Source organism: Veillonella sp. S13053-19 (genome assembly GCF_002959835.1).
Lineage (GTDB): Bacteria > Bacillota > Negativicutes > Veillonellales > Veillonellaceae > Veillonella > Veillonella rogosae.
Genome location: NZ_PPDA01000008.1, coordinates 346,028 through 403,698, shown reverse-complemented (window position 1 = coordinate 403,698; position 57,671 = coordinate 346,028). Strand labels below are relative to the sequence as shown.

Below are 57,671 nucleotides of genomic sequence, written 5' to 3'. Positions count from 1 at the left end.
AAAGATAGTAATCAAATGGGGAATAATGGTCAGGGTGTTGATACACAAGGGCTCTCTATGTTAAGCTTTAATGTGGATAGGAGTCTAATCTTAAGCGAAATACCTCATGATCGTTGTATCACCGTTAGTGATATTTTGAAAGCGACCTCTATTTCATTACAACAACTGCAGCCCTTATTACTAGAGTTAGAAATGGAAGGGGCTATAGAGAATCATCCGCCGAGAGGCTATATTAATATGACTAGGAGTGATATACTTGTCCATTAAACGATCAATCGTTATTGGCGAGCCAAAAGCAGCTAGTACTAGTAAAGATACTAAAAAGAAAAGTACTAAGAAAGAGAGTACTACCATAAAACGTAAGGTTACTAAAGAAGCCCTTACTCCAATGGGAATTGTACGGGATAAATCTGTACTACAAACCTCCGTGCCACCAGAGCAACGTGAACCACGCGTATATAATCCTGATGGCAAAGTATTGGTTATCGTAGAGTCTCCTGCTAAATCTAAAACAATTGAAAAATTCTTAGGTCCTAACTACGTTGTAAAGGCGAGTATGGGCCACTTGCGAGATTTGCCAAAGTCTCAAATGGGTATCGATATCGAACATGATTTCACGCCTCGTTATAGCAATTTGGTAACTCGTAAAAAGGTTATTGATGAACTCGTTTCTTATGCCGATGAAAGCAGTGCCGTATTGCTCGCAACTGACCCTGACCGGGAAGGGGAAGCTATTTCTTGGCATTTAGCGTACATTTTAAACGTAGATCCTACATCTACATGTCGTATTACGTTCAATGAGATTACTAAAAATGCGGTCGCAGAGGCCTTAGAGTCTCCACGTACTATCGATATGAACATGGTTGATGCTCAACAAGCGCGCCGTGTATTAGACCGTATTGTAGGTTATAAATTGAGTCCTTTATTATGGAAAAAGGTTTGTAAAGGCCTTAGTGCAGGTCGTGTGCAATCCGTTGCAGTTCGACTTATCTGTGAACGAGAGCGAGAAATTCAAGCTTTCGTGCCACAAGAATATTGGACTATTGAAGGTAATTTTGAAACGCCTAAAAAAGAGGCTTTCACCGCGGAATTGACTCATATTAGAGGCGAGAAAATCGATATTACTACTGAAAGTGAAGCGCAAGCCATTGTAGATGCAATTGGTGGAGCCGATGCAGTAGTGACAAATATTGAAAAGCGCAAGCGTACTCGAAAAGCGGCACCTCCGTTTACAACGTCTACGTTGCAACAAGATGGTGTGCGTAAATTGAACTTTGGTGCGAAGCGTACCATGATGATTGCTCAACATCTTTACGAAGGTCTTGAAATTGGATCCTATGGCCACGTAGGTTTGATTACGTACATGCGTACAGACTCAACGCGTATCTCTAAAGAGATGCAAGCTATGGCTAAGGACTATATTCTTCGCAACTATGGTGAAGATTATTATCCGTCTAAACCAAATATGTATGGTGCTAAGGGTTCTGCTCAAGATGCGCATGAAGCAATTCGTCCTACATCTCTTGAGCTCACACCTAAAATGGTTGAACCCTTCTTGAGTCGTGATGAGCTTAAGCTATATACGTTAATTTGGAATCGTTTTATGGCGAGCCAAATGGCACCACAACAAAATGAATCTACAACGATTGAGTTGACTGTTCAAAATGATTATACCTTTAAAGCCACAGGCTCTCGTGTTATCTTCCCAGGCTTTAGCGCTGTTTATGAAGATGCGAAAAAAGAGGATACTCCTCAATTGCCTGCGCTTAGAAAGAATGATGCAGCCCATACGGTGGAGGTATTGCCTGAACAACATTTCACGCAACCACCTCCTCGTTACTCTGAGGCGAGTCTTATCAAAACATTGGAAGAACTCGGTATTGGTCGTCCAAGTACGTATGCACCAATTCTAGATACTATCGTAAGCCGTAACTATGTAGAGAATACGAATAAACAATTCGTTCCCACAGAACTTGGCTTTGTAGTAGTAGACTTCTTGATAGCGTACTTTGAAAAAATCATCAACACTGGCTTTACGCGAGATCTTGAAGAAGAGCTTGATGCTATTGCATCTGGCAAGGATACGTATGTAAAAGTATTATCTGACTTCTACGAGGTATTTGCTCAAGAGCTAGAAGATGCAAGCGATGTAGATCGCATTGAAATTGCATCTATGGAAAGCGATGAAACCTGTGAACTTTGCAATAGCCCAATGGTATATAAATTTGGTCGCTATGGTAAGTTCCTAGCATGTTCTAACTTCCCAGAATGTAAAAATACTAAACCTATTACAGTAGGGACAGGTGTAACTTGTCCTAAATGTAAGGAAGGGGAAATCGTAGAGCGTAAGTCTCGTCGTGGTCGTTTATTCTACGGCTGTAATCGATACCCACAATGTGATTTTACATTATGGGATAAACCAACCCATGATTTCTGTGAAACATGTGGTTCTATTATGGTTGAAAAGACATATAAAAATGGGACAACTAAAAAGTTCTGTTCCAATGAAACATGTCCAACTAGACCACCAAAGAAAACAAGAAAGAAAAAAAGCGAAGCTAGTGAAGAAGCTGTAAAAGAATCTAAAGAGTCTAAAAAATCTAAAGGGTCTAAAAAGTCTAGCAAAGCTAAAAAAGAGGAAACAACAGTTGAATAATAAAAATGTTATTGTTATTGGTGCAGGCCTAGCAGGTTCTGAGGCGGCTTGGCAACTCGCTAATCGAGGCATTCATGTAGACTTATATGAAATGCGCCCTGTAAAGAGTTCTCCAGCGCACCAAACAGCTCAATTTGCAGAGCTCGTATGTAGTAATTCCTTGCGGGCTGGCAATATTGAAAACGCGGTAGGTCTTTTAAAAGAAGAAATGCGTCGTTTAGGTTCCCTTATTATGGAATGTGCTGATGCAACTGCTGTACCTGCCGGTGGCGCCTTAGCCGTTGATCGTCATTTGTTTAGTGAAATGGTGACAGAGAAGGTAAAAGGCCATCCTAATATTACAGTTCACCATGAAGAGGTGACGGAGATTCCTGCTGAAGGCACTGTTATTTTTGCTTCTGGTCCACTTACGTCTGAAGCATTAGGCGATAAAATAAAAGCCTTAACAGGTGAAACCGGTTTTTATTTCTACGATGCAGCAGCTCCTATTGTTACGGCAGAATCTTTGAATTACGATAAAGTATTTGCCGCCTCTCGTTACGACAAGGGCGATGCAGATTACCTTAACTGTCCTATGACAGAAGAGGAATACAAAGCATTCTGGCGTGAGCTCACTACGGCTGAAGCTGTGCAACCGAAGGATTTTGAAAAGGAAATCTACTTTGAAGGGTGCATGCCTGTAGAAATCATGGCGAGCCGTGGGGAAGATACTTTACGCTATGGTCCACTTAAACCAGTTGGTTTAGTAGATAAACGGACTAATGAGGAGTCTTATGCAGTAGTACAACTGCGTAAGGAGAATAAAGAAGGTACCATGTTTAACTTGGTAGGCTTCCAAACTCATTTAAAATGGGGTGAACAAAAGCGTGTATTTGGTATGATTCCAGGTCTTGAAAACGCTGAATTTATTCGTTATGGCGTCATGCACCGCAATACATATATTAACTCTCCAGAGTTGTTGAATCATGCATTCCAACTTAAAAAGGAACCACGTCTATTCTTCGCTGGTCAAATGACAGGCGTAGAAGGGTATTTAGAATCTGCTGCCAGTGGTCTCATGGTCGGTCTTCAAGTAGAACGCTATTTAGAGGAACGCTCATTTATTGATTTCCCTAAAACTACGGCGATTGGTTCTCTTAGCTACTATATTTCTAACTACGAAGGGTCTAATTTCCAACCGATGAATGTCAACTTTGGCATCATGGATCCATGGCCTCAAAAAGTACGTAAGAAAAAAGAGAAAAATGCACTGATTGCTAATCGTGCACTAGAAGAGCTGGATGCTTTAAAAGCTAAAGAAAATTTGTAAGATAAGGTTTTTATGTATTAATCTAGCATGCTAGGAAAATCGTAAATCATAGCTTACATAAAATCGTAAATCATAGCTTACATATAAAAAAATCCTTCATTCAAAGGGTATACCTATGAATGAAGGATTTTTTTATTATTAACTGTTTTATTTACGCTTTTTAGTTTTAACTGTCGGTTCTGTAGCCACTACAACAGCTTGATTTTTCTTTTCTAGATAGCCTAGATAGATAAATACACAGATGCCCACAATAATTGCTACAAGGCTAGTCATTTGAGCAGATTTTAAACCTAATGTAAGATTTACATAATCGCCACGCAAGAACTCTAAGAAGAAACGAGCTGTAGAGTAGAGAATAGCGTATAGGACAAATACTTGGCCTTTAGCATGTTTGAAGGAACCGAACAATAAAAGGGCAACAAAGATAAGAATATCGATCTGACCTTCCCACACTTCGGCAGGCCATAGTGGTTGATTGCCGTAGGTGCGGTATGCAAGGGTGCTTTCAGGATATATAATACCATAATTACCGCCCGTAGGATGACCGAAGGCATCGCCGTTTAAAAGATTTGCCATGCGGCCTACAGATTGTGCCAAAATCAATGCTGGTGCAAATAGATCGGCAAAGGCCCAGAAGTCGATATTGTTTTTACGAAGATACCAGTAGCCCGCAATTGTGCCTAGTACAACACCACCTTGGATGGCCATGCCACCTTGCCAAACGAAGGGGATTTCCAATAGATGGTTGCCATAATAATCCCAGTCAAAGAAGAATACATCCCATAGGCGAGCACCGATAAGGCCTGCTACAGCAACTGTAATGGAGAAGTCAATGATGTGCTCATGCCAACCACGACCATCTTTCTTTAACAATACGTACGCTACAGAGGCACCGCAGATGATAGCCAATGCCAACATAGTGCCGTAGGCTCTAATGGGAAAGTCCCCTATAAAAAATAAATATTGATGCATATAAAACTCCTTATGTGATAATTTTTATTAGTACATAAACTAAATTATAAATTACATGTACCCTTCATGCAAGAAAAGAGATGAACTCTATATAATATGTTATAATATAGAGATTGATATTGTATCCCAGTATGGGAACTAGAGTTAGGAGAGTACATGATTCGCAAATCTACTATTTTAAAATCATTAACAGCTTTAGTAATGTCCGCATTATCTACGACTGCCGTACAGGCAGAGGTGTTGGTGCCGTTAGAGCAATTTCTAGCGACCACAACGCGTCATTACGAAGCAAATCAATATAAAACAGCATATACGGTGTATGTGCCTCAAACTGAATTACAAGGTAATACGGTTGTATTAAATCCTGCAGCCGTTGGTGAACCTGTTAAATTGCCAATTACTAAACAAAATGGTATTAACTACGTTGATATCGAGTCTGAACCAACAATGCTTGGCGTTAGTTATACAAAAACTAACGGACAAGTAACATTAGGTCCTGCTCCGCAAGCATCAACGGTAAAAGCCCCATATACATTGCAAACTCCATTGTCTTGGGCATTCGACCCATGGCCGACAGAAGGGGCTCCATATCAAGCTAAACTTAATGTAAGCGGGGATAATATTATCTCTCCAAGTTGGTTTAAACTACATAGCCTCGGCCTAGAAGCAAGTCCTAATGTAAGCATTGATTATGTTAATGATTATAAGAGTAAAGGTTACCACGTATGGCCATTGATTACGAATCGATTTGATCCAGGCTTTACTAGTGGCATTTTAGCGGACCAATCGGTATGGAAAAAATATGCTCATAACCTTATTCAATATGCCTATATTTATGGCTTTGATGGTTATAACTTCGACTTTGAAAACATCGATTATGCTGACCGAGATCGTTTAACAGCGTTTGTAGCATATTTGTCTAATCATTTACACCAATATAATATTAAAACATCTATCGATGTAACGGGCTATTCTGATAGTCCTGAATGGTCTTTAGTATATAACCGTAGTGTCCTTGCTAATTCCGTAGACTATGTGGTTCTTATGGCTTATGACGAAACATGGGCTAAGAGTACTACAGCAGGTCCTGTTGCAAGTTATCCTTGGGTTCGTAACCATACTGAAAGAATGCTTTCAGAGGTTCCATCTCAAAAGTTAGTGCTTGGTGTACCATTCTATATGCGTTTGTGGCATGATACAAATGGCTATGCTAAGGGTGAAACATTGGCTATGAAGAATACTGGTACCTACTTTGCAAACCACAAAGATAAAATGACTTGGGATGATCGATTAAAATTATATTATTTATCTATCCCAACTGGCTCTGGCTCCGATCGCATTTGGTTTGAAGATAATACGTCTTTAGGGTTAAAGCTTGATCTTGTAAAAGAATTAAAGCTGGGTGGTTTTGCTGCATGGCGTAAAGGATTTGAAGATGAATCTACTATTGCTATGATTCAAGGTAAAGACTTAGGACGTGGCATTCCTAAATCTGCTACCGAAGTTGTTCCTGAACCTGTAGTAGAGGAAACAAAACCATTAACTAAGCTTGAACAATATAAATTGCGCTTAGAAGAAAAAGAAAAGGCTAAAGCGGCTAAAGCAGAAGCGAAACGCAAGGCTAAAGAAGAAAAAGAAGCGGCAAAACGCAAAGCTAAAGAAGAAGCTGAACAAGCAAAAGCTGAGAAAAAACGTCAAGCTGAGGAAGCAAAAGCAGAGAAAAAGCGTATCACAAATTCTGTACAAGTAGTGAAACGCTAGTGTTTGACTGCTTTTACTTGAAGTAGTAAAATAAAAATATTGATTATAAAACGGCAACTAATGAGGTTGACCATATGAGGAGGCCCCTACATGAACGAAAAATATGTAGCCCAAGATCTTGAGAAAAAGTGGCAACAGTATTGGGAAGATAACCATACATTTAAAACAGAATATGATGAATCTAAAGAAAAATACTATGTATTAGAAATGTTCCCGTACCCATCTGGTAATTTACACATGGGTCACGTGCGTAACTATTCCATTGGTGATGTAGTAGCTCGCTTCAAAAAAATGAAGGGCTTTAACGTATTGCATCCAATGGGTTGGGACTCCTTTGGTATGCCTGCAGAAAATGCAGCTATCAAACATGGCATTGCACCTAAAACATGGACTCTTGATAACATTGAGAATATGAAATTGCAACAAAAAGCACTTGGTTTGTCCTACGACTGGGACCGCGAAGTAGCAACTTGCAAAGAAGATTACTATAAATGGACGCAATGGTTCTTCCAACAGTTCTATAAAAAAGGCTTAGCATACAAAAAAGAAGCTAAAGTAAACTGGTGTGAAACATGCCATACTGTATTGGCAAATGAACAAGTAATCGATGGCGCATGCTGGCGTTGTGACCACACTGTTGAGAAAAAAGATTTGTCTCAATGGTTCTTGCGCATCACTGAATATGCGGACCGCTTGTTGACGGATTTAGATACTCTTGATCACTGGCCACAACGGGTTAAATTGATGCAAAAGAACTGGATCGGTCGTTCTGAAGGTACAGAGTTCTCCTTCGAAGTATCATCCATTAATGAACGCGTATCTGTGTATACAACTCGTGTAGATACGATTTATGGCGTAAGCTATGTTGTATTGGCTCCTGAACATCCATATGTAGAACGCCTTATCGAAAATGCTCCTAATAAAGCTGAACTAGAAGCTTTCATTACGCGTATGCGCAATATGAGCGACATCGATCGTACATCCACAGATACACCTAAAGAAGGTATGTTTACTGGTTCCTATGCAGTAAATCCTATGTCTGGTGAACAAGTTCCAGTATGGATTGCAAACTATGTATTAGTTGATTATGGTACTGGTGCTGTAATGGGTTCCCCTGCACATGATGAACGGGACTGGGAATTTGCTCATAAATATGACTTGCCTATTAAACAAGTTGTTGCTTGTGAAGGCGAAGAATATAGCCTTGAAAAATGGCAAGAATGGTACCATGAAGATGGTATCCTAGTTAACTCTGGTGAATTTAACGGCCAAACATCTGAAGAGGCTCGTAAAAATATTACAGCTGCACTTAATGAGCGCGGTATTGGTGAAGGTAAAGTAAACTTCCGCCTTCGTGACTGGTTGATTTCTCGTCAACGTTACTGGGGTGTGCCAATTCCTGTAGTATATTGCGAAAAATGCGGTGAACAACTCGTTCCTGAGGAAGAGTTGCCAGTACGCTTGCCAGAGGATGTTAAATTTGAATCTGGTGCAGTATCTCCATTGGCTACATCTGAAAGCTTCTTGCACACTACATGCCCTAAATGTGGCGGTCCTGCACGTCGTGAAACAGATACAATGGATACTTTCATTGATTCCTCTTGGTACTTCTTGCGCTATACAGACGCTAAAAACGACCAAGCTCCATTCGATAAAAAAATCGCTAACTACTGGATGAATGTTGACCAATATATCGGTGGTATTGAACATGCTATCTTGCACTTGTTGTACTCTCGCTTCTTTGTGAAAGTTATTCACGATTTAGGTCTTATCGAAGCTAACGAACCATTCCGTGGCTTGTTGACACAAGGTATGGTTCTTAAAGAAGGCAGCAAAATGTCTAAATCCAAAGGTAATGTAGTTTCTCCTGAAGAAATTATCAATACTTATGGTGCAGATACGGCGCGCTTGTTCATTCTATTTGCGGCTCCTGTAGATCGTGACCTTGATTGGTCCGACCAAGGTGTTGAAGGCTCTTATCGTTTCTTAGGTCGTGTATGGCGTATTGTTGATGCGTACAACGAAGAAGGTAAGAAAAATGTAACTGGTGAACTTACAAAAGATGAATTCGCATTGCGTCGTGAGTTACACCGGGTTATCAAAAAAGTTACAGAAGATCTCGATAACAACTTCAACTTCAATACAGCTATTTCTGCTATCATGGAACTTGTAAATGCTATGTATGCTCATAAGGACAAAGCTGACACAATCAATAGCGCATTAGCTAATGAATTGACTCATTCCTTATTACTTCTATTAGCTCCATTCGTTCCACATATTACAGAAGAATTATGGCATGAATTAGGTGAAACTACATCCATCCATACTGAAAACTGGCCTGTATACGAAGAATCTGCTCTTGTAGTAGACGAAGTAGAAGTAGTATTGCAAGTAAATGGTAAAGTTCGCGATAAACTTACTGTTTCCGTAAATATTACGAAAGAAGAATTAGAAACAATGGCTAAAGAATCTAGCCGTGTTCAAGAGTTTACAGAAGGTAAAAATATCGTAAAAGTTATTTATGTTCCTGGTAAACTTGTAAATATCGTTGTTAAATAACGATATTCTATTCGTTTAATAATGTAAGCCCCCAACTACATAGGTAGAAGGGGGCTTATTTTTAAGTGAGGTAATTATGGCAAAACGTAGCGATTATATTTCTTGGGATGAATACTTCATGGGCGTTGCCATTTTAGCGGCACAACGTTCCAAAGATCCAAATACGCAAGTTGGTGCATGCATCGTAAGTAACGATAATAAAATTCTATCTATCGGTTACAATGGTATGCCTTTAAACTGTAGTGATGATGATTTCACATGGGAACGGGATACAGCAGACGATAATAAATACTTCTATACTGTACATAGCGAACTCAATGCGATCTTAAACTATCGAGGAGGCTCTCTAGAGGGCTCTAAGATCTATGTAACCCTTTTCCCATGTAATGAATGTGCAAAAGCCATTATTCAAAGTGGCATTAAGGCTGTTATCTATCGAGATGATCTCTACAAAGATACAAAAGAGGTTAAGGCATCTAAACGGATGCTCAAAACAGCTGGTGTAGAAATTATTGAATATAAACCTACAGGACGTACTTTACATATTACGGTGTAACATGTGTTGATACTTGAAAACCCCTATCTACTATAAGTAGGTAGGGGCTTTTCTTTATCTTAGTTACATAATAGGTTGTGGCCTAATAATTATACTTGTAAACGACCATCAATCATAATATCAATAGCTTGACCATCACGAGTGTATCCCTTAATATTCATGCGTTCATGACCAATCATAAAGTCCACATGTGTTAAGGAGTGGTTAAGGCCGCGTTCTTTTAATTCTTCTTCAGATAAACCATCGCTGTTTTTGAGGCATGTAGGATAAGATGCGCCAATGGCTAAGTGGCAGGACGCATTTTCATCAAACAATGTTTCGTAGAAGATTTGATTAGATTGGCTAATTGGGCTGAAGTGATCCACCAATGCTACTTCACCAAGGTAGTGGGAGCCTTCATCAGTTTCTACTAATTCTTTTAGCACTTCATAACCTTCTTTTGCAGTATATTCCACGATTTTACCTTCTTTGAACGTGAAGGAGAAATCAGAAATCGTATTGCCATGGTAAATCAATGGTTTTGTGCTGTGCACAACGCCATTTACACCATTATATTGAGGGGCAGAGAACACTTCCTCTGTAGGAATATTAGCATTGAAAATAGTACCATCTTTAGAAGATTCTTCACCACCTAGCCAGATATGGCCTTCTGGTAATTCTAATAAAAGGTCGGTGCCGTTTTCACAGGTGTAACGCAAAGATTTTAAGTCTAATTTATTCAAAGCTTCACAGCGGTGACGCAATTTTGCCATGTGATGACGATATGTATCTTTCGGTTCGATACCTTCAATGCGGCAAAGTTTTAATAATGTTACCCATAATTGGTCAATTTTTTCTTCGTCAGTACCTTCATAGCCAAGTAAATCGGCCCATAGAACGGTTGGTACAGAGGCAACACACCATGTAACAGAAGAGTTCATAATGGCTGTATGATAGAAGGATAAGGCTTTATTTAAATTGCGAGACTGTAAGGAAATACGATCTGTTGGGATACCTTCTAGTGCTTTAGGATTGGCACTGATTAACGATAAAAATGCTGCTTTATCGTCGATGTACTGCTTATAGAATTCAGGAATCCAGTTAGCAGGCTTTTCTAAGACAGATTCTTTAGCATGTAATAAACGTTGACGAGCGATAGGGGAACATCTCCAGTTAAGAACTACCTCTTTTGCGCCTAGTTCATAGGCTTCTTCAGTAACGATTACTGCAAAGTCTTTATTTTCTACATCAACAGAAATAACTAATGTTTGATCTTGCTGTAAATTTACGCCGTACTTTAGTAATGTATGGGCGTATTTTTTTAATGTTTCTTGATTCATGAATACTCCTTTTATTCGACATCAATTATAAAAGTCCTGCTTATGTGACCAATAGAGTCAACGATAGGACTTTAGTATTTTATAGGGAAATCCTTCAGTAGGAGGTGCACTATGAAATATAAATTGAAGCCGTATATGATAATTATATTAATCCTATGTATTTTAGTAGGAATTTATTTCCTATGGCCTATTATAACAGATGAAACAGATTCTGTCCTTGTTGAAGGGGCAATAGATGGAAATTCTTCTATATCAAATGTAGCAGAAATATCCAATAAACCTATTGCTTATATTACGGGGGCCGTAGTCTCACCTGGTCTATATGAGCTAGAAAGCTCTGCAACAGTAGGAGATGTTATCAAGCTAGCAGGAGGACTGTTACCGTATGCAGATGTAGAGTCTATCAATATGGCTAAATCAGTTACCGGAGGAGATCATATCCACGTAGTATTTAACTTTCATGGAAATCCTGAAGCATTATTGCGTGGTAATAAGATAAATATTAATACAGCTACTGCAAAAGACCTAGATTCTCTTCCAGGCATTGGTCCTGCTATGGCTAAAAGAATAGAGGAATATCGATCACAAAAAGGTCCCTTTACATCTGTTGAAGGCATCAAGGGGGTGAAGGGCATTGGTGATGGAGTATTTAAAAAGATTAAAGACAAAATTACAATTTAGTCATCAAAATAGCCAGAATAATGGACTCTTACTTGATGGATATGCTGTTAACGATAATAGTAAAGCTTTAACACATAGTCAATGGGCACATGTTATATTGGGTTCTATAATAGTGGGTACAATATTAGGATACGGTCAATATTATCCAGTACTTAATCAGATGCGCTACATCTTAGCTATGGGATTAGCTATTATAGTTGTGGGTATTTTTAAAGCATTACAATCGTTTAACGCATTACAAACGTCTGATAGAGGGCATTCACTTAGCAAGTTAATAGTCTTAGTCTTTCTTTTAGTTGGTTTATCGTATTATCAAACTGATTTACGGATTATAAATTTTAATAGTTATACATCATATTATTTACACCAAGAAGGGGAATACCTTGGTACGGTTGTAGAGGCTCCTGAAAAAGTAAATCTGAACGGACAGGACTATTACAAATATACTATTGAAATCCATGGTCTACATCCCTATAAAGATACTGCAAAAAATGACTATATTAAAGCACAGGGGCGTTTGCAGGTATACTCAAAGGTATCTACTACGAACTATCCCATAGGACTAGGAGAATATGCAATTATTGAAGGTACACCAAAGCCATTATTTCTCATTGAAGAGGAGGGTCGTATAAATCTTAGAGGCCGATATATGAGCTCTAATACTAGAGGTCGGATCTATGATGGTGTATATCGTTCTGCTAGTAACAAAGAATTACAAATATTCCGCTATGAAGACACATTTTTTAAAAAACTATATAGGAAAGGCCTATTAATTTCTGGTGTATTGCGCGAATCTATAGATAAAAATATTGGTCATAATCTAGAGGGACCACAAAAGGTATTAGCTCAAGCCTTAGCTTTAGGTGGTCATTATAGTGAGCTTGGAGAAGAACAAATGAAGGATTTTTCCTATACAGGTCTTATCCATATTTTATCCATATCAGGTTCGCATATTGCTTTGTTGTTAGCACTTGTGTATGGGCTGGGACGATTTATTAAATTAAGAAAGCGTACATGTTTAATCCTTGGTATTATAGTTGCTTGTATATATTGTGGTATTGTAGGCGGCGATACACCTGTTGTACGTGCTACGATGATGAGCATTCTCATGTGTATGGCATACATAAAGGGACGATTATATCAGGCTAAACAAGCCTTATGTATATGCGCTATTTTATGTGTCATATATGATCCGTTCTCCTTATTTGATGTAAGCTTTCAACTATCTTTTGGGGCAACTTATGGTTTGCTCATATGGGGAAAGGTATTATACGAGCGGATACAGTGGCTGCCAAGATGGATAAAAACACCTTTAGTATTATGTGTATCTGCACAGTTATTAATTTTGCCGTTACAGCTCTATTACTTTCACTATATCAGCATAGCTAGTTTGCTAGCAGCCTGTATAGTGGCGCCACTATTAGATATATCCATAGTTTTAATCTTTGTAAGTACTTTAATCAGTTATGTACTCCCTATATCGTTAATATGGTCTTTAGTAGATGTACTATTGCGAATATCTTTATATTTAAATCATGTGTTAGGCCGTAGTGGCAGTCTACTTTGGCTTGGCATGATGCATCCTTATTGTGCTTATATCTATTATGTGCTATTAGGCTTATTTACGTATTTTTTGACGCATAGAAAAAGATATACTGTTCATGTAGTTATATCATTATCTTTAATGATATTAACCTTTGGCACGTCCTATTATGTTATGCATCATCACCAGGAGACATTAGTTCATTATATTCCAATGAAGCAATGTAATGTTTTACTTTGTATAGAACCAAATCATGAAGGGGCACATCTATTCATCGATGCGCCGGATCATATTAAGACTGCACCTAATGAAAGGCTTATTAATCAAGCCATTAGAGCCTATGGAGTACATCCTAAAAGAGTAAACGTCGAGTACTTTCACAGTAACGGTTCTGCAAAGGTGGTATATAAAAATAGTATGAACCAAATCGTCGTATATAATGGACAAAGTAGAGAAAAAAATCTAAAATTAAATGATAAGACTAAATCATTATATATAACGAGTCGGTCTAGTGTAATGGCTGACATTGGACGTATTTCACCTACTAGTACGGTTCTATTTGGAAGTCCCCACGGTGCGTTACGCGATGTGGATCCTTCATCAGAACACATGTATATAATGGGGTACAGCTATATTGAGGATATTTATCTGTGAAAGGAGGAGCTATGGCACATATTCAACTCATTTATGGCGATGAGCCACAATTAATTGAAGAAGAAAAACGCAAATTTTTAAGTGCCTATCCAGACCTTCCAGTGACAGTATTAGACGACGAAGCTGGACCACAGAAGATAAGTGAAAAGCTATGTGAAGATTCACTTTTTGGGGATCGAAAGGTATTCTGCTTAGTTAATTTGCCTATCATTCGTAAAAGCGGCAAAAATAGCGATGCTTGGATTCCATTGTATGAGCTCATAATGGAATATAATGGGGATAATCCCATTCTGTTGATTTATCATGATATGATTGATAAACGGATTAAACAGAATAAAGAGATTCTGGATAAAATACCAAATCACCAATGCAAGCGACTTGAAGGGGCAGACCTTGTGATGTGGATACGTCAGTACTGTACGTCTCATGGCTTTAAAATGACGCCTGATGCACAGGAATATGTAGCTCATCTCATCGATTTGTGGCAAGATGTACCAGTTTCTTTTATGAGAACCGAATTTGATCGTTATTTCTTGCAAATTACAGGGGAAAAAGTCATTACTAAAGAATTCCTCGAAGAAAATGGCAGTGATTACGGAGCTAAAAATATTTTTACCTTTAAAGAGGCTCTGTTAAAACGAGATATTGATACATTGCTTGAACTATTTCCATTTATGTTTGGCTATAAAGAATTAGACCGTGCTATGAGCTATATTGAGGGGCAATTACGTTTACAGCTACTGGTTAGTGAATGTCGACAAGCGGGAATGTCTGTTCAAGCCATACAAAACTTGTGTAAGGACTATGATTCGTCATTTAAACCGTATCCGATTAAACTGGCTTATGAAGCGAGTTCTCGGATTTCTACGAAAGCATTACGAGCTCTATTAAAAGGCTTGTATGAGATTATCCTCGATAGTCGTAGTAGTAAGGGCGATATTTGGCGATTTAGAGATTTATGTATTACCTATTGTGGGTATAAGGGATAAAAATGAAAGTACGTTATCGTGTTGTACCAAAACAGAATAAGAAATCATCCTTCTATGTGAACTGTCATAGCCAACATGTGACGATACAAGCTGCGGACTCTGCGTTTTCTACACTACTAAGTCTACGTGACAGATTATCTGCTTGGTATAAGGAGAAGAATATATCCTTTGATGATATTCCAACCAATACTGATACAGCATGCTGTTTTGCTTGGAAAGTAGATACTGAAACTGGGGAAGGTTTAGATACCTATTATTATGGTGGTGGCTGTGGTGCAGGTGAATGGATTGAGGCCGCAGAGGCACAACGGGAAGCTGAAGAGGCTAAAAACCAAGCGCCTAGAGGTAAATCCTTTGCTGGTTATGATTATGAAGATGACTTTGCCGAGTTTGATGATGATTTTGCACCATTTGTTGAAGCTGTAGAACTTGGTTATTTTAATAATAGTCCTGTCGTTGTATCTCGTTCTAATCAAACGGCTGCAGCATCTAGCAATAGTGATACTATCACATCTGTGAGCAGTACACCTAAAGCAAGTAAAGGTTTTGCACATAAAAGTACTACAAAACCTACTGCTAAAGGTAGTGAAGGGGATGGAAAATATCCTCGTCGTGCACCGAAGGATGCACCTACTGATGAAGGCATGATTTTAGGCCCTAAAATTGAAGGGGTCACTTCTAAAATTATGGGTACCTTGGATACACCTAGTGTCATCTTTGAAGGTGTATTAGTAGGCTTAGATAAACGTGATACTAAGACTGGTAAAAGTATCGTTAACGGCAGTATTGTAGATGATACGAATAGTATTAAGTTCATCAAGTTTACAAACAGTCCTGAAGAAGGGGATGCGTTACTTAAACAATTAAAAGGCTTGCAACGTGTTCGTGTACAAGGTAGCGTCAGCTTTGATGATCGCTTTGATAAAGACTACATTTTATCTATTCGCAGTATTGAAGCTTTGGAAACGACTAGTGTGGTACGCACTGAAAACCGTCCAGACTCTCGTGTAGAGCTTCACTTACACACTAAGATGAGCGACAAGGATGCCCTCGTATCTGTTAAAGATTTATTCAAAACAATAAAAAAATGGGGTCATCCAGCAGTTGCTATTACTGACCACGGCGTTGTTCAAGCCTTCCCAGAGGCGCAAGCCCTTGGTAAAGAGTTGGGCGTTAAGGTTATTTATGGTGTAGAAGGCTATCTCATTGAAGATGAAACGGTAGCTCGTGATGAAGAACCTGTTGTAGATAAGAAAAAGAAGAAAGAAAAAGATAAACGATACCATATTATCTTATTAGCTAAAAATATGGTAGGTTTGCGCAATCTGTACAAGATGATATCTATTTCTCACCTTGAACACTATAAGGTGAGACCTCGTTTGCCTCGTTCTGTTATTGAAGAACATCGTGAAGGCATTATTATAGGCTCTGCTTGTGAAGCTGGTGAACTTATGCAATCCATTGTTCGCGGTGCAACCAAGGAAGAGCTGTTAGAAGTAGCTTCCTTCTATGATTATTTAGAAGTTCAGCCACATACGAATAATATGTTCTTGGTTCGTAAAGGCCTTATGCCAGATGAGCAAGCTCTTATCGATATGAACAAAACAGTTATCGAATTAGGTGAGGCCTTAAACAAACCTGTATGTGCTACTTGTGACGTTCACTATTTGACGCCAGAAGAAAAGATTTATCGTGAAATCATGTTAACTGCTTGTGGCTATCCAGATGCAGATGAACAACCGGATTTACATTTGCGTACAACTGATGAAATGCTTGAATCTTTCCCTTATTTAAGTGAAGAAAAAGCTTATGAAATAGTTGTTACCAATACTCGTGCTATCAATGATAGCATTGAAGATATTAAGCCAGTTCCTGATGGTACATACTCACCAAAAATTGAAGGTGCCGATGAAGCTTTCACAGAAATGTGCTATCGAAATGCGAAAGCCATTTATGGTGATCCATTGCCTCGCGTAGTACAAGAGCGTCTCGATTATGAGCTCGATTGTATTATCTCCAATGGTTACGGCGTATTGTATTACATTGCGCATAAACTGGTAAAAAAATCTCTTGATGATGGGTACCTCGTAGGTTCTCGTGGTTCTGTAGGTTCTTCCTTTGCAGCAACCATGTCTGAGATTACCGAGGTAAATCCGTTACCGCCGCATTATGTATGCCCTAATTGTAAATATTCAGAATTCTTTGAAAAGGGCGAATATGCAGGTGGCTTTGACTTGCCTCGTAAAGACTGTCCTGAATGCGGTCATGCGCTACAAACTAATGGTCATGATATTCCGTTTGCTATCTTCCTTGGTTTCGAAGGTGATAAGGTTCCAGATATTGACCTTAATTTCTCTGGTGATTACCAAGCTAAAGCTCACAAATATACGGAAGAGCTATTTGGACGTGACAATGTATTTAAAGCTGGTACAATCGGTACTATTGCGGATAAAACGGCCTTTGGTTATGTTAAAAAGTACGCCGAAATTCGAGATATTCAAGCTCGTAGTGGTTTCTTTGAACATCTAGCAAAAGGCTTTACAAACGTAAAGAATACTACTGGACAACATCCAGGCGGTATCATGGTTTGTCCTCGCGATATGGATGTGCATCACTTTACGCCTATACAACATCCGGCGAATAAGAAGGAAAGCGGCGTACTAACAACACACTTTGACTATCACTCCATCGAAGGTCGTATGACTAAGCTTGATATTTTAGGCCATGATGATCCTACTATCATTCGTATGCTAGAGGATTTGACTGGTATCGATGCTAAAACTATTCCATTCGATGATCCTCGTACTTTAAGTCTATTCTCCTCTACAGAGGGTATTGGCTTAACACCTGAGCAATTACAAGGAGACCAAGTAGCTAGCTTGGCTGTACCAGAATGTGGTACGAAATTTGTACGGGGCATGCTAGAAGACTCTCGTCCTCAAACGTTCTCCGACTTAGTGCGTATCTCTGGTTTCTCTCATGGTACCAACGTATGGCTCGATAATGCGCAAGACCTTATCAAGAATGGCACTTGTAAGTTGAACGAAGCCATCTCTACTCGTGATGACGTAATGAACTTCTTAATTCATCGCGGTATGGATCGAAAGCATAGTTTCTTTGTAATGGAAAATGTGCGTAAAGGGAAGGGCATTGAAAAGCGGAATAAACAAGGTCAAGCGACGACGGAATTCGAAGCAGAAATGAGAGAAAACAATATTCCTGAGTGGTTTATTGAATCTTGTAAAAAGATTTCCTATCTATTCCCACGGGCCCATGCGGTAGCTTATGTAATGATGGCCTTCCGCATTGCATGGTTTAAGGTATATCATCCATTGGCATTCTATGCAGCATACTTCTCCATTCGGGCTAAGGCCTTTGATTTGCGCATTATGACGGGAGATCTTAAAACGCAAATGACTGAGTTTAACCGTATTAAGGCTCTTGATCGAGCTGCCAGTCCTAAAGATAAGGATCTTATGAGCGCCTTAGAAGTATCCATGGAAATGTACCAACGTGGCTATCGATTTATTAATGTAGATATTCAACACTCCGAAGCTAGACGCTTTAGCATTAAAGATGGTGCTTTATTGCCGCCATTTCTTGCTATAGATTCCCTTGGTGAAACAGTAGCTGATGCTATCGTAGCTGAACGAGAAGAACGTCCGTTTACTTCTCTAAAAGACTTGCAACGTCGTTGTAAGGTATCTAACACTATCATTGATCTTATGAAAGAACTCAAATGCTGTGGTGAACTACCTGAAGACGAACAAATGTCACTCTTTGGGGCATAATTAAATATAAGATTAGTCTTAATACAAAGTAAGCACTATACCTGAAAACAGATATAGTGCTTATTTTTGTATATTTTGCTACAATACAATTAAGATATATTATTTGTACTAGGGAGTGTTGTAATTTGACAAAGGAATGTAAAAATCAATCTGTGGAGATAGAATTTTGGGATATTGAGTCAGAGGATATACCTGAACTAGAAGAATCAGATATTCCAGGCGTATATTATAACGAATTTAGAGAATATGTTGATAAAGAAGGTAATGTGCTATCCCCATCAGATCTCGATGCAATACGGTATAAAGATGATTACGAGGACGATTATTATAGATAGAAATTATTAGAGTGTCATATTTATATTGTTTTTTTTTGTAACGAGTTGGTTAATTATGAGAGTTCCAATATATGAAGCTGTAGCTCACTATAAAAAGAATAATGAGTTACCTTATACAGAGTATTTTGGCCTAGGCTTTTATTCTAAATTATCATTAGCAGAAAAAGCATTAACTGAGTCAAAAAATTTGATAGGTTTTTCTGATTTGGCTGATGATTCATTTTCGATAACAACTCACTATTTAAATGATTGTGCTCATATAGGTAATGAAGTTAGTTATGAAATAATAAACAATAAAGTTTATGGTGTTTGGTATGATTATGATATAGATGATTATTATACATGTTCAGGATACATAGGTTTATTTAGTACTTTAAAATATGCAGAGAAAGCAATAGAGTGGTATAAAACCTGGGATATATTTAAAGTACATGGCATAGAGTGTTTAGGAATAGATACTATCACTCTTAATTTAAGGGGATGGACTGAAGGTTTTATAACAGTATATGATTAAAATTAATCAAAAAAATAGGTGTCATCATTTGATGACACCTATTTTTTTGAAAGTTTTGCAGTTTATTTATTTGACAGATTTTGAATATTTGGCAGGTTTTAGTATAAGGATTTATATTTCATCCAGTTTGTTTTGGCCATTTCTTTAAGCTCTGTACCACGGCCGTCAAGGATTGCATTGATCAAGTATTTGCTGAAGCCTTTAGCTTGTTGGTAAGCAATTTTAGGAGGCATAGCAAGTTCTTGTTTGTCTACGCGAACATTGACGATAACAGGACCATTATGGTTGAGAGCTTCCATGATTTTTTCGTCTACTTCTCTAGAGTTTGTAATGCTTACACCTTTGATACCAGCTGCTTCAGCAAGTTTACCAAAGTCTGGATTTACAAAGTCTGTAGCATAGTCTAAGTAACCAGAAGCTTTCATTTCCATAGCGATGAAGCTAAGTTCTTCGTTGTTGAATACAAAGATTTTAACTGGTAAGTTAAGTTGTTTCAATGTTAGCATTTCGCCCATCATCATTGTGAAACCACCATCACCGGAGAGGGAAATGACTTGACGATTTGGACATGCATTTTGAGCGCCGATGGCATGCATCATAGCATTAGCCATAGAGCCGTGATTATAAGAACCTAAGATACGACGTTTGCCATTTGTTTTTAAGTGACGCGCAGTCCAAATTACTGGAGTACCTACGTCAAAGGTAAAGATAGCATCGTCAGCAGCTAATTTATTAAGACGATTTACGAAGTATTGCGGATGAATTGCTACACCATCTGGTTCAGCTACAGCATAGCTGTCTAAGTCTCCTCTAAACTTAGTATATGCTTTGCGGACAGTGTCGATAAATTCAGTATCTCCACGTTGACCTATAAGAGGTAATAATTCTTTCAATGTATCTTTTACGGTACCAATAATACCTTGAGTAAGTGGTACACGACGACCTAATGCACTAGGATCTCTATCAACTTGGATTACCTTTGCATTCTCTGGATAGAAAGGTCGGTAAGGGAAGTCTGTACCAAGCATGACAAGTGTATCGCATTGCTCGATAGCACGATAACCAGATGTATAGCCTAATAGACCTGTCATACCTACATCATATGGGTTATCCCATTCAACCCATTCTTTACCTCTGAAAGCGTGTACTACAGGTGCTTGTAAGCGTTTTGCTAATTCTACCACTTCATCATGTGCACCTTCACAACCTGCACCACAGAATAGAGTAATACGTTTACCTGTTTCTAAATGAGCTGCCATTTCTTCAATATCATCGCGTTGTGGAACGATGTGAGGTAAACGAGGGTGATGCCATACTGGTAATTCATCGATTTCCATTTCCATTACAGCCACGTCACCAGGAAGGACAATAACGGCAACGTCTTGATTACCTACAGCGGCATTCATAGCACGGAATAGAATTTCAGGCATTTGTTTAGGATTAGATATAAGCTCACAGAAGCAAGAGCACTCTTTGAATAAATTTTCTGGATGAGTTTCTTGGAAATAATTTAATCCTACTTCGGATTGTGGAATATGAGAAGCAATAGCCAATACTGGTACACGATTGCGATGACAATCGAATAAGCCGTTGATCAAATGTAAGTTACCAGGACCAGAACTACCTGCACAAACTGTAAGTTTTCCAGTTAAAGAAGCTTCTGCGCCTGCAGCAAAGGCTGCTGTTTCTTCGTGTCGCACATGCTCAAAGGCAATCTTACCATTGCGACGTAAACTATCGTTTACAGAATTCAAACTATCGCCAGTGATACCATAAATGCGATCGATACCCGCATTGGCTAAGACTTCTATAAGTACATCAGAAATTCGTTTTTTTGCCATATTATCACCTATATTTAATAAACAATATCAATTACGCATGGTTATCAAAACCATATATATATATTATATTAGACCTGTTTGTAATGTAATTATGTGATAAATATCACTATTTAATGTATAGATAGTTTATATATGTTTATATTGTTTGTATTAACATATTTTCCATCTAAAAAAAATAGAAATATAATAATAGTATTTTTATTATAGGTTCAATATTTAATATCTTTTCTCAATACAAAACTCTGATTCTTGCATAACCATAATAAAAGTGTTACTATTAATTCAGAAACAAAATAGATGAGTCTTTGGGGACAGGTGAAATTCCTTACCGGCGGTATAGTCCGCGAACCTTATGGGTATGAATCGGTGCAATTCCGATACCGACAGTATAGTCTGGATGAGAAAAGACGAAGCACATTTAACGTGCGTATTTATGATTACCCAAGGACTATGTATATAGTCCTTTTTTTATTGAGGTGATATGGTGGATGACGTAGCATATATGAAACGCGCCATTGCACTGGCAAAATTAGCCACAGGGCATACTTCGCCAAATCCTTTGGTTGGTGCCGTAGTGGTTAAAGACAATACAATAATCGGTGAAGGTTATCATCATAAAGCTGGTACAGCTCACGCTGAGGTTCATGCCTTAAACCAAGCTGGTGATAATGCTAAAGGTGCTACTTTATATGTAACATTAGAGCCATGCTCTCATTATGGTAAAACGCCACCTTGTGCGCTGCGTATTATCGAAGCTGGCATAGCTAAAGTCGTAGTAGGTAGTACAGATCCTAATCCGCTAGTATCTGGAAAGGGCATGGATTTACTCCGTGAGGCAGGCATAGAGGTTGTGTGCCCCCTATGTAGTGAAGAATGTGCTGAACTCAATGAGCATTTCTTTACGTATATACAGACAGGTAAACCCTTTGTAACTATAAAGAGTGCTATGTCACTAGATGGTAAGATTGCCACTTTTACAGGCCAATCCCAATGGATTACAAATGAGTCCTCTCGCCGCGATGGCCATGTACTGCGTGCCACACATGATGCGATGCTTGTCGGTATTGGTACAATTTTGGCAGATAATCCTCAATTAAACTGTCGTTTAACTGATGCTGAATTATCAGAGGCTTTATTAGATACAAGTATACTTGATGAGCCCATACATGTTCATCAACCGGATGTAATTATCTTAGATAGTCTAGGTAGAACACCTACTAATAGTCAGGTTTTTGACATAGAAAATCGCAAGGTTCATATCTTTGTATCTAAAGGTTGTCCAAAGGAGCGGATTCAAGCTTTAGAAAAGGTTGGTGCCATTGTTACGATTGTAGAATCTATTTCTACACGTAAAAGTAAGAGTACTGATATCGTTATTGATATTAAGAAATTATCTATTGATGATATTCTTACCAAACTTGGAAAACTAGGCTATACATCAGTTCTAGTCGAAGGTGGTTCAGCTATCATTAGTTCCTTTGTAGAAACGATGAATTTTGATAAAGTTGTAACTTACATAGGAAATACAATTATCGGTGGTACTGAGGCTACTTCTGCTGTAGGTGGTCGTGGCTTTGAAAGTTTAGAAGCTTCACCTCAATTAACCTTCACAAAAACTAAAGTATTAGACAATAACATTCGCATCGAAGCGTATCGTCAAGGAAGGAGGGGCGCTTATGTTCACGGGAATCGTTGAAGAAATTGGCCGTGTAGAAAGCATTAAAAAGGGCCCTAAATCCTTAGCCATAACAATTCGGGGGAATAAAATATTTAGCGATTTAAAAATAGGTGACTCCGTAGCTGTAAACGGCGTATGCTTGACGGCTACAACGATTGGTAATGGCGTATTTACAGCTGATGTTATGCCTGAGTCAATCAAGATGACTACTTTTACAAATTTGAAAGTTCATCAACCTGTGAACTTAGAGCGTGCTATGCTCGCCAATGGTAGATTTGGTGGTCACATTGTGGCAGGTCACGTAGATGGGACGGGCCGCATCATTAATCGGGAACAAACAGATAATGCCATTATCTTTACCGTAGAGGCACCGAAATCCGTTATGGATTACGTTATTTATAAGGGTTCCATTACGATTGATGGAATTAGCCTCACCATTATGCGACGAATGGACAGCAGTTTTTCCGTATCTATCATTCCACATACCTTGGGCGAAACAATTTTAGGCTCTGCCCATATTGGTACGGAGGTTAATTTAGAAACGGATATCGCTGGTCGATACATTCGTCATTTTATGAATCTCGGTAGTGAACCTACCGAAGATAAACCTAAGAAATCTATGCAATCCCTCTTAGTAGAGAATGGATTTATATAAAGAGTAAGGAGCGTTCCTATGAGCGAACAATTACATTCTATTACAGAGGTCTTAGAAGACCTTAAAGCTGGCAAACCTGTTATTATTGTTGATGATGAAAGCCGTGAAAATGAAGGCGATCTTATCATTGCTGCTGAGTTTGCTACACAAGAAAATATTAATTTTATGGTTAAATACGCGCGCGGTATCGTATGTACGCCTATGCGCCGTGAAGCTTTAGAAAAACTTGGCATTCCTGCCATGGTTACTAAAAATACAGATAATCATGAAACTGCTTTCACCGTTACTGTTGACCATGTAGATACTACAACAGGCGTATCTCCAGCAGAACGTGCTTATACAATTCAAAAATTACTAGACCTTAATGCTAAACCTGAAGACTTCCGTCGTCCTGGTCACGTGTTCCCTTTAGTATATAAAGAGGGTGGCGTTCTAGTACGCCAAGGTCATACAGAGGCATCTATCGACCTTTGCCGACTAGCAGGTTTACAAGAGGCAGCTGTTATTTGTGAGATTACAAAAGATGACGGCGATATGGCACGTCTACCAGATCTCATGAAATTTGCGAAAGAACACGATTTGAAAATTGCTTCCGTAGCAGAGCTTATCGAATACCGTAAACAGCATGAAGACATGGTTGAGCTTGGTGCTTGTTCTAAATTACCTACTAAATTTGGTAATTTTAATATCTTTGTATTCAAAAATGAATTAGATAAAAAAGAACATTTAGCTATCGTCAAAGGGGATGTACAAAACTGTAGCGATGTCCTTGTACGTATTCACTCTGAATGTTTAACTGGCGATGTGTTCGGCTCCAAACGTTGTGACTGTGGCGAACAATTAGATAATGCGCTACGTGCTATCGAAAAAGAAGGCAAAGGCGTTGTAGTATACATGCGTCAAGAAGGGCGTGGCATTGGCTTAACAAATAAAATTAAAGCTTATGCATTACAAGAGCAAGGCCTAGATACTGTGGAAGCTAACGAACAATTAGGTTTCCCTGCAGATATGCGCGAATATTCCTTGGCGGCTCAAATTATTCGTTTCTTAGGTATTAAGAGTATTCGCTTGTTAACGAATAATCCTGAAAAACGTCATGGCTTAGAACATTGGGGTATCGATGTAACTAGTCGTGTACCACTCATCATTGCGGCAAACAAATTTAACGCAGGGTATTTAAAGACAAAAGAAGAAAAAATGGGTCATATGTTAGAAGACTAATTATTTAGTTCTATTTAACAAATTGCTCGTCACATAAGAATTTCCTTTATAGGAATATAGGAGGTCAACATAATGAAGGTTCAAGAAGGTAATTTATTAGGTAGCGGTAAGAAATTTGCTATTATCGGTTCTCGTTTTAATGAGTTCATTACTTCCAAATTAATTGGTGGCGCTGAAGATTGCTTATTACGTCACGATGTAAAAGAAGAGGATATTACTGTTATTTGGGTACCAGGTGCTTATGAAATTCCATTGATTGCTAAAAAAGCGGCTTCATCTGGTAAATATGATGCAGTTATTTGCGTTGGTGCCGTAATTCGCGGCGCTACTACTCATTATGACTATGTATGTAATGAAGTAGCTAAAGGTATTGCTCATGTTTCTTTAGAAACTGGTATTCCTGTTATGTTCGGTGTAGTAACTACTGAAAATATTGAACAAGCTATTGAACGTGCTGGTACTAAAGCGGGTAATAAAGGTTATGATTGTGCCATGGGCGCTATTGAAATGGTTAACCTTATCGATCAATTCTAAGAAGACTATCAAAAACACTCAGTATTCTATAGTACTGGGTGTTTTTATAATGTCGAAAATATGTTCTTTTACATTAAATATAGACTAGCCGAACATATATTCTCTATAATTTGAATGTACATATTTGACGTGATATACTATATAAGCAATATAAAAATATATCTAAATAGCTTAAGTAGATTAAGTAGAAATAAGGATTGATAGAATGGATTATATAAAACGTTTTACTACCCGAGAAGGGGTTCGTATGTCTTTAGCTGTAACAACAGATACAGTTGAAACTGCTCGTGTACGTCATGATTTATGGCCTGTAGCAACTGCGGCTCTTGGTCGTGCCATGACAGGCGCTATTTTATTAGCTGGTGATTTTAAAAACCATGAAAATGTAAGCCTTCGCATTAAAGGTGATGGTCCACTAGGCGTAGTTCACGTAGATGCTTTTTCTGATAATACGGTTCGAGGATACGTAGATGAGCCACATGTAGATGTACCTTTGAAGCATGCTGGCAAGCTTGATGTAGGCGCTGCAGTAGGTTATAATGGAGAAGTACAAGTTACGAGATTTACACAATTGGCCCAAGACTATACCTCTACAAGCCCGATTCAAAGTGGGGAAGTTGCAGAGGATTTAGCATACTATTTATATGCTTCTGAGCAAGTACCGTCTACCATCAGCCTTGGCGTATTGGTGGATCCAGATTACCATACGGTTGTAGCAGGTGGTTTTATCGTACAAGCTTTGCCTGATGCTACTGATGAAGCATTAGCGCAAGTAGAGAAAAACATTAATGAACTAGGCCCTGTTACAGAATATTTGAAAGCACATCCAGATGGTAAAGGTCTTATGGAACACGTTCTTGATGGCTTAACTGTTAATGAAGTATATAATGAGCCTGTTAGCTTCCAATGTCGCTGTGGTCGCGACCGCTTTGCCGGTGTTCTTATGACATTGCGTGAAGATGATAAAAAGGCTATTCTAGAAGACGAAACTACAGAGCTTGTATGTCATTACTGCAATGAAAAATATCACTTCAGTCGTGAAGAACTTCAAGATATGTTCAAACCAAAAGGTCCCGTACAATAATTACTTTTAAGAATTAAATAACCTATACAAAAATTACAGGCTATATGGTTTTTCCTATAGCCTGTTTTTGTATTCTATGAGAAAATAAAAGATAAGAGTTATTACTATTAGGAGGTCACAATGAGTGCAATTGGCGTAATTGGTGGTACTGGCGTTTATGATCCGTCCATCTTTGAAAATATTCATGAAGAATCCTTAATGACACCATTTGGTGAAATAGATTATGTACAAGGTACATACCACGGAAAAACAGTAATCTTTGTTGCTCGTCATGGCAAAGATCACACAATTCCTCCACATAAAATCAATTATCGAGCTAATATTTGGGGGCTCAAAAAATTAGGTGTTACATTCATTATCTCTACGACTGCTGTAGGTTCTTTGAATGAAAACTTTAAGCCTGGTCATTTCGTTTTGACTGACCAATTCTTAGATTTCACTAAGAACCGCATCACTACATTCTATGAAGGTGGTGACCGTCCAGTAGCACATCTTGATGTAACAAATCCTTATTGCCCAGAATTGCGTGCTATTCTTCAAAAGGTTGGCACAGAACAAGGTCTTACAATTCATAACGGTGGTACTTATGTATGTACTGAAGGTCCTCGTTTTGAAACACCGGCGGAAATTAAAATGTTCCATATGCTCGGTGGTGATACAGTTGGTATGACGAATGTACCAGAAGTAAATCTCGCTAATGAAGCTGAAATGGCTTACGCTACAATTTCTATGATTACTAACTATGCAGCAGGTATTTCTGAAGCTGCCTTGACGCATGGTGAAGTAGTAGAAATGATGGGTGAAATGGCGGCTCAACTTAAATCTCTTATCTTGGGTGCTATTGATGCAATCGATGTAGACGCTCGCTATGATGCTCACAATCGCATGCATGAATATGGTGGTTTCAAATTATAATCCATTCATCCTAGAAAACAGTAGTTCATCGAAGGAGATGCTATGATTAATATTGAATGGCGTAAAGATACGCTAGTATTATTAGATCAAACTAAATTACCAACAGATATTTCCTATGTGCACTGTACTGATTGGCGCCAAGTAGCTGAAGCAATTAAGATGCTTCGCGTTCGTGGGGCTCCAGCTATTGGTGTAGCAGCTAGCTATGGTTTAATCTTAGCGGCTATGGAAGCAGGTCGCCAAGAGGCTCCATTTAGTGAACAATTAACAAGTCTATACGACTTTAGTGAAACATTAAAGGAAACACGTCCTACAGCAATCAATTTGGCATGGGCTGTAGATCGTGTTATATCTCTTGTAAAAGCTAATGTTACAAGTATGTCCTCTATGAGTGAAGTAGTAGACCTTATTACTAAAGAGGCTATTATCATTCACGAAGAAGACGTATCTTTGAACCGTCGTATGGCCGAAGCAGGGGCTACATTATTTGAAGGTAAGAAAAATATTCGTATCTTAACCCATTGCAACGCTGGTGCACTAGCTACTGGTGGTCTAGGTACTGCTCTAGGCGTTGTCCGTAAGCTTCATGAAAATGGTCAACTAGAACGGGTATATGCGGATGAAACACGGCCATTATTACAAGGCGCTCGTCTTACTGCTTTTGAGCTTCATGAGGATGGCATCCCTGTAACCTTAGAAACAGATAATATGGCTGCGTATGCTATGCAACAAGGCCTTATCGATGCTGTTATTGTCGGTGCAGACCGGATTACGACAAAAGGTGATGTAGCTAATAAAATTGGTACTTATGGTGTAGCCGTTCTCGCTAAATTCCATAACATTCCGTTCTATGTAGCCGCACCATATAGCACATTTGACTTTACCTTGGAAAATGGTAGCGACATTCCTATCGAGATGCGCGACGATTATGAAGTAACATCTTTACATGGTGTTCAAACAGCGCCTAATGGCATTGGTGTACTAAATCCTGCATTTGATGTAACACCTCATGAACTCGTAACTGCTATCATCACCGAAGAAGGTGTATTGACTTCAAATTACGAAGAGTCAATTGGTAAGCTACGCCAAATTGTAGAATCTAAATAACGAATAAATCCAAGTGGGTTTACTATCAAATCTTTATATTAACTATATCAACTCATATTAGTAAAAGGAGTTATTATGCAATCCTTAATTCGAGATATTAACTTAGCAGCAGAAGGTCGTAAAAAAATTGATTGGGTTTCTAACTTTATGCCTACTTTAAATACATTAGGTGATCGTTTTGAAGCTGAACAAACTTTCAAAGGCCAAACTATTGTTGTTAGTGTTCACTTAGAAGCAAAAACAGCTTATCTTGCCACTGTTTTGAAACGTGGTGGTGCTGATGTTATCGTAACTGGTTCTAATCCATTGTCTACACAAGACGATGTTGCCGCTGGCCTTGTAGATATGGGTATCACTGTATATGCTTGGTATGATTGCACAGATGAAGAATATTTTGATTTCCTTCATAAAGCATTGGATCATAAACCGCATATCATCATCGATGATGGTGGTGACCTAGTAAACTTGTTACATACTACACGGCAAGACGCTAAAGAACGTCTTATCGGTGGTAGCGAAGAAACTACAACAGGCGTACATCGTTTATACGCATTAGAGAATGCTAAACAATTAACATTCCCTATGATTGCCGTAAATGACTCTTACTGTAAATATCTTTTCGATAATCGTTATGGTACTGGTCAATCCGTTTGGGATGGCATCATGCGTACTACTAACTTAACTGTAACAGGTAAAAATGTTGTCGTTGCTGGTTACGGCTGGTGCGGTAAAGGCGTTGCTATGCGTGCAAAAGGCCTTGGTGCTCATGTATATGTAACAGAAGTAGATCCAATTAAAGCCGTTGAGGCTGTATTTGATGGCTTCAAAGTGTTACCTATGATAGAAGCTGCTAAAGTAGGCGATATCTTCTGTACTGTAACAGGCTGTAAAGATGTTATTGTAAAAGAACATTACGAAGTGATGAAAGATAAAGCCATCATGTGTAATGCAGGTCACTTTGACTGCGAAGTAAACGTAGCTGAACTAGCTGACCTTGCTATAAGCCATGAGCGCGTTCGTCAAAATATCGAAGGCTATACTATGGCTGATGGTCGTAAACTTTATGTATTGGCTGAAGGTCGCTTAGTTAATCTTGCAGCTGGCGATGGTCACCCTGCAGAAATCATGGACCTGTCCTTTGCTATGCAAGCTCTTGCTGCAGAGCATATCTTGAAAAACGGCAAAGAAATGGAGCCAAAAGTATATGTATTGCCTCATGAATTAGATGTGGAAATCGCTAAACTTAAATTGAACTCCATGGGCTATGATTTAGACTCTTTAACACAAGAACAAATCGATTACTTAACAAAAGTAAACTAATATTGAATAGAAATGTAATAGTAAATGATAGGCTTAGGTGTATTATTACTACTATAAACTTTCAGAATTAATAACTATAACCGAGCTATTATGGCTCGGTTATACCTATGAGGGAAGACTATGTCTGATTTATTGATTACTCATGTAGACGTTCTCACCGATGAGGGCGTTCTTAAAAACCATGCCATTGAAATTGAAAATGGATATATTACAGCTATTTTAAATGACAGTGAAGCTACTAAGGCAAAAGATACTGCTAAGGAAGTGCTAGATGGTAAAGGCCAATTAGCAGCGCCAGGTCTTGTAAATACGCACACTCATATTGCGATGGGCCTATTTAGAAACTATGCAGATGATCTTGAGCTTATGGACTGGCTTGAAACAGCAATTTGGCCAACAGAAGCAAAATTAAACGACGATTATGTCCGTTATGGCACACAACTTGGCATTGCCGAAATGTTGCGCACTGGTACTACAACCTTTAGCGATATGTATTTCTTTATGAATACTACCGCTGAGGTGGTAAAAGAAACTGGCATTCGTTCTGTATTATCTCGTGGCTTAGCAGGTGTTTCTCCCACAGCAGATCAAGCATTAGTTGAGAATGCTGATTTATTCCGCACTTGGAATGGCTTTGATAATGACCGCATCAAGGTATTATTAGGACCACATGCGCCATATACTTGTCCAGATGCTTATATGGAGAAGGTTATTTCCTTATCTCATGAATTAAACTGTGGCATTCATATGCACTTGTCCGAAACCAAAGGGGAAGTGGAGAATGTTATGAAAGCTACAGGTAAAACTCCAATCGCTCATATGCATGACCTAGGTTTATTCTGGAATACTACATTGGCCGCACACTGTGTTCATGTTACAGACGAAGATATGGCAATTATGGCTGAAAATAATGTAGCAGTAGCACATAATCCACAATCTAACCTTAAATTAGCAAGTGGTATTGCACATGTTCCTGAAATGATTGGTAAAGGTATTACTGTTGGGCTTGGTACGGATGGTTCCGCATCTAATAATAATGCGGACATGCTTGAAGAAGTACGCCTTGCTGCTACCTTACATAAAGCACGTCTTTACGATCCTAAAGCTATTCCTGCACAAGCAGCTTGGCATATGGGCACTGTAGAAGGAGCGAAAGCACTTGGTTATACAGACCTTGGTGTATTAGCGAAAGGCTATCGTGCAGATATCGTGCTATATAACGTATCTGGTATGCACTGGATGCCTCGTTACAACGATTTAGCAGCACTTGTATACTCTGCAAACAGCTCTGATGTAAATACTACAATTGTAGGTGGCAAAGTTCTTATGAAAAACAAAGAATTGCTTACTATTGATGAAGAAAAACTTCGCGCAGAAATTACTAAGGCTCAAGCGTATTTCAGTAACTAATATTAGTAAAAATTATATCTGTAACAGATTTGCTTTTTGCTGTCTATTGTAGTATTTTTCAGGTTTGTATTTAAATAATATAAGTTTGTATGCGAGGTACTGCTATGCTAAAAAGAATACTTCAATACCTTTCACTTTGTATCGCCTTAGTTAGTTTATTGATATTAGCTGGTTGTAGTAGTAATAGTGCGTCTTCTCAGTCTAAAGGACCTGAAGGGGAATGGATTGCTTACTCAGGCTATACCGTTCAAAATGTAGTGAGTGCTGTTGACACGCCTATTTTTACGATGAATCTTACAGCTCGAAATGATAGTAAGACGATTTATACTGCAGATATGAAAGCTTATAATTATCAATATACGACGCCTGAAAAGAGACCTGTAATTGAATCTACTCAAATGGTAGGGGATATAAAGGAAGCTCGTCTAAATTATATTACGGAACTTACACTTGTAATGAGTGCTAACGATATAGTAGGTAACGCAGATAGCTCGAATTTAAATACAATTAAGATGGATATTAGGGACATACCAAATACTGATCTTATTTATGATTCAAAAACAGATACTATTAAATTTATGGATCAGACCTTTAAACGAGTAAGCGATACGAACAATTTACAAACATTGGCCGATGCGTATAAGAAAGACCTTCAAGTAGCTTCTAATAAATATTTAGAAGAGATTGGGAATGCAGCAAATCCTAAAACAAAATTTATAACAACCTATAACTTTGATGACTCTATCATTAAAGACAATAAGAAATGATTTATAAAAGAAAACCCACTTCTATTATGATATATTCCTTTATTAGATACTTAATAAAGGGGGGATATATCATATGGAGTGGGTTTATTTTGTAATGTTTTATTTTTAATGTTATTTTATTACTTTCACCAAGAACATTGGTACAGGAATATAAAATTCATCTTCTTCACTGTAAATACGAGTTCCTACTATGGAATCAATGGTGACAGAGCTAGCACCTAATTTTGTGAGCACTTCTTTGTCCCATTGAGGACGTGTAAAGGATGAAATTTCAAGCATATGATAAATAGTATGGCACCGCTCTTTTAATTCATTGCTTACATGTTCATGAGCGTGATGAACCGATTGTGGTAAGTCATGGTGATTGCGAGCATGTTCCGCATCATAATTGAGGATTAAACCACCTGGACGAATGATACGTAACCATTCAGCATAGGCTTTATCTGGATGTGGTAAATTCCATGTTACATTGCGGGCCACAACAATATCAAAGGTATTGGAATCAAAGCTGAGATTTTCTGCATCCATAACGGAGAAGGTAGCATCACAATCAAGGGATTCTGCTAGTTGATTTGCTTCGTCTATCATATTAGGCGTAATATCGATGCCGTGCACTGTATGTCCTAGTTGAGAGAGGATAATACTAAAGAAGCCTGCACCACAACCAATATCTAATATACGTAAAGAGCGATCAGAATCAAAGATATGACTTGTTAGTTCATCTCTCCATAATTTAAGTTTAGGGCTTTCTAATTCTTTAGCTCGTAAGGCTCCAAAATCGTGAGCTCGATCTGTCCAATAGGATGTAATAAATTCTTTATCGTCCTTCATAGGATGGTTATGTTCAAAAATATCGTTCATACGTAAAATCTCCCCATATTCTATAGTGTTTATAGTACCATAAAATATGAATAAACTATACAGCAAAAATCACATTTATACTATAAATACATAGGGGTTGATATGTTATAATATTTTTATATTTTGTTTAATGAAAGGGCAGAGCTATGATATTACAAACTGGACAACGTACAGATATACCTGCCTTTTATGGTCAGTGGCTAATTAATCGTATACATGAAGGTTACGTAGACGTTCAAAATCCTTACAATCCACTACAAGTAACGCGTTATACTATTAATCACGAGGTAGTAGATGGTATTGCTTTTTGTACGAAAAATCCATTGCCATTTATACCATTACTAAATGAAATTAAAGATTATCGGCAATATTGGCATATGACCATAACCCCTTATGGGCGTAATATTGAGCCCTATGTACCGCAATATGAGGCTGTAATAGAAGGCTTTAAACATATTTCTAATGACCTAAATCCTCAGTCTATGGTGTGGCGCTATGATCCAATCATTTTAACTAATGACTATACAATAGATTTTCATTTTGAAAGCTTTTATAAAATGGCAAAGTCCTTAATGGGCTATACCGATACAGTTATTGTTAGTTTTTTAGATATTTTTGATAAAGTAGCTCATAATTTTCCTAAAGGCTATAGACCAAGTTTAGCTATTCAAAAGAAGATCATTAAAGAATTAGTATCTATAGCTCATTCTCATCATATGATACTTAAAACCTGTGGAGAAGGGGACGTTTTCAAAGAATTAGGTGTTAATACGGAAGGCTGTCTTACACTAGACTGTTATGAACGAGCTTGGAATGTAACATTAAAAGCACCGAAACGTACACCAGCTAGACCTGAGTGTAATTGTTATTTACATGGGGATATTGGCGCTTACGATAGCTGTAGTCACTTCTGTCGTTATTGTTATGCCAATACGAATCAAGCTACAGTTCGTCAACATCGAATGCAACATGATCCAAATTCTAGCTTACTAATTGGCACACTTTCAAAAACAGCAATTATTAAAGAAAGTACGGAAAAGAGCTGGGTTGTAGACGAAACTTTTACACAAGAGAGTCTATTTTAACTAGAATTACGAGGAATTACGAAACTCAAATCGTTGACGTATCGTGTAAAATATAAACAAAAGGGTTGGGGCACCTAAAGAATATAAGAGAGTTAAACGATTTTTAATTGTTTATGTATTATTACAAGGAGGTGGATTATGATTACCTATAAAACTGATAGTAAAGAATCTTTACAATCATCTGAATCGTCTATGCCAGTACTAGCTATGTGTTACGATTTTGATAAAACCTTAACCCCTGATGATATGCAGGCACAAGGTTTTATTCAATCTGTTGGCTATAACGAAGAGCAAATTAAACAGTTCTGGCAAGAATCGAATGAATTGGCTAAAAAGAATGATATGGATAATAATTTAGCCTATATGTACAAGATGATTCAAGAAGCAGTAGGTCATTTCTATATAACGAAAGAAAAGCTCATGGAATATGGCAATCAAGTAGAACTATACGAAGGTGTTCGTACTTGGTTTGAACGTATTCGCGATTATGGCTTAGAACATGGTGTACGTATTGAACATTACATCATTTCCTCGGGCTTAAAAGAAATGATTGAAGGCACTGAAATGGCTAAAGAAGGGGCTTTTACCAAAATCTATGCTAGTGCATTCTTGTTTGATGATAAAGGCGTAGCCGTATGGCCTGCACAAGCTATTAACTATACAAATAAAACACAGTTTTTATTCCGCATACAAAAAGGGATTCTAGATATTAATGACACAGGCGTTAATGATTATATTAAGCCTGAAAATCAACGAGTGCCGTTCCGCAATATGATTTATATTGGGGATAGCGATACAGATATACCATGCATGAGCCTTGTAAATGCCAATGGCGGTCATTCTATAGGTGTATATGATCCTATTAAAAAGGATAAAGATAAGGTCTATAAAATGATGCGTCATCACCGTATCCGGTATTATGCACCAGCAGATTATTCAAATGGTTCAAAGCTAGATACCTTAGTAAAGCAAATTATACGTAAAACAGCAGCCTACGAAGTATTAGAGGGCGAATATATTCATTGTAAATACGAAGCAGAGGAGTAATATGGATAAATCTAAATTAACTAGCGAATGGATTCAAACATTTAACAGATTAGGTTCTGAAGGCAAATTAAAACCTACCGTACCATACCATGATTTATTTAACCGTAAAGAACTAAAAGGATTCCCTTTGCATACATTGCCTATGTGGACTGTAAACTTCCCAACAGGTCATATTACATGTTGTGACCCTTTGGTAACGTTACCTAATAAACCAGACACGTATATTAGAACAGTAGAACCAGGTACGTATTTGTTAGAAACAAAAATAATTGAAATGGAACCTAATGAATATCGATATGTAGCTAGCCGTATTGTTTTTAGTGGTAATGAGCCTGTGAACTATGAATTAGCATTAAAAGGTACAGAAGATATTGAAATTCTAGATGATGGTGAAAGCTTCATCGGTTTTCCAGTAGACTCTGGTCTTGCTACGGTTGTGGATGCTGAAACGATTGAGACCTACAGAAAGTTCTACGATCAATGGCATACTAACTATCCTGATAAGAATATTTACGATGATTACTATAGTGATTTATTCCAATTAAATGCTATGGCATATCCTCAATACCAACGATCTAAAGGGGACTGGATTAATTTTACAATTCCTGAAACAGAATTAACAGTACCAATGATTCAATCAGGCTTTGGTGATGGTTTATACCCTGTATACTGGGCATTTGACAAAGATGGTCAAATCTGCCAACTTATCATGGAATATATTGATTGCAGTGAAGCATATCAGTAATATTTACTTTTGTAATCCCATTAATCAAATATAATTGAATGTAAATAAGGCGCTTAGATAACTAAGCGCCTTTTATAGTATCTTATTTAGTTTAGAGAGTTAAATACCAAAGATCCAGTTTACAAGTACACGAATAATACTTAGAGCAAGAACGAGTTCCGCAAGGAATCTTAAGGAACTTTCCATACCATTACCTAAATGCTTTAAACCGCCAATTTTGGCTTTACTTACAATGTCACACCAGCACATATAATACCTCCATAAGAGTTGATATGATTAAATTAGATAGTTTATATGCTTATTTTACATCTTAATTCTAAAAAATTCAATATACAGTTTTGATAAATAGTAAATTTTTATTTACATAGTTATAATGTTTAAGTGTATATAAAGGAATCATTTAATGAAAAGAGTTAAATATGGTATTATGAGATTAATTATTATTGTGTTGTGTAATGGAGAGATATATGAGAAAGTTTATATTAGGTTTAGCTATAGCATTGGCTGCATGTAATATAACATCTGCAAAAGAATATATTACATTAGAATCTCCAGCTGGTAATACTATCGTTGATGAAAAAGGGAGTTGGATACTTGGTCCCTATGATAACTTACACGTAGACTATATGAAAGAATCTAATAAATTTGTATATGGATCATTTTATGAAAATGGACAAAAACGGTATGTAAATTTAAGTGACATAGCCTATTTACCAGCAGGCTATGAATATGAATTTGATTATCATTATGCAAGGGCATTGACTGATGGAGGTTTTAAATTAGTTAACTCCAATGGTACTTATGCCATTAATGACGTAGTACATATGTATAGTGCTATCAATGATAAGTTAATATTAGGAAAGAAAGGGGACTATTGGTATCTATATAATAAAACTGATGGCGTTCAAATTATGGAAAATCCTATAAAGGATGGTTGGGATAATATTGAATTTTACTGGTCAAAAAATGATAAGAAAAATTTATTTGAAATACATACTGCCGATGGTTTAATCAAATACGTAACAGATGAGGGCATATTACTAAGCGAAAGTGAAGCTCTGAACCTAATACATACAAATAACTATGAGAAGTCCACTACAGGTGATGGTACTGGATATGGTGACTTTTCTAGGGAGAAGTTTTTCAGTAGATTACCCTCAAATGAATATGTTTTATTTACAGAAATAGATAAAAAGGGTACTACATTGTATGGAATGAGAACTAGTGAGAATACGTTAGTAATTCCTGCAGTATATACATCAATCAAACATTTAGGTAAAAAGTTTGACTACTTTGTAGCTACTGATAAAAATCATAAGTATGGAATTATTGATTCCCTAAATAAAATAGTTGTTTCTTTTGAATTTGATTCCTATGAACGATTAAGTGATCGTAGTTTTGTATTAAAGAATTCTAAAGGTGTACAAATATTTAATGCCCATTTAGGTAATTTATATAATGATGGATATGATAGTATAGATACAACAAAGCCTAATTATGTATTAAATAAAGTGACGACCGCAACCAAAGGCCAAAGAAAATATGTCATAGATACTAACTCAGGATATGAATTATTCCAACTACCGAATTATGATGACGATATAACATCATTTTATAAAGACTTATATGTTTATAAGTCTAATGGCAAATATGGTCTAATGGATTATGAAGGCCATATAGTCATTGAACCTAAATTTGATAAAGTCACCATAGATGAGCCATTATTAGCTGCATATATTAAAGAAATGGAATCCTTTGATAAATAATGAGTACATATCTTGTTATTTTTAGAAGTAACTTACATAAACTAGCTTATAGAAATATAGGCTAGTTTTTCTTTTGTTTTTTAATTACTTCCGATAACGATATATTATCGGAAGTAATTATAATAAGAAAATTGGGCCTAAATGGCCCAATCCCTTATGTTATATGGTTTTTTAGCTTATTAAGGTTATTTACGTTTAAATGTATACGGTTCGTATTCTACATCATTATTACGGTTTATCCACCAGTTCCAACCAACTCTTGCTAACTTCCAAGCTATGAACCCTACGATGATCCCTAATACTAAGCCTGTTAATACATCTGTTGGATAATGTACAAATAAGTAAACTCTAGAGAATGCTACTACTACTGACAATACCAAGGCTAAAATCCCTAAATATCGCTTCTGAGGTGCTATTTGGCTCAAGCCTAGGTAAATGGTCATGGCAGATGCAAATGAACCAAAACTATGGCCTGATGGGAATGAAAAACTTGTCGCTTTTGGTAAAGCTGACTCTAATGGTACCGTAACATTCGGAAAATCTACAAATGGTCTTAACCGAGCCACATTAGGTTTTAATCCTTGGTCACCGATGATAAATACAAATCCTAAGGCAATAATTATGGCTACGCCTAATACGCGGTATTTTTTTTGAATCATCAATAATAATGCGATTAGAATCCATAATGCGCCATTACTAGTGATTTTAGATATAATTGCCATTATTGGCGTTAAAAAACTATATACAAGGTGTTCATGTACATAGAAAATCACAGAGTGATCAAATTGTAAAATTGAGTCCATAACTTCCTCTTCTATTTTAGTAAATGATAATTATTGAGAATAAATTGATAAATTTTCTTTGTCATTGAGATATCTACTTTTACATACTGGACTATGTATCAAATGATTTCTCATGTATAGTTCAAATAATAGCCTAAACTATTTGTATCGTATGGTCAATAGTTTAGGCTATATTTAATAAAATCTTTAATTATGATTTCTTTTTGTCCGATTTTGTCGGTGGATTTGGTGGTGCTACAGGTGTTGCAGGCATTGTAATAATCGTATCTACTGGATCATATACGGACTCAAAGGAATCTGTTTGCGTAACCCAGTTACCATAGGTAATGGTTCTATACGTATTCATTGTTAAACCTACATGCCCCTCCTGCACTTCTTTTTCTTTTAATGAAGGATCTACCTTAGTAATCGTCTTGTTAGGAATTTCGCCATAGTCTCCTACAGAAATAGAAACATTTTTAGGCTTATCTTGAGCCGTACCTATAATGTAGATCGTTAACGTTCCGTTGTTCATAACACTAAGGATATAAATAGATTGTTGGTAAGGATTTCTAAACTTAAAGTCTAAATAGCCCCAAGCTACCGTAGCATCACGACCAGCTTGAATATATCCTACTGGCTCAAAGTGTGGTGTACGCTCGATAATATTCATACCGGATAGTAAAGCTGTATTAAATATGGTAGAACTTACTTGGCAAATACCACCGCCAATGCCTGGAACTAATTTACCATCAATCATAACAGGTGCATCATCATAGCCAGCCTCTGCAGTACGTTCACCTACAACATCGTTAAAGGAGAACTGTGCACCCGGTTTAATTAGGGTACCGTTTATTTTATCAGATGCTAATTGAATATTATGGGTTCTATTTTCATTACTAGGATCATACTCTGTAGTGTAAGAAGCTAATACAGTATTCAATGGTTTTAAATCGGCATCACTTACTTTTACAGTATTTTGTGTAGTAAATACCATAGATAAGGAGTTTATACTATCACCGGCCTGCAAATCATCTTTTAATTTCTTAAGGGTAGCATCAATATCGATACGCTTACCCTCTTTTGCAGGATGTAATACAACTTGTCCATTTTCAATGGTAAGGTATGCATCATGTCCTGGCGTATCAATTGTTTTAGCCAATTCACTTAGATAGGTTTTACCTTTTACCTCATCAAACTTATATTGTGGTTTAAAATGATAACCGTAGAATAAGGCATTAAATCGATTTGAAAGTAGTGTCCACATATCATCTTCATAGCCATATGTAGAAATAGCTTTTACCATAGCATCTGTATCGATTTGGATCCCTAAATCATGATAAGTAGCTTGTTGTTTTTTATTATTGCCCATATCAACAGATATAGTTTGAGGTATTTTACTATTTAACTCTTGTAAGCGAGCCTGTAATTCATTCTTAGGTGTATTAGATAGATCTGTATCATTGTAATATACACCATAAGAAATATTTTCTGTTGGAATGTATGAACAGCCACTTGTCCCCAAGAGAACAAGCATAGTTCCTACTAAAATATATTTCTTCGTCATTATTTATAAACTCTCCCGAATTAGTTATCATATTCTCTAATTATAGCATATTACTGTCTAATCTATGGTACAATTATATTGATAATTTTAGAGTAAGGGTGAACTATGTCAAATTCTAAAGAGCAACAGAAACATTTCTATTTGCGCAATAATGATGCGCTTATGAATAGCACTAAGTTGTCTATGAAAGCAAAACAAAGCATATTATTATCTAAGGCTGAAAATACTGTTGATGCTTACGAATCGGATTGGGACGATTTCGTAGATTGGTGTACTTATCAAAAGGTATCTTATTTTCCAGCTACACCAGAAACAATTGTGAACTACATAAATGATCTAGCTGATTATGCTAAGGCCAATACAATATCTCGTCGCATTAGCGCCATATCAGAGAATTATAATGCCTCTGGTCATAGAGATAATCCTTGTATGGCACCTATAGTAAAACAAGCTTTACGAGGGATTAGACGTTTAAAAGGTACGTTCCAACAAGGCAAAACACCAGTTCTTCTAGAAGATATTGAAGATATTCTAGAGTGTATGGACAAACTAGATGTGCCTGAGTTGCAATTATTACGTGATAAAGCGATTCTCTTAATTGGATTTATGGGCGCTTTTCGTCGTAGTGAAATTGCGGCCATTACAGTAGAACATCTACAGTTTTCTCCACAAGGTGTTGAAATCTTTGTACCATCGTCAAAAGCAGACCAAGAAGGTCAAGGTGCTGTTGTAGCGATTCCTCATCTATCTGGTTCTCCGTTAGACGCAGTACGTGCCTTACAGCAATGGTTACGTGCCTCTGGTATTACTGAAGGGCCTGTATTTAGAGGTTTTACAAAAAATATGTCACTTCGTAAAACAGGTATATCCGATAAAATGATTGCAGAAATTGTAAAGAAATATATTTCTCTCATTGGCCTTGATCCATCTATGTATGGAGCCCATAGTTTACGTCATGGCTTTGCAACAACTGCTGCAGCTTATGGTGTAGAAGAACGTAATATTATGAAACAAACACGTCATCATAGTGTTAACATGGTTCGTCGTTATATTAATGAAGCCAATAAGTTTGTGGATAATCCTATTTCTACTATCTTTGAAAAACGATTTAGATGATAATTATAAATCAGTTGATTAAGATAATATCTATAAATCGTATAATAATATACATTTGATAACAAAAAGCAGCTATCTCTATTGAGTAGCTGCTTTTTTGCGTGGGTTATACCCATATATATTTAGTTTTGAGCCACATAGTCCAAAGCTCTAACAGGACTATCATTTTTCTTAACCGGTACTTTTAAAATTGTACCAGGAACTAATGCACCAGAGTCATCAATTTTGTTGAGTTCCTTCATAGCATATACCATTTCACGAACATCCATATCTTTATGAGCTGTGCGAGCTGCAATATCCCACATCGTATCACCTGCTTGTACTTTTACTTCACGGATAGCATGTGTGTTTACTTCTGTTACAGGATTTGTCATATTATAGCCGAACAAGATTGTTAAGCACATTCCTACCATCATCAATATATTTTTCATCTCATACCTCACATTTACATCGAACATAATATCTGAGAACATTTGTTTGTTTACATGCTTATATTAGCACACGAACGAATGTTCGGTCAAGTGTCTTAGAACAAATGTTTGCAAAAACTTTTAAAATTGCCTATAATAGGTATATAAGATAAGTAATTATCTTATGTTTTTATTATATAGTACGAAGTGAGTAAATTTTTCCGCATATACATATTGATATTATTTTGACATTACATTGACTATGGAGGTTCATCGTGAGACGCCCTGCTACAGATATTAATACAAAACAGCGCCGTATATTAGATTTTATTAAGGACTCTTTACATAATGAATATCGTTGTCCAACTGTTCGAGAAATCTGTACCCATGTAGGCCTTAGTTCTACTTCTACTGTGCAATCTCATTTGAATGCTCTTGAAAAGTTTGGTTATATTAAACGGGATCCTAATAAAAATCGCGCTATTACAGTACTAGAGGATACAAAACCTTCTATTTCTGTAGAAGGAAATGAAACATCAAGTTCTGATAATTTTGAGTTCTTAGGTGCTGGTTTAAAACAAGTTCCTCTTATTGGTACTGTACAAGCAGGTATGCCTATTACAGCGGTAGAAAATTTAGAATCTACTCTTACATTACCTGTTCAATTAACTGGTGATTCTGACTGCTTCTTACTACGCGTTCAAGGCGAATCTATGATGAATATTGGTATGTATGAAGGTGATATGCTCATCGTACGCCATCAAAATACGGCTAATAATGGTGATGTTGTTGTGGCACGTATCGATGATGAAGCTACAGTAAAACGTTTCTATAAAGAAAATGGTCACATTCGTTTGCAACCAGAAAATGATGATTTCGATCCAATCATTGTAGATGATTGCCATATTGAAGGTCTTGTCATTGGTCTTGTACGAGACAGAATATAGAAAAAACCGGCAACTTATGGTTGCCGGTTTTTTCTTGTATCTATTAAGTTTATATATTACGTAAACTATTCTCTCTACGAAGCATAGCAAAAATAGCACCTGATATATTGTGCCATACACTAAAGATAGCTCCTACTAGAGTTGCTAAAGGATTTAATGCAAAATTTGTTGCCGCCAATGTGACTGCTAAACCACTATTTTGCATCCCTACCTCAATCGCTAACGCTGTAGTTTTATCATATCTTAATTTAAGTATATATCCTACACCTAAGCCTAAAAGCATGCCGAGTATATTATGTATGCCTACAACTAGTAATGTTTCTAAACCAGAAATTAAAAGTTTATCTCTATTAATGGCTATAATGGCTGCTATTAATAATATGATAGCAATCATAGAAACAATAGGACTTACACTAGTTAATGTATTAATCCGTGATTTACAAACATATTGAATGATTGCACCTAATAATATGGGAACTATAATTACTTTTACCATAGTTATTATCATTGGCAGTAATGCAACATTTACCCATGTACCTCCCAAATATAGGATTAGTAAAGGCGTTACAATTGGTGCTATTAATGTTGAAGTAATCGTCATTCCTACAGATAAAGGAACATCACCTTTAGCAATATAGGTGATGACATTGCTGGCGGTTCCACCTGGACAGCAGCCAACTAATATGACACCAATTGCTAAATCTGGAGGTAATGTAAAAATATGACAGATTCCCCAAGCTAATAAAGGCATTATTGTATATTGAGCCAGTACACCTATACAAATATCCTTTGGATGTCTGAGAATACTACACAAATCTTCAAATTTAATAGTTAGTCCCATGCCAAACATAGCGATTCCAAGTAAAAATGGTGTATAAGCTATGGCCCAAGAAAAATATGAAGGCACTATATAAGCAATACAAGAAAAACCTATGATTAGTATCATTAAGTATTTGGATATCAGTTGATTTAGTGTTATTAGTTGCTTCATAACTTCTCTCTCCTAATTTGGATCATATGAGAAGTTATCAATAAGACGTGTAGAGCCAATATATACTGCCATGGCAACTAGAACAGGAGCATTAATCTCTTCAACTGGTTGCATAGTATTAGCATCTACAACTGAAATATAATCTATCTTGGCCAAGGGCTCAGTATTTATAATTTCTGTCATAGTATTAATGATACTATCAGCAGAAGCTCCACGTTTAATGGCTTGTTTTCCTGTTTGAATAGATTTATATAGTATAGTTGCAGCTTTACGTTCGTCGCTAGATAAATATGTATTACGAGAGGATTTTGCTAAACCATCTTGTTCACGCACAATGGGAACACCAATAATATTTACAGGAAAGTTTAAATCAAAAACCATTTTACGGATAATGGCTAATTGCTGTGCATCCTTTTCACCAAAATATGCATTTGTAGGCTGAATAATATTAAAGAATTTTGCTACAACAGTACATACACCTTTGAAGTGAATTGGTCTGCGAATGCCACATAATGTATTAGATAAATCAAGAATATCTACAAAGGCTTTTTTATCTTGATACATTTCCTCTGGACTAGGTGTAAATATGAGGTCCACACCATGTGATTCACATAGCTTTTTATCGCTATTGATATCACGTGGATACGTGCTTAAATCCTCATTTTCTCCAAACTGAATGGGATTAACGAAAATAGAGACAATTACCTTATCATTATTTTTTCTTGCTTGATCTATTAATGATGCATGCCCATCGTGTAAAAACCCCATAGTTGGGACGTAACCAATGGAATATCCTTCTTTTTTCCATTTACTAATCGTATTGCGTACATTTTCTATTGTAATTACATGTTCCATAATGATTCCTCCGTTTATTGTAAATACGAAGATAGGCCTATACAGTCTACTGTAATTCGATCAATAAGAATTAATTCTGATCAACTAATAAACCATGTTTCTCATAGTTCTTTATATGACTTATCTTATTATTTGTATCTACAAATACAACGAGAGGCTTATGGCTCTCAACTTCAATTTCATTTAGCTGTGCATAACACATGATAATAATTTTATCATGTACTTGGACATGCCGTGCAGCAGCGCCATTTAAACATATAACACCACTACCAGCTTCGCCAGCAATTGTATATGTACTAAATCGTGCTCCATTATTAATGTTTACAATTTGAACTTGCTCATATTCTCGTATTCCAGATGCATTCAATAGATCTGTATCTATAGTAATGCTCCCCACATAATCAAGTTCTGCTTGTGTCACAGTAGCTCTGTGAATTTTACCTTTTAACATTGTTAGTTCCATGTTAAACTCCTTGTGTTTTAATGTAATCGCCTTATGGTCGATTCGAAATATCACAAATTTCTGTTTATCATGAATTAACAGTAGACTAGAGTATAGTTGAAAATACTATCTCCAGTGAAATTATATCACAATATAAAATTTACACATTATATTTTTTGTTATTAGGCTATAATTGTTACTAACAAATATAAGACATATAAAAAAAAACCAGTAGCTACATAGTAGTTACTGGTTTTTTTTTATATATTATTGTAAATATTCTGTTAATGCTTTATCAATATATGCAGCTTCATCAGCAGTTGGCTCACACATTGGTAAATTAAATTCACCAACTGGCAAACCAATTTTACGTGCTGCATATTTTACAGGAATTGGATTTGTAGTGATAAACATAGCTTTAATAATCTCAGATAGGCCTTGATGGAGACGAATAGCTTCATGATTATGACCAGCTTCAAAAGCTTGAATCATAGCATTCATATCTTTACCAGCTACATGAGATACTACGGAGATTACCCCACATCCCCCTACAGATAACATTGGTAATGTAAGACCATCATCACCACTGTACACCATGAATTCATCTCCAGGCATTAAGCGTTTGATTTCAGAAGCAATCATCAAGTTACCGCTTGCTTCTTTGACGGCACATACATGTGGATATTCATTATGTAATTGAACTAATGTAGTTGGGAAAATACCAGTCCCAACACGACTTGGTACATTATATACCATAATCGGTAATGTAGTAGCTTCTGCAATAGCTTTAAAATGTAAATATTGGCCTTGTTGGTTAGGTTTATTGTAATAAGGTACTACAACTAGCAAACCATCAATACCGTCGATGTTAGAGACTTCTTTTACAAAATTTACGGAAGATTTTGTATCATTAGTACCAACATTGGCAATAATTGTACCTTTATGACCACATTCTTTAGCGATAGCCGTAAATAAAGCTAATTTATCCTCTTTAGACATAGTTGGATTTTCACCTGTTGTACCACATACAACAAGACCATCAGAACCATTATCTAATAAATGATTAGCAATAGTTACACAATTTTCAATATTAACGGATCCATCACTATTAAAGGATGTCACCATAGCTGTTAATACTCGACCAAAGGTTTTCATATCTGTCCTCCCCTGGAAAGATTAAAATGCTTGTTTTTCCACCAAGTACTCAGCAATTTGCAATGCATTAAGAGCTGCACCTTTACGAATTTGGTCCCCTACAATCCAGAAATTCATACCTTTGTCATTGTACAAGTCTTTACGAATTCGACCGATTTCACAATCATTTTGATTAGATGTATATAATGGCATAGGATAAATTTGTTCTGCAGGATTATCTTTTACTTGTAAACCTGGGAATTTTTCACAAGCCGCTTTGAAAGTTTCTACAGATACTGGTTCAGCTGTTTCTACTAATACAGACTCAGAGTGAGAGCGATATACAGGAACACGGACTGTAGTAGGAACTACTTGAATAGTTTCGTCATGAAGAATTTTTTGAGTTTCATAAACCATCTTCATTTCTTCTTTTGTATAATCGTTCTCTAAGAACACGTCGATTTGTGGCAATAAGTTAAATGCTACAGGATAATGTTTAGGTGCAGAACCTGTAGGCAATAAGTTTGCTGTCATTTCTTCGCCAGCAGTGAATTGTCTTACTTGGTTCTCAAGCTCTTCAATACCTTCTTTACCTGCACCTGATACAGCTTGGTATGTGCTTACAATAACGCGTTTAATAGGAGAAATATCATGAAGCGGTTTCAATCCTAGGCTCATAATAATTGTAGAGCAGTTAGGATTTGCAATAATACCTTTATGTTTCAAAATATCTTCTGGGTTAACTTCTGGTACTACGAGTGGAACCTCAGGATCCATACGGAATGCACTGGAGTTATCGATAACAATAGCACCACGTTTTGCCGCTTCTGGTGCTAAAGTCTTAGATACAGAACCACCAGCGAATAATGCAATATCTACATCATCAAAAGATTCTGGTTTTGCTTCTTCAACAACATATGTTTTGCCATTTACAGTCAACTCAGTACCAGCAGAACGAGCAGAAGCCAATAATTTTAAGTTTTCATAAGGGAAGTTACGTTCTTCAATTAGTGAAATAAATTCAGCACCTACTGCACCAGTAGCACCTAGAATTGCAACATTAGGTTTTCTCATTGATAAATCTCCTTGCTCAAAATTATAAATAATGTTCTAAACCGTAAGTTAAACCTGTTTTAGAACTAATTTTTTTACATGCTAATACTACGCCTGGCATGAAAGATAAACGACTTAAGCTATCGTGACGGATAGTTAATGTTTCGTCATAACCGCCAAATAATACCTCTTGATGCGCTACATAACCTGGTAGACGTACACTATGAATAGTAACATCATCAACCTTGGCACCACGAGCACCTGGTAAGCTTTCACGAGTTAAATCATCATCGGCAGTTACCTTAGCAGCTTGTTTAGCATCATTAATCAATTTTGCTGTTAGAATCGCTGTGCCCGAAGGAGCATCATATTTGTGATTATGATGTAATTCTATAATTTCCACATTAGGGAAATATGGAGCTAATTCTGCAGATACTTTCATCATCATAACAGCACCTAGTGAGAAGTTTGGTGCCACTAGACAATTAGCATTATTAGCACGACCAATTGCATCAAGCTCATCTCGTTGCTCTGCAGTTAAACCAGTAGTGCCGATAACAACATGAATCCCAGCAGATAACATTTTCTTAGCGTTTTCATAGATAACAGCTGGATTTGTAAAATCTACTATAACATCAGGTTTATTTGTATCGAGAACCTCATCGATGGAGGCATTCATCTTGATACCCACTTGTTCGATTCCTGCTACGGTGCCTACATCTTCACCTGCCTTAGTTGGGTCAATGCCACCTACTAATATTAATTCAGGATCGTTATGTACTGCTTTGACAACTTCACGACCCATTTTGCCGCCAGCGCCATTTACCATTACTCGAATCATATATACCTCCAAAAAAGCCAGTGGATGCATCCACTGGCTTTATAGATTATATAGCTATATATACTCTTACTAAAAGCTCAATGATAGCACTCCACCAATAAAAGATTGATGACAGTTGTCTATCTATTAAATAGACAACCAGAACGATGAGTTGCAATCATCGAACTTCGGCAAGCATCCCTTTTATCATGGATCAATGCATGCCTACTCCTCATGATTACTCTTAATACTCGCACCTCTATCAACATATTCATTTAATACTATTAGTATATGTAATTATGCGATTTTAGTCAATTAAAATGGTCAATAAGTTCTTTAGCTGCAGCTAAAGCTGTAGTGGACATTCCTCGACCAGACATCATAGAAGCTATCTGAGTAACTCGTTCCTCCTCATTTAGTACTGCTAAGGTAGAGATTGTGCGGTCATCTTGCTCTATTTTAGAAAGATGATAATGTTGTTTTGCAATACTAGCTGTTTGAGGTAAATGAGTTATACAAAATACTTGATTAGTTTTAGATAAATTCAGGATTTTCTCTGCTACCTTAAGTGCAATATCACCACTGATGCCAACATCGATTTCGTCAAATACCATAGTTTTGAAAGCATCACTACGGAATACTGATTTAAAGGCTAAGGCGATACGAGCCAATTCACCACCGGACGCTACTTTATGTAACGGAAGCAATTGTTCCCCTTTATTAGCAGAAAATAGCATTTCAATGGATTTAGCACCTAATGAAGAGAGTGCATCCCCTTCTTCAATATGGAATTGAATATCACCCTTAGGCATTCCTAAATCAACTAATTCTTGATGTAAAGCTGTAGCAATCACTTTCGCATTTTTGAGTCGAACCTTGTGCAAAACTGTTAATGCTTCTTCTGCTACCTTTTTGGCTTCTTCAAGGCGCGCTTCTAATTCATCCTGAGCAAATACAAGACCTTCTAATTCTTCTAAACGTGCTTGAGCCTTTTCTTCATATGCTAAAATTTCTTCTACGGAATCACCATATTTTTTCTTTAAACCATAGATGGTAGTATCTCGGTCTTGGCAATATTTATAACGTTCCTCATCGTAGCTGATGGTGTCTCTGTAACGGTCTAAAGACTGAGCCGCTTCTTCTAGTTGGAAATACGCAGAGTCAACCATTTCAGATACTTCTTTTAATTCTGTATCGTATTTTACAAGGTCATTCACCTCAACCTTTATAGAATTAATCGTGTCTAATAAAGGCTGACGACCATTGTAAAAAGCATCATAGCAAGATCCAAGTACTTTATCAATGTGTTCAAAACTATCTAGACGCTTAAGTTCTTCAGCAATAGAAATGTCTTCACCAATGCTTAAACCAGCATCTTTAATCTCATCGATTTGATATCGTAACATATCGAGCTCTCGAGCGCGCTCAGACATATTCTCTTGTAAGTTATCTACTTCTTGCTTAGCTTGCTTGTAGACTTTATAAGCCTCTCTATAAGCCTTATAAGCAGTTTTACCTTCTTGATTAAAAGTATCTAAATATTCATGATGTGTATCAGCATCAAGCAATCGTTGGTTACTGTATTGACCATGAATATCTGCTAAATATTGACCAATTTCTTTTAATGCTTTTAATGGTATCGGTTGATCATTAGCTAAGATCGATGATTTACCATTACGGTTAAAAGAGCGTGATAGAATTAATTGGCCTTCTTCAACCATTATATTTTTAGACTCTAATAATTCTTGAATACTTTGGTGATGAGCAATATCAAATATTCCGTCTATAACAAAACTATCTTTACCGTGACGAATAAACTCGCTGCTCGCGCGTTCTCCTAATAGGATACTAAAGGCATCCATAAGAATGGATTTCCCTGCCCCAGTTTCGCCGGTAAAGATAGTTATGCCATCATTAAATGAAATATTCATTTGCTCAATCAACGCAAAGTTGCGAATGCTCATTTGCGTTAACATATGATTAGTCCTTCATTAAATCTTGGATTTTCGCTAAAATCGCTGGAACTTCAGCTTCAGATTTTGCAATTAACAAAATAGTATCATCCCCTGCTAAGGTACCGATAATTTCAGTCCATTTTGCATGGTCGATAGAAAATGCTACAGATTGAGCAGAGCCAGGAATTGTATGTAATACAACTTGGTTTAGACTGTGATCAACCTTAATTAAAGAATCTTGGAATAATCTGTTAATGCGACTACGAGATAAAACTACGTTTTCCTCAGGTGATAACGCATAACGATAATGTCCATCGCCTGTAGGAATTTTGATTAACATTAATTCCTTAATGTCACGGGAAACTGTAGCCTGTGTTACTTCAATACCTTCTTCTAATAAGGCCGCTGCTAGTTCCTCTTGTGTTTCAATCGCTTTGGACTGCACGATTTCTTTAATTTTGTTATAGCGATAGCGTTTCATTGTGAACTCCCTTTTTTAAAACTTGCACATAAAAGAGAATAATATCTTTCTGATAATATTATACCATATATTCATAATTAATATATGGTATAAATCGCATATATCATACTCGTTATGCATATTATACTAATATTTAAAATATTGTTAATTTTCTATATATTGATAACTTACAAACGCTTAGCCTATAAGGTTCATCTATTTATAGGGAATTAATAATTTAAAAGTAGAAAAATATACATGTATAAATAAAAGCCCCTATAAAGGGGCTTTTACATGTTGATTATGAGTTTTATTCATAATGAATAAAGATATATAGCTATTTATCTTTTTTGTAATATAAACAATTCTGGTGGGTTATTAATTTGGTTCATTGGATGCCAATGACATACATTATACAATTTCTGTTCTAAATCTGATAAATAGGATGTAAGGGACTTCATTTCTTTCATCCCTTCAGGCGTTCCAGGATAAGCAACAATTGTGATAACTCCTGACTTAGATAACTTATGTAACCCCTTATCTATGGCATCTATAGTTTGATGCGGTTTAGTTATAACTTTATGATTACTACCAGGCAAATAACCTAAGTTGAAAATCATTAAATCGATAACCTCATCTTTTAATTGATGAGCTAAAGCTAGATCATGGGAATCATGAATAAAAGTTAGACTTACATCAGGTGCAATATCATTAGTCTTTAGTAGTTCTTTACTGGTATTGATGGCTTTCATTTGGATATCGATGCCAAATAAATGACATCCTTTTTGTGCACGCTTTGCTAAGTACAATAAATCATGTCCATTACCACATGTAGCATCAACTACTACTTTGGCTTTTTTCATCGACCGATCCCAGATTAAATGTTGAAATTGAACAGCATTGTTAATGTTAATCACGAAACCACCCCACTTGAGATTTGGTTATAACAATTCGTCTCTACGAGACGCTAATTTTTTAAATAATGTACCAAAGAAACATTGATCTTTGAATCGTACAAATAAGCAGTAAACTGGATTGGAACTTATATGTAAAGTTTCTTTATTTGTAAAAGTATAGTCAAAAGTACCATCAATACAAATGTGTAATTGTGGTTCTCGCTCAGGCATTGTAATTTGAATCGTATCATGCTCCTCTAATACAAGTGATACACCTTGGATTAGATGTGGTGCTACTGGTGTAACTATAATAGATCTATTATCTGGTTTCATAATAGGTCCCCCAGCAGATAAATTATATCCCGTAGAACCTGTAGCAGAAGAAATGATTAAACCATCAGATGGATACATTTGAGTATGTTGATTATTAACATACATATGAATTCGTGCCATTTTTGCCGGTTCTGCACGAGTGATAACAATTTCATTAATAATAGGTACTAACTCCTCTTCATTCCCATCATTACGGTCAATATAAGCATATAAGTGACCGCGCTTTTCTATTTTGTAGTCACCTTGAACTATACGTTTTATATGACTTTGCATTTGGTGAATTTCTATCTGATTTAAGAATCCTAGTTCACCTAAGTTAATACCGCAAACTGGTACATTATACGGATAGATTTGTCGTGCTAAATGGATGATTGTACCATCTCCACCAAAACTAAAAGCAATATCTATTTGTTTAAAGATTTCTGGACGGCTTACAATATGAGTTTTTGGAATCTTAAGTACTCGTGCAGGTGCATCTGATTCGAGATCATCTGGCAAAAATACTTCGATACCTTCTTCTTTACAAATATGAGCAGCCATTTTTAGAACTGCCATAATGTTGCTTTTCCCCATATTCGGGAAGAATCCGATACGCATAGTAATCTCCTATAATGAATGAGCTTCAGTAACGACTGCATCAATTAATTCATCGTTAATAGTTAAAGCTCCTTCTTCGTACTTTTTAAAATAACCTAAGAACTCAATATTTCCTTCCATTCCTTTGATGGGTGAGAAGGTTAAACCATGGATATACAATCCACAGTCATAAGCAACTTGTAGTATTCGGTGTAAAACTTCTTTGTGAATGTTACTATCTCGTACTATACCACCCTTACCAACATTTTCTTTGCCCGCTTCAAATTGAGGTTTAATTAAGGCAACAAGTGATCCCGTATCTTTTAATAAGGTGGTAGCAACTGGTAGAACTTTGTCTAACGAAATAAAGGCTACATCAATAGAAATAAAATCTACAAGTTCACCTAATTGCTCTGGTGTAACAGTACGGATATTTTGTTTTTCCATGTTGATAACACGCGGATCTTGACGTAATTTCCAAGCTAATTGGTTGTATCCTACATCAATGGCAAACACTTTAGATGCGCCATTTTGTAATGCACAGTCAGTAAAACCGCCTGTACTAGCACCTATATCAACCATGACAGCGTCTTGTAAATCGATAGGATATATTTGGATAGCTTTTTCTAATTTAAGTCCACCACGACTTACATACGGCAAGGTATTGCCTTTTACAAGGATATTAGCATCGACAGGAACTTTTGTGCCTGCTTTATCAATGCGCGTAGTATCCATAAAGATAAGTCCCGCCATGATAGCGGCTTTTGCTTTTTCTCTGCTTTCAAAAAGTCCTCGATTGACAAGGAGTATATCTAACCGTTCTTTACTGCTCATAGTACACCATTATAAATATAATAAAACTGAATATAGGCTACGAGAATACCAAGAATTAAACCACCAAATACCTCCACAGGTGTATGTCCTAATAACTCTTTAAGCGCTTCTTTACGCGTTATTTGAACAGGAATATTTTTCTTCGTAAAATATTCCACAATTTGATTAAGTATTTGAGCTTGTTTTCCTGCCTCTAATCGAACACCGGATGCATCATACATAACGACTATAGAGAATACTAAGGACAAAATAAAGAGATCTGATACACCATTTTTAAGGTAAATAGCCGTAGTAGTAGCAATGACAAAGGATGTATGGGAACTAGGAAATCCACCAGAGCCTACAAGGCGTTCTGGACTAAATTTACCATGTCTTACCAGTTGCCATACAAATTTGATAGCTTGAGCAGTAAACCAGCCCCAAAATGCGGCTTGCGCTATGTAGTTATGTGCTATTTGTGGTAATATATCAATCATTCTTTGTACCTTTTAGAGGTAATACATATTAATTCGTACGTTTTAAAAGATAATCAATTAATGCTGCTAAGATAGATGTATCATAAGAAACGGAGTTTAATGCTTTGTGAGCTTGTTCACCTACTGAAGAGGCTTGCTCTTTTGCGCCCTCTAAACCAAGTAAAGATACATAAGTAGATTTATGTTGGCGAATATCACTGCCAGGAGTTTTTCCTAATTCTTCAATAGTACCTGTTACATCTAGAATATCATCAGTAATTTGGAATAACAATCCTAAACAATTAGCATATTCCATTAACGCTGTTCGCGTAACAGTATCTGCATTGCCTAAAATGAGACCTAACTCTACAGAAGCATTAAATAAAGCGCCCGTTTTACCGCGATGTAGAACTTTTAACTCTTCTAATGGAATGTGTTTATCTTCACTAAGCATATCAAAGGCTTGACCGCCGACCATACCTTCTGGGCCTGCAGCAATTGCCACACATTGTATAGCATCGAGTTTATCTTGAGCAGAGGCCTTATTATTAGCAGTCATTAATTGAAAGGCGTACGTCAATAAACCATCGCCCGCTAAAATAGCTAAACCTTCACCATAAACTTTATGATTTGTTAAATTACCTCTACGATAATCATCATTATCCATGGCCGGTAAATCATCATGTACTAAGGAATACGTATGGATACACTCCATTGCACAAAGAAACTCTTTATAATCAGCAGGATCTTTATGAAGCATTTCTAATACAGCTTTACATAAGATTGGTCGGATTCGTTTACCACCTTGCATTAAGCTGTAATTCATGGATTCATACAGAGGTTTAAATTCTTGATTTGGACTAGTTAATACCTCATCTAACCATTGTTCAATATTTTGTTTGCTAGCCGCTAAATATTCTTTGAACATAGAATCTCCTTATTCGCTGATGCGGACTTCTTCGATGATTTGTTGTACCTCAGCTTCAACGGAATCAAGCATTTCCGCACATTCCTTAACTAAGGTTAGCCCTTTTTTATATTGATTTAAGAGTTCAGAGATAGTCATATCACCATCGTCCAACTGCTTAACAATATCTTCTAAGGCTTTATATTTTTTCTCATAACTTTTTAGTGATGCGGCCATCTTTGTGCGCCTCCTTTACCGTGGCAGTAACATAACCATCTGCTAATGTAACTCGTATATCATCATTCGGTTGCAATTGGGACACCGAAGTTATAGGTTCATTATTATGCTCTATCTTGGCGAATCCCTTAACCATCATTTGTAATGGATTTAAAGACTCTAACTGTTGGGCTAATAATGCTAAACTATGCTTTTCAGTATTACATCTCTCTTTAGTAATATTGGTTAATATTTGTGAAAGTTCTTGTAAATGTGATTTTTGCTTATGTAAAAACTGAAGTGCTGGTATACCAAGTCTGCGATTAAAGAGTAATGTCAAATCTGTTCGTTTTTGTTGTAGTGTATAACGTATATATTCGTGTAAATACTCTTCTTTTTCTGTTAACTGATCTTGCAATGTAGTAAGTGGCAACACCGCCATCTCTGCAGCATGACTCGGCGTAGCACCACGTGCATCTGCCACATAATCACATAAGGTGTAATCAGTTTCATGGCCTACAGCGGAAATAACTGGCGTATTAGCCGTATAAATAGCTTCTACTACTGCTCTATCATTGAAGCACCACAAGTCCTCCATAGACCCGCCACCACGACCAACGATGATAAGATCTACATCTGGATCTGCATCAGCAGTAGCAATACCTTTGGCAATAATAGGTCCCGCAGTATTACCTTGTACAGGAACAGAGAATAATTTAAATTGAACTAATGGGTTACGTCGCTCGCTGACATGCAAAATATCATGTAATACGGCGCCAGATTGCGACGTAACAATTCCAATGCAGCTCGCCATATACGGTAAACTTTGTTTGTGGCCATCATCAAAGTATCCTAAAGCAGTTAATTCTCGTTTTAAAGCGTCAAATTCAAGCTGCAACGGGCTTTTAGAACCTATTTGCATATCAGAGGCAATGAGATTTAAACGGCCCATTTTATTGTAAAAATTAACAGATGCTTTTACAGTTACTAATAAACCATTTTGAATGGCATTAGCCAACCCTTTTTGCATAACAGTGCTAGACCACATAGTTACATCAATGGCAGACTCCTCATCTTTCAAAGAAAAATACATGTGTCCACTACTATGACGTTTAGCATTGATGATAGTACCGCTAACATAAACATTTTTTAGTAGATATTCCCTATCTAGGGTGCGCTTTATGAGATTGTTCAATTGTGTAATGGTTAATACATTCACGATGATCCTCTAGATTCTTGTAAATAAGCAGCGCCAAAAGCATTGCCTGTAGCATTATCAACAGAATATTGTGGCTGCGCCACATGCAATGTCATGCGATTCCGTTTACAATAGGTTTCCATTCGCTTACGAAGTAAACTATTGCTCATCACACCACCTACAGCGATAAGTGTATGAACTGGTTTTTCTTTAATATGATAGGTAATCATTTTTTCTAAAGCATTTCCCATAGAAGTAAATACAGCTCTAGCTAAATTAGATTTATCCATATCACTCATGGTTTCATTTATACGTCTCATAGCTGCGCTACAAGGACCGGCAAAACTAATCCATCCATCCTTCATAGATGATGGTAGTGGCTCATACTCTGTAGTTTGTAATGCTAATGACTCTAGATGTTTTCCTGCAGGGAATGGTAAACCCATAGCGACACCGATGCGATCAACATATTGACCGCCTTGCAAATCTTTAGAACCGCCAATGATGTGAGATTCAAAAATTCCTTCACCTTGATAATGGCAATAGACTAACTCTGTAGTACCACCTGACAAATGTAAGGCCAAAAATGGCTCAGTCGGAATATGTTCTAAATCTCTCAGTGCTGCTAAAATATGATTTTCTTGGTGCGCAAAGATATGTAAAGGCACATTTAAAATATGACTCAAGGTTTCCCCTTGGCCTAAACCAACCATAAAGGCGGGCATATAAGAACTTTCCTCACGTCGTGGAAAGCCACTAGCACCGATACCGCTAATTGGTACTTGAGGTAGCTCTAACATTAGCTTAGGCAATGCCTTTGTATGCTGAAAGACCATATTTGATTGTTGTAGTCCTCGCTCACCAGGTTTAACCTCTAATAGTTTACGTGCCTCTCCTACGATGTGAAAGTCACTATCTATAATGGCACAACTAGTGGTATAGCAACTGGTATCAATGCCTAAGTAATATCGTTTCATTATCTACTCTTGTTATATGCATCTAAGATTGCATTAATTAATTTATAAGAAGCATCAGAGCCAAATTCTTTTGCTAGTTGAATGGCTTCATTAATGGCAATAGATGGTTCTAATGGTTCTACTTCGTTAGTCATTTCCCATACGGCAATACGTAAAATAGCGCGATCAACTTTATCAAGATTTGCTACTTTACGAGATTTACAGAATGGTTGTAAATCTGCATCTATTTTCTCAGCTGTTGCTATTACACCTTGAATAATACTATTGGCATATGCTTTATCCATAGCTTTTTGAATATGACCTTCAGGAAATTGAACATCATTTTTATCACTATGAAATTCATTAGCATATAACATTTGTAATGCGTATTGACGTGCTTCTCGTCGATTTCGCTTAGTTACCATGTAAAACTGGCTCCTTTTCTTTTACAATACCTTCAATATGCACATCAACCTTTACATGATCTAGGTCAAGCATATTTTTTAAGGTTTGTTTGATTTCTGATTGTAATTGTTTAGATAATTCAATGAGATTATATCCGTACAATGCTTTAATATAAATATTTATTTCAATAAAACCTTTACGATGTTTTACGTTAATACCCGGTAAGCTGCGTTGTCCAAAAGCATGAGTAATACCTTCTACTAACTCATCGTAAAAGCGTGGGCTTAAAGAATGAATACCAGGAATAGTACTCAAAGTTTTAGTTGCCACATCAATGATGACAGAATCAGCAATATCAATAGTATCCGTATCTAAGCCATAATTTAATTGATTGTCTGAACTCATATAGACACCTCCTATGGTAGTTGTGGCGTAACTAAATCATCAAAAATGATATCTTGTACAACTACATCAATAGTTTGAACCTCAATTTCTGTGTAAGATACTAAGGCTGTATTAATTCGTTCTTGTAGTCGTAAAACCACGTCAGGAATACGGTATCCATATTGAATGCAGACATAGAGTGTAACTGAAATAGCCCCTTCATCGTTAAAGGAAATCTTTACACCTTCATGATCAGACTTAAGTCTAAAAAAGGTATTAACTCCATCGTTAAAGGTGGAGCTCA

Annotated in this window: 55 protein-coding genes and 2 riboswitches (2 of these 57 running past the window's edge); of the genes, 28 read left to right on the top strand and 27 right to left on the bottom strand. The window is 36.9% G+C overall.

The window, feature by feature from the left end; translation table 11 throughout:
• The 3 genes in view from dprA to trmFO are tightly spaced (each overlapping or abutting the next) and all read left to right on the top strand, a layout consistent with a single transcriptional unit that may run on beyond the window.
• Nucleotides 1-267, top strand: partial view of a DNA-processing protein DprA gene (gene dprA, locus VEHSUH06_RS05365; RefSeq protein ID WP_105098052.1) — the 3' portion only. Its footprint begins 960 nt before the window's first position; the window shows 267 of its 1,227 coding nt (coding positions 961-1,227); its start codon lies off the left edge, out of view; the stop codon is at nucleotides 265-267.
• Entirely contained in the window at nucleotides 257-2,656 is a 2,400-nt protein-coding gene (gene topA, locus VEHSUH06_RS05360; protein WP_105098051.1) for a type I DNA topoisomerase, read from the top strand. Before dprA ends, topA begins: the two co-directional genes overlap by 11 nt.
• Complete coding sequence (gene trmFO / locus VEHSUH06_RS05355; RefSeq protein WP_105098050.1) at nucleotides 2,649-3,965, top strand: methylenetetrahydrofolate--tRNA-(uracil(54)-C(5))-methyltransferase (FADH(2)-oxidizing) TrmFO; 1,317 nt, start codon at nucleotides 2,649-2,651, stop codon at nucleotides 3,963-3,965. The genes topA and trmFO overlap by 8 nt, the downstream gene beginning before the upstream one ends.
• Nucleotides 3,966-4,112: 147 nt before the next feature.
• Here the strand turns inward: trmFO and lgt are convergent, their stop codons facing one another.
• A complete protein-coding gene (gene lgt / locus VEHSUH06_RS05350) occupies nucleotides 4,113-4,937 on the bottom strand; it encodes a prolipoprotein diacylglyceryl transferase (protein ID WP_105098049.1) in 825 nt (274 codons plus the stop codon).
• 156 nt (nucleotides 4,938-5,093) lie between these two features.
• Here lgt and VEHSUH06_RS05345 point away from each other — a divergent pair, with 156 nt between their 5' ends.
• The 3 genes from VEHSUH06_RS05345 (at nucleotide 5,094) to VEHSUH06_RS05335 (ending at nucleotide 9,813) form a co-directional block, all read left to right on the top strand.
• Nucleotides 5,094-6,698 carry a glycosyl hydrolase family 18 protein gene (locus VEHSUH06_RS05345; RefSeq protein WP_105098048.1) on the top strand — a complete coding sequence of 535 codons (1,605 nt, stop codon included), beginning with the start codon at nucleotides 5,094-5,096 and terminating at the stop codon, nucleotides 6,696-6,698.
• A gap of 90 nt (nucleotides 6,699-6,788) precedes the next feature.
• Nucleotides 6,789-9,257: a leucine--tRNA ligase gene (gene leuS, locus VEHSUH06_RS05340; RefSeq protein WP_105098047.1), complete on the top strand. Its 2,469-nt coding sequence runs from the start codon at nucleotides 6,789-6,791 to the stop codon at nucleotides 9,255-9,257.
• Nucleotides 9,258-9,333: 76 nt separating this feature from the next.
• On the top strand, nucleotides 9,334-9,813 hold the full coding sequence (locus VEHSUH06_RS05335) for a dCMP deaminase family protein (RefSeq protein ID WP_009352594.1): 480 nt from the start codon (nucleotides 9,334-9,336) through the stop codon (nucleotides 9,811-9,813).
• 89 nt (nucleotides 9,814-9,902) lie between these two features.
• Here the strand turns inward: VEHSUH06_RS05335 and VEHSUH06_RS05330 are convergent, their stop codons facing one another.
• On the bottom strand, nucleotides 9,903-11,132 hold the full coding sequence (locus VEHSUH06_RS05330; RefSeq protein ID WP_105098046.1) for an aminopeptidase: 1,230 nt from the start codon (nucleotides 11,130-11,132) through the stop codon (nucleotides 9,903-9,905).
• Between the two features lie 111 nt (nucleotides 11,133-11,243).
• Here VEHSUH06_RS05330 and VEHSUH06_RS05325 point away from each other — a divergent pair, with 111 nt between their 5' ends.
• From VEHSUH06_RS05325 to VEHSUH06_RS05300, 6 genes are all read left to right on the top strand, one after another.
• Nucleotides 11,244-11,813 carry a helix-hairpin-helix domain-containing protein gene (locus tag VEHSUH06_RS05325; RefSeq protein WP_105098045.1) on the top strand — a complete coding sequence of 190 codons (570 nt, stop codon included), beginning with the start codon at nucleotides 11,244-11,246 and terminating at the stop codon, nucleotides 11,811-11,813.
• Nucleotides 11,773-14,010, top strand: coding sequence for a ComEC/Rec2 family competence protein (locus VEHSUH06_RS05320; RefSeq protein ID WP_370397695.1), 2,238 nt, complete (start codon nucleotides 11,773-11,775; stop codon nucleotides 14,008-14,010). The genes VEHSUH06_RS05325 and VEHSUH06_RS05320 overlap by 41 nt, the downstream gene beginning before the upstream one ends.
• A gap of 11 nt (nucleotides 14,011-14,021) precedes the next feature.
• Nucleotides 14,022-14,999, top strand: a complete 978-nt coding sequence (holA, locus tag VEHSUH06_RS05315; protein WP_105098043.1) for a DNA polymerase III subunit delta — start codon at nucleotides 14,022-14,024, stop codon at nucleotides 14,997-14,999.
• A 2-nt stretch (nucleotides 15,000-15,001) separates the two neighbouring features.
• On the top strand, nucleotides 15,002-18,790 hold the full coding sequence (locus VEHSUH06_RS05310; protein WP_105098042.1) for a PolC-type DNA polymerase III: 3,789 nt from the start codon (nucleotides 15,002-15,004) through the stop codon (nucleotides 18,788-18,790).
• A 125-nt stretch (nucleotides 18,791-18,915) separates the two neighbouring features.
• Entirely contained in the window at nucleotides 18,916-19,125 is a 210-nt protein-coding gene (locus tag VEHSUH06_RS05305) for a hypothetical protein (RefSeq protein WP_105098041.1), read from the top strand.
• Nucleotides 19,126-19,180: 55 nt separating this feature from the next.
• Nucleotides 19,181-19,639: a hypothetical protein gene (locus VEHSUH06_RS05300; protein WP_105098040.1), complete on the top strand. Its 459-nt coding sequence runs from the start codon at nucleotides 19,181-19,183 to the stop codon at nucleotides 19,637-19,639.
• A gap of 98 nt (nucleotides 19,640-19,737) precedes the next feature.
• Here the strand turns inward: VEHSUH06_RS05300 and poxB are convergent, their stop codons facing one another.
• Nucleotides 19,738-21,480, bottom strand: coding sequence for a ubiquinone-dependent pyruvate dehydrogenase (gene poxB / locus VEHSUH06_RS05295; RefSeq protein WP_105098039.1), 1,743 nt, complete (start codon nucleotides 21,478-21,480; stop codon nucleotides 19,738-19,740).
• A gap of 297 nt (nucleotides 21,481-21,777) precedes the next feature.
• Nucleotides 21,778-21,893, top strand: a riboswitch (FMN riboswitch).
• 68 nt (nucleotides 21,894-21,961) lie between these two features.
• Between poxB and ribD the strand changes: the two genes are divergently transcribed.
• The 10 genes from ribD (at nucleotide 21,962) to VEHSUH06_RS05245 (ending at nucleotide 32,171) form a co-directional block, all read left to right on the top strand.
• Nucleotides 21,962-23,176, top strand: coding sequence for a bifunctional diaminohydroxyphosphoribosylaminopyrimidine deaminase/5-amino-6-(5-phosphoribosylamino)uracil reductase RibD (ribD, locus tag VEHSUH06_RS05290; protein WP_105098038.1), 1,215 nt, complete (start codon nucleotides 21,962-21,964; stop codon nucleotides 23,174-23,176).
• Nucleotides 23,157-23,813 carry a riboflavin synthase gene (locus VEHSUH06_RS05285; protein ID WP_105098037.1) on the top strand — a complete coding sequence of 219 codons (657 nt, stop codon included), beginning with the start codon at nucleotides 23,157-23,159 and terminating at the stop codon, nucleotides 23,811-23,813. Before ribD ends, VEHSUH06_RS05285 begins: the two co-directional genes overlap by 20 nt.
• 18 nt (nucleotides 23,814-23,831) lie before the next feature.
• Nucleotides 23,832-25,034, top strand: coding sequence for a bifunctional 3,4-dihydroxy-2-butanone-4-phosphate synthase/GTP cyclohydrolase II (locus VEHSUH06_RS05280; RefSeq protein WP_105098036.1), 1,203 nt, complete (start codon nucleotides 23,832-23,834; stop codon nucleotides 25,032-25,034).
• Nucleotides 25,035-25,106: 72 nt separating this feature from the next.
• A complete protein-coding gene (gene ribE / locus VEHSUH06_RS05275; RefSeq protein WP_105098035.1) occupies nucleotides 25,107-25,568 on the top strand; it encodes a 6,7-dimethyl-8-ribityllumazine synthase in 462 nt (153 codons plus the stop codon).
• 205 nt (nucleotides 25,569-25,773) lie between these two features.
• The gene (gene hslO / locus VEHSUH06_RS05270; RefSeq protein WP_105098034.1) at nucleotides 25,774-26,652 is read left to right on the top strand and encodes an Hsp33 family molecular chaperone HslO; all 879 of its coding nucleotides are present in this window, start codon (nucleotides 25,774-25,776) and stop codon (nucleotides 26,650-26,652) included.
• 120 nt (nucleotides 26,653-26,772) lie between these two features.
• On the top strand, nucleotides 26,773-27,567 hold the full coding sequence (mtnP, locus tag VEHSUH06_RS05265) for an S-methyl-5'-thioadenosine phosphorylase (protein ID WP_105098033.1): 795 nt from the start codon (nucleotides 26,773-26,775) through the stop codon (nucleotides 27,565-27,567).
• Between the two features lie 42 nt (nucleotides 27,568-27,609).
• Nucleotides 27,610-28,674 (top strand): S-methyl-5-thioribose-1-phosphate isomerase, encoded by a 1,065-nt coding sequence (mtnA, locus tag VEHSUH06_RS05260; protein ID WP_105098032.1) that lies wholly within the window; start codon nucleotides 27,610-27,612, stop codon nucleotides 28,672-28,674.
• 75 nt (nucleotides 28,675-28,749) lie between these two features.
• The gene (locus VEHSUH06_RS05255) at nucleotides 28,750-29,994 is read left to right on the top strand and encodes an adenosylhomocysteinase (protein WP_105098031.1); all 1,245 of its coding nucleotides are present in this window, start codon (nucleotides 28,750-28,752) and stop codon (nucleotides 29,992-29,994) included.
• 120 nt (nucleotides 29,995-30,114) lie between these two features.
• Nucleotides 30,115-31,404, top strand: a complete 1,290-nt coding sequence (locus tag VEHSUH06_RS05250; protein WP_105098030.1) for an amidohydrolase — start codon at nucleotides 30,115-30,117, stop codon at nucleotides 31,402-31,404.
• A 104-nt stretch (nucleotides 31,405-31,508) separates the two neighbouring features.
• Nucleotides 31,509-32,171, top strand: a complete 663-nt coding sequence (locus VEHSUH06_RS05245; protein ID WP_105098029.1) for a hypothetical protein — start codon at nucleotides 31,509-31,511, stop codon at nucleotides 32,169-32,171.
• Between the two features lie 111 nt (nucleotides 32,172-32,282).
• On the opposite strand, the gene VEHSUH06_RS05240 is transcribed toward VEHSUH06_RS05245, so the two are convergent.
• On the bottom strand, nucleotides 32,283-33,032 hold the full coding sequence (locus VEHSUH06_RS05240; RefSeq protein WP_105098028.1) for a class I SAM-dependent methyltransferase: 750 nt from the start codon (nucleotides 33,030-33,032) through the stop codon (nucleotides 32,283-32,285).
• 146 nt (nucleotides 33,033-33,178) lie between these two features.
• On the opposite strand from VEHSUH06_RS05240, the gene VEHSUH06_RS05235 reads away from it, so the two are divergent.
• From VEHSUH06_RS05235 to VEHSUH06_RS05225, 3 genes are all read left to right on the top strand, one after another.
• Nucleotides 33,179-34,117, top strand: a complete 939-nt coding sequence (locus tag VEHSUH06_RS05235; protein ID WP_105098027.1) for a DUF1848 domain-containing protein — start codon at nucleotides 33,179-33,181, stop codon at nucleotides 34,115-34,117.
• A gap of 138 nt (nucleotides 34,118-34,255) precedes the next feature.
• Nucleotides 34,256-35,164 carry an HAD family hydrolase gene (locus VEHSUH06_RS05230; protein ID WP_105098026.1) on the top strand — a complete coding sequence of 303 codons (909 nt, stop codon included), beginning with the start codon at nucleotides 34,256-34,258 and terminating at the stop codon, nucleotides 35,162-35,164.
• Nucleotide 35,165: 1 nt separating this feature from the next.
• Entirely contained in the window at nucleotides 35,166-35,909 is a 744-nt protein-coding gene (locus VEHSUH06_RS05225) for a DUF4241 domain-containing protein (protein WP_105098025.1), read from the top strand.
• 99 nt (nucleotides 35,910-36,008) lie between these two features.
• Here the strand turns inward: VEHSUH06_RS05225 and VEHSUH06_RS10740 are convergent, their stop codons facing one another.
• The gene (locus VEHSUH06_RS10740; RefSeq protein ID WP_199179727.1) at nucleotides 36,009-36,158 is read right to left on the bottom strand and encodes a hypothetical protein; all 150 of its coding nucleotides are present in this window, start codon (nucleotides 36,156-36,158) and stop codon (nucleotides 36,009-36,011) included.
• A 218-nt stretch (nucleotides 36,159-36,376) separates the two neighbouring features.
• Between VEHSUH06_RS10740 and VEHSUH06_RS05220 the strand changes: the two genes are divergently transcribed.
• Nucleotides 36,377-37,675 carry a WG repeat-containing protein gene (locus tag VEHSUH06_RS05220; protein WP_105098024.1) on the top strand — a complete coding sequence of 433 codons (1,299 nt, stop codon included), beginning with the start codon at nucleotides 36,377-36,379 and terminating at the stop codon, nucleotides 37,673-37,675.
• Between the two features lie 185 nt (nucleotides 37,676-37,860).
• On the opposite strand, the gene VEHSUH06_RS05215 is transcribed toward VEHSUH06_RS05220, so the two are convergent.
• Nucleotides 37,861-38,478, bottom strand: a complete 618-nt coding sequence (locus VEHSUH06_RS05215) for a phosphatase PAP2 family protein (RefSeq protein WP_105098023.1) — start codon at nucleotides 38,476-38,478, stop codon at nucleotides 37,861-37,863.
• Nucleotides 38,479-38,668: 190 nt separating this feature from the next.
• A complete protein-coding gene (locus tag VEHSUH06_RS05210; protein ID WP_105098022.1) occupies nucleotides 38,669-40,024 on the bottom strand; it encodes a VanW family protein in 1,356 nt (451 codons plus the stop codon).
• 105 nt (nucleotides 40,025-40,129) lie between these two features.
• Between VEHSUH06_RS05210 and VEHSUH06_RS05205 the strand changes: the two genes are divergently transcribed.
• Nucleotides 40,130-41,140 carry a site-specific integrase gene (locus VEHSUH06_RS05205; RefSeq protein WP_105098021.1) on the top strand — a complete coding sequence of 337 codons (1,011 nt, stop codon included), beginning with the start codon at nucleotides 40,130-40,132 and terminating at the stop codon, nucleotides 41,138-41,140.
• Nucleotides 41,141-41,262: 122 nt separating this feature from the next.
• Here the strand turns inward: VEHSUH06_RS05205 and VEHSUH06_RS05200 are convergent, their stop codons facing one another.
• Entirely contained in the window at nucleotides 41,263-41,571 is a 309-nt protein-coding gene (locus tag VEHSUH06_RS05200) for a LysM domain-containing protein (protein WP_105098020.1), read from the bottom strand.
• Nucleotides 41,572-41,825: 254 nt separating this feature from the next.
• Here VEHSUH06_RS05200 and lexA point away from each other — a divergent pair, with 254 nt between their 5' ends.
• Nucleotides 41,826-42,497, top strand: coding sequence for a transcriptional repressor LexA (lexA, locus tag VEHSUH06_RS05195; RefSeq protein WP_105081166.1), 672 nt, complete (start codon nucleotides 41,826-41,828; stop codon nucleotides 42,495-42,497).
• Between the two features lie 49 nt (nucleotides 42,498-42,546).
• On the opposite strand, the gene VEHSUH06_RS05190 is transcribed toward lexA, so the two are convergent.
• From VEHSUH06_RS05190 to VEHSUH06_RS05100, 19 genes are all read right to left on the bottom strand, one after another.
• A complete protein-coding gene (locus tag VEHSUH06_RS05190; RefSeq protein ID WP_105098019.1) occupies nucleotides 42,547-43,488 on the bottom strand; it encodes a bile acid:sodium symporter family protein in 942 nt (313 codons plus the stop codon).
• Nucleotides 43,489-43,500: 12 nt separating this feature from the next.
• Nucleotides 43,501-44,343 carry a pantoate--beta-alanine ligase gene (gene panC / locus VEHSUH06_RS05185; RefSeq protein WP_105098018.1) on the bottom strand — a complete coding sequence of 281 codons (843 nt, stop codon included), beginning with the start codon at nucleotides 44,341-44,343 and terminating at the stop codon, nucleotides 43,501-43,503.
• Nucleotides 44,344-44,413: 70 nt separating this feature from the next.
• On the bottom strand, nucleotides 44,414-44,806 hold the full coding sequence (gene panD, locus VEHSUH06_RS05180; RefSeq protein ID WP_105098017.1) for an aspartate 1-decarboxylase: 393 nt from the start codon (nucleotides 44,804-44,806) through the stop codon (nucleotides 44,414-44,416).
• Between the two features lie 246 nt (nucleotides 44,807-45,052).
• Nucleotides 45,053-45,940: a 4-hydroxy-tetrahydrodipicolinate synthase gene (gene dapA, locus VEHSUH06_RS05175; RefSeq protein ID WP_024062662.1), complete on the bottom strand. Its 888-nt coding sequence runs from the start codon at nucleotides 45,938-45,940 to the stop codon at nucleotides 45,053-45,055.
• 21 nt (nucleotides 45,941-45,961) lie between these two features.
• Complete coding sequence (locus VEHSUH06_RS05170) at nucleotides 45,962-46,993, bottom strand: aspartate-semialdehyde dehydrogenase (RefSeq protein ID WP_105098016.1); 1,032 nt, start codon at nucleotides 46,991-46,993, stop codon at nucleotides 45,962-45,964.
• Between the two features lie 22 nt (nucleotides 46,994-47,015).
• Complete coding sequence (dapB, locus tag VEHSUH06_RS05165) at nucleotides 47,016-47,813, bottom strand: 4-hydroxy-tetrahydrodipicolinate reductase (protein ID WP_105098015.1); 798 nt, start codon at nucleotides 47,811-47,813, stop codon at nucleotides 47,016-47,018.
• A 76-nt stretch (nucleotides 47,814-47,889) separates the two neighbouring features.
• Nucleotides 47,890-48,062, bottom strand: a riboswitch (Lysine riboswitch).
• A 41-nt stretch (nucleotides 48,063-48,103) separates the two neighbouring features.
• Nucleotides 48,104-49,768: a DNA repair protein RecN gene (gene recN, locus VEHSUH06_RS05160; RefSeq protein WP_105098014.1), complete on the bottom strand. Its 1,665-nt coding sequence runs from the start codon at nucleotides 49,766-49,768 to the stop codon at nucleotides 48,104-48,106.
• Nucleotides 49,769-49,772: 4 nt separating this feature from the next.
• Nucleotides 49,773-50,228, bottom strand: coding sequence for an arginine repressor (argR, locus tag VEHSUH06_RS05155; protein ID WP_004695825.1), 456 nt, complete (start codon nucleotides 50,226-50,228; stop codon nucleotides 49,773-49,775).
• A gap of 320 nt (nucleotides 50,229-50,548) precedes the next feature.
• Complete coding sequence (locus VEHSUH06_RS05150; protein WP_105098013.1) at nucleotides 50,549-51,124, bottom strand: class I SAM-dependent methyltransferase; 576 nt, start codon at nucleotides 51,122-51,124, stop codon at nucleotides 50,549-50,551.
• Between the two features lie 24 nt (nucleotides 51,125-51,148).
• Nucleotides 51,149-52,033 (bottom strand): NAD(+)/NADH kinase, encoded by an 885-nt coding sequence (locus tag VEHSUH06_RS05145; RefSeq protein WP_105098012.1) that lies wholly within the window; start codon nucleotides 52,031-52,033, stop codon nucleotides 51,149-51,151.
• Nucleotides 52,034-52,042: 9 nt separating this feature from the next.
• A complete protein-coding gene (locus VEHSUH06_RS05140; protein ID WP_054747471.1) occupies nucleotides 52,043-52,846 on the bottom strand; it encodes a TlyA family RNA methyltransferase in 804 nt (267 codons plus the stop codon).
• On the bottom strand, nucleotides 52,843-53,322 hold the full coding sequence (locus tag VEHSUH06_RS05135) for a divergent PAP2 family protein (protein ID WP_105098011.1): 480 nt from the start codon (nucleotides 53,320-53,322) through the stop codon (nucleotides 52,843-52,845). Before VEHSUH06_RS05135 ends, VEHSUH06_RS05140 begins: the two co-directional genes overlap by 4 nt.
• 28 nt (nucleotides 53,323-53,350) lie before the next feature.
• On the bottom strand, nucleotides 53,351-54,229 hold the full coding sequence (locus VEHSUH06_RS05130; RefSeq protein WP_105098010.1) for a polyprenyl synthetase family protein: 879 nt from the start codon (nucleotides 54,227-54,229) through the stop codon (nucleotides 53,351-53,353).
• A 9-nt stretch (nucleotides 54,230-54,238) separates the two neighbouring features.
• The gene (xseB, locus tag VEHSUH06_RS05125) at nucleotides 54,239-54,445 is read right to left on the bottom strand and encodes an exodeoxyribonuclease VII small subunit (protein ID WP_009352545.1); all 207 of its coding nucleotides are present in this window, start codon (nucleotides 54,443-54,445) and stop codon (nucleotides 54,239-54,241) included.
• Nucleotides 54,420-55,643 carry an exodeoxyribonuclease VII large subunit gene (gene xseA / locus VEHSUH06_RS05120; RefSeq protein ID WP_105098009.1) on the bottom strand — a complete coding sequence of 408 codons (1,224 nt, stop codon included), beginning with the start codon at nucleotides 55,641-55,643 and terminating at the stop codon, nucleotides 54,420-54,422. Before xseA ends, xseB begins: the two co-directional genes overlap by 26 nt.
• Complete coding sequence (locus VEHSUH06_RS05115; protein WP_105098008.1) at nucleotides 55,640-56,599, bottom strand: metallohydrolase; 960 nt, start codon at nucleotides 56,597-56,599, stop codon at nucleotides 55,640-55,642. The genes xseA and VEHSUH06_RS05115 overlap by 4 nt, the downstream gene beginning before the upstream one ends.
• A complete protein-coding gene (gene nusB / locus VEHSUH06_RS05110) occupies nucleotides 56,599-57,003 on the bottom strand; it encodes a transcription antitermination factor NusB (RefSeq protein ID WP_105098007.1) in 405 nt (134 codons plus the stop codon). The genes VEHSUH06_RS05115 and nusB overlap by 1 nt, the downstream gene beginning before the upstream one ends.
• Nucleotides 56,993-57,388, bottom strand: a complete 396-nt coding sequence (locus tag VEHSUH06_RS05105; RefSeq protein ID WP_009352553.1) for an Asp23/Gls24 family envelope stress response protein — start codon at nucleotides 57,386-57,388, stop codon at nucleotides 56,993-56,995. Before VEHSUH06_RS05105 ends, nusB begins: the two co-directional genes overlap by 11 nt.
• Nucleotides 57,389-57,399: 11 nt before the next feature.
• A protein-coding gene (locus VEHSUH06_RS05100) for an Asp23/Gls24 family envelope stress response protein (protein ID WP_105098006.1) crosses the window boundary here: on the bottom strand, nucleotides 57,400-57,671 show its 3' portion. Its footprint extends 109 nt past the window's final position; only the last 272 of its 381 coding nucleotides appear in the window; its start codon lies off the right edge, out of view; it ends in the stop codon at nucleotides 57,400-57,402.

Bases quoted from the DNA above. Each gene is read 5' to 3' on its own strand.
- VEHSUH06_RS05240 (WP_105098028.1), bottom strand. From the start codon at position 33,032: ATGAACGATATTTTTGAACATAACCATCCTATGAAGGACGATAAAGAA.
- xseB (WP_009352545.1), bottom strand. From the start codon at position 54,445: ATGGCCGCATCACTAAAAAGTTATGAGAAAAAATATAAAGCCTTAGAA.
- VEHSUH06_RS05215 (WP_105098023.1), bottom strand. From the start codon at position 38,478: ATGGACTCAATTTTACAATTTGATCACTCTGTGATTTTCTATGTACAT.
- ribD (WP_105098038.1), top strand. From the start codon at position 21,962: ATGGTGGATGACGTAGCATATATGAAACGCGCCATTGCACTGGCAAAA.
- ribE (WP_105098035.1), top strand. From the start codon at position 25,107: ATGAAGGTTCAAGAAGGTAATTTATTAGGTAGCGGTAAGAAATTTGCT.
- dapA (WP_024062662.1), bottom strand. From the start codon at position 45,940: ATGAAAACCTTTGGTCGAGTATTAACAGCTATGGTGACATCCTTTAAT.
- VEHSUH06_RS05280 (WP_105098036.1), top strand. From the start codon at position 23,832: ATGAGCGAACAATTACATTCTATTACAGAGGTCTTAGAAGACCTTAAA.
- VEHSUH06_RS05330 (WP_105098046.1), bottom strand. From the start codon at position 11,132: ATGAATCAAGAAACATTAAAAAAATACGCCCATACATTACTAAAGTAC.
- panD (WP_105098017.1), bottom strand. From the start codon at position 44,806: ATGGAACTAACAATGTTAAAAGGTAAAATTCACAGAGCTACTGTGACA.
- VEHSUH06_RS05130 (WP_105098010.1), bottom strand. From the start codon at position 54,229: ATGTTCAAAGAATATTTAGCGGCTAGCAAACAAAATATTGAACAATGG.
- VEHSUH06_RS05235 (WP_105098027.1), top strand. From the start codon at position 33,179: ATGATATTACAAACTGGACAACGTACAGATATACCTGCCTTTTATGGT.
- VEHSUH06_RS05230 (WP_105098026.1), top strand. From the start codon at position 34,256: ATGATTACCTATAAAACTGATAGTAAAGAATCTTTACAATCATCTGAA.
- VEHSUH06_RS05140 (WP_054747471.1), bottom strand. From the start codon at position 52,846: ATGAGCAGTAAAGAACGGTTAGATATACTCCTTGTCAATCGAGGACTT.
- VEHSUH06_RS05170 (WP_105098016.1), bottom strand. From the start codon at position 46,993: ATGAGAAAACCTAATGTTGCAATTCTAGGTGCTACTGGTGCAGTAGGT.
- nusB (WP_105098007.1), bottom strand. From the start codon at position 57,003: ATGGTAACTAAGCGAAATCGACGAGAAGCACGTCAATACGCATTACAA.
- VEHSUH06_RS05335 (WP_009352594.1), top strand. From the start codon at position 9,334: ATGGCAAAACGTAGCGATTATATTTCTTGGGATGAATACTTCATGGGC.
- poxB (WP_105098039.1), bottom strand. From the start codon at position 21,480: ATGGCAAAAAAACGAATTTCTGATGTACTTATAGAAGTCTTAGCCAAT.
- VEHSUH06_RS05200 (WP_105098020.1), bottom strand. From the start codon at position 41,571: ATGAAAAATATATTGATGATGGTAGGAATGTGCTTAACAATCTTGTTC.
- argR (WP_004695825.1), bottom strand. From the start codon at position 50,228: ATGAAACGCTATCGCTATAACAAAATTAAAGAAATCGTGCAGTCCAAA.
- VEHSUH06_RS05190 (WP_105098019.1), bottom strand. From the start codon at position 43,488: ATGAAGCAACTAATAACACTAAATCAACTGATATCCAAATACTTAATG.
- VEHSUH06_RS05285 (WP_105098037.1), top strand. From the start codon at position 23,157: ATGTTCACGGGAATCGTTGAAGAAATTGGCCGTGTAGAAAGCATTAAA.
- VEHSUH06_RS05210 (WP_105098022.1), bottom strand. From the start codon at position 40,024: ATGACGAAGAAATATATTTTAGTAGGAACTATGCTTGTTCTCTTGGGG.
- VEHSUH06_RS05225 (WP_105098025.1), top strand. From the start codon at position 35,166: ATGGATAAATCTAAATTAACTAGCGAATGGATTCAAACATTTAACAGA.
- leuS (WP_105098047.1), top strand. From the start codon at position 6,789: ATGAACGAAAAATATGTAGCCCAAGATCTTGAGAAAAAGTGGCAACAG.
- VEHSUH06_RS05245 (WP_105098029.1), top strand. From the start codon at position 31,509: ATGCTAAAAAGAATACTTCAATACCTTTCACTTTGTATCGCCTTAGTT.
- mtnA (WP_105098032.1), top strand. From the start codon at position 27,610: ATGATTAATATTGAATGGCGTAAAGATACGCTAGTATTATTAGATCAA.
- VEHSUH06_RS05255 (WP_105098031.1), top strand. From the start codon at position 28,750: ATGCAATCCTTAATTCGAGATATTAACTTAGCAGCAGAAGGTCGTAAA.
- VEHSUH06_RS05220 (WP_105098024.1), top strand. From the start codon at position 36,377: ATGAGAAAGTTTATATTAGGTTTAGCTATAGCATTGGCTGCATGTAAT.
- VEHSUH06_RS05325 (WP_105098045.1), top strand. From the start codon at position 11,244: ATGAAATATAAATTGAAGCCGTATATGATAATTATATTAATCCTATGT.
- VEHSUH06_RS05105 (WP_009352553.1), bottom strand. From the start codon at position 57,388: ATGAGTTCAGACAATCAATTAAATTATGGCTTAGATACGGATACTATT.
- recN (WP_105098014.1), bottom strand. From the start codon at position 49,768: ATGTTAACGCAAATGAGCATTCGCAACTTTGCGTTGATTGAGCAAATG.
- panC (WP_105098018.1), bottom strand. From the start codon at position 44,343: ATGGAACATGTAATTACAATAGAAAATGTACGCAATACGATTAGTAAA.
- VEHSUH06_RS05310 (WP_105098042.1), top strand. From the start codon at position 15,002: ATGAAAGTACGTTATCGTGTTGTACCAAAACAGAATAAGAAATCATCC.
- mtnP (WP_105098033.1), top strand. From the start codon at position 26,773: ATGAGTGCAATTGGCGTAATTGGTGGTACTGGCGTTTATGATCCGTCC.
- holA (WP_105098043.1), top strand. From the start codon at position 14,022: ATGGCACATATTCAACTCATTTATGGCGATGAGCCACAATTAATTGAA.
- lgt (WP_105098049.1), bottom strand. From the start codon at position 4,937: ATGCATCAATATTTATTTTTTATAGGGGACTTTCCCATTAGAGCCTAC.
- VEHSUH06_RS05250 (WP_105098030.1), top strand. From the start codon at position 30,115: ATGTCTGATTTATTGATTACTCATGTAGACGTTCTCACCGATGAGGGC.
- VEHSUH06_RS05345 (WP_105098048.1), top strand. From the start codon at position 5,094: ATGATTCGCAAATCTACTATTTTAAAATCATTAACAGCTTTAGTAATG.
- VEHSUH06_RS05205 (WP_105098021.1), top strand. From the start codon at position 40,130: ATGTCAAATTCTAAAGAGCAACAGAAACATTTCTATTTGCGCAATAAT.
- VEHSUH06_RS10740 (WP_199179727.1), bottom strand. From the start codon at position 36,158: ATGTGCTGGTGTGACATTGTAAGTAAAGCCAAAATTGGCGGTTTAAAG.
- VEHSUH06_RS05115 (WP_105098008.1), bottom strand. From the start codon at position 56,599: ATGAAACGATATTACTTAGGCATTGATACCAGTTGCTATACCACTAGT.
- hslO (WP_105098034.1), top strand. From the start codon at position 25,774: ATGGATTATATAAAACGTTTTACTACCCGAGAAGGGGTTCGTATGTCT.
- VEHSUH06_RS05320 (WP_370397695.1), top strand. From the start codon at position 11,773: ATGGAGTATTTAAAAAGATTAAAGACAAAATTACAATTTAGTCATCAA.
- VEHSUH06_RS05145 (WP_105098012.1), bottom strand. From the start codon at position 52,033: ATGCGTATCGGATTCTTCCCGAATATGGGGAAAAGCAACATTATGGCA.
- VEHSUH06_RS05135 (WP_105098011.1), bottom strand. From the start codon at position 53,322: ATGATTGATATATTACCACAAATAGCACATAACTACATAGCGCAAGCC.
- dapB (WP_105098015.1), bottom strand. From the start codon at position 47,813: ATGATTCGAGTAATGGTAAATGGCGCTGGCGGCAAAATGGGTCGTGAA.
- VEHSUH06_RS05300 (WP_105098040.1), top strand. From the start codon at position 19,181: ATGAGAGTTCCAATATATGAAGCTGTAGCTCACTATAAAAAGAATAAT.